General features: G+C 32.8%; 43 protein-coding genes. 18 read left to right on the top strand and 25 right to left on the bottom strand.

The window, feature by feature from the left end; genetic code table 11:
• The 3 genes from ACIQ2I_RS00005 to ACIQ2I_RS00015 form a co-directional block, all read left to right on the top strand.
• A partial coding sequence (locus tag ACIQ2I_RS00005) for a hypothetical protein (RefSeq protein ID WP_396180383.1) occupies positions 1-4,814 on the top strand: 4,814 nt, incomplete at its 5' end.
• Between the two features lie 305 nt (positions 4,815-5,119).
• Positions 5,120-5,638 (top strand): nuclear transport factor 2 family protein, encoded by a 519-nt coding sequence (locus tag ACIQ2I_RS00010; protein ID WP_396180384.1) that lies wholly within the window; start codon positions 5,120-5,122, stop codon positions 5,636-5,638.
• A 28-nt stretch (positions 5,639-5,666) separates the two neighbouring features.
• A complete protein-coding gene (locus tag ACIQ2I_RS00015; protein ID WP_396180385.1) occupies positions 5,667-6,152 on the top strand; it encodes an ester cyclase in 486 nt (161 codons plus the stop codon).
• A 43-nt stretch (positions 6,153-6,195) separates the two neighbouring features.
• Here the strand turns inward: ACIQ2I_RS00015 and pheS are convergent, their stop codons facing one another.
• A complete protein-coding gene (gene pheS / locus ACIQ2I_RS00020; RefSeq protein ID WP_396180386.1) occupies positions 6,196-7,215 on the bottom strand; it encodes a phenylalanine--tRNA ligase subunit alpha in 1,020 nt (339 codons plus the stop codon).
• 135 nt (positions 7,216-7,350) lie between these two features.
• A complete protein-coding gene (locus ACIQ2I_RS00025; protein WP_396180387.1) occupies positions 7,351-7,707 on the bottom strand; it encodes a hypothetical protein in 357 nt (118 codons plus the stop codon).
• Positions 7,708-7,784: 77 nt separating this feature from the next.
• On the opposite strand from ACIQ2I_RS00025, the gene ACIQ2I_RS00030 reads away from it, so the two are divergent.
• Together ACIQ2I_RS00030 and ACIQ2I_RS00035 are read left to right on the top strand one after the other, a co-directional pair.
• Positions 7,785-8,318, top strand: coding sequence for a CvpA family protein (locus ACIQ2I_RS00030; protein ID WP_396180388.1), 534 nt, complete (start codon positions 7,785-7,787; stop codon positions 8,316-8,318).
• 119 nt (positions 8,319-8,437) lie between these two features.
• The gene (locus ACIQ2I_RS00035) at positions 8,438-8,890 is read left to right on the top strand and encodes a DUF1573 domain-containing protein (RefSeq protein WP_396180389.1); all 453 of its coding nucleotides are present in this window, start codon (positions 8,438-8,440) and stop codon (positions 8,888-8,890) included.
• A 175-nt stretch (positions 8,891-9,065) separates the two neighbouring features.
• On the opposite strand, the gene ACIQ2I_RS00040 is transcribed toward ACIQ2I_RS00035, so the two are convergent.
• The 15 genes from ACIQ2I_RS00040 to uvrC all read right to left on the bottom strand — a co-directional run bounded on the left by ACIQ2I_RS00040 (position 9,066) and on the right by uvrC (position 32,563).
• Positions 9,066-12,014 (bottom strand): S8 family serine peptidase, encoded by a 2,949-nt coding sequence (locus ACIQ2I_RS00040; protein WP_396180390.1) that lies wholly within the window; start codon positions 12,012-12,014, stop codon positions 9,066-9,068.
• A gap of 131 nt (positions 12,015-12,145) precedes the next feature.
• Complete coding sequence (locus ACIQ2I_RS00045; RefSeq protein ID WP_396180391.1) at positions 12,146-13,747, bottom strand: fumarate hydratase; 1,602 nt, start codon at positions 13,745-13,747, stop codon at positions 12,146-12,148.
• Positions 13,748-13,913: 166 nt separating this feature from the next.
• Positions 13,914-14,462, bottom strand: a complete 549-nt coding sequence (locus ACIQ2I_RS00050; RefSeq protein ID WP_396180392.1) for a transposase — start codon at positions 14,460-14,462, stop codon at positions 13,914-13,916.
• A 125-nt stretch (positions 14,463-14,587) separates the two neighbouring features.
• Positions 14,588-16,027 (bottom strand): nucleoside recognition domain-containing protein, encoded by a 1,440-nt coding sequence (locus ACIQ2I_RS00055; RefSeq protein WP_396180393.1) that lies wholly within the window; start codon positions 16,025-16,027, stop codon positions 14,588-14,590.
• 95 nt (positions 16,028-16,122) lie between these two features.
• Positions 16,123-18,939: a TonB-dependent receptor gene (locus ACIQ2I_RS00060; RefSeq protein WP_396180394.1), complete on the bottom strand. Its 2,817-nt coding sequence runs from the start codon at positions 18,937-18,939 to the stop codon at positions 16,123-16,125.
• A gap of 93 nt (positions 18,940-19,032) precedes the next feature.
• Positions 19,033-20,670, bottom strand: coding sequence for a glucose-6-phosphate isomerase (gene pgi / locus ACIQ2I_RS00065; RefSeq protein WP_396180395.1), 1,638 nt, complete (start codon positions 20,668-20,670; stop codon positions 19,033-19,035).
• An 11-nt stretch (positions 20,671-20,681) separates the two neighbouring features.
• Positions 20,682-21,914 (bottom strand): peptidoglycan DD-metalloendopeptidase family protein, encoded by a 1,233-nt coding sequence (locus tag ACIQ2I_RS00070; protein ID WP_396180396.1) that lies wholly within the window; start codon positions 21,912-21,914, stop codon positions 20,682-20,684.
• A gap of 14 nt (positions 21,915-21,928) precedes the next feature.
• Entirely contained in the window at positions 21,929-22,849 is a 921-nt protein-coding gene (locus ACIQ2I_RS00075; protein ID WP_396180397.1) for a tryptophan 2,3-dioxygenase family protein, read from the bottom strand.
• A gap of 8 nt (positions 22,850-22,857) precedes the next feature.
• A complete protein-coding gene (locus tag ACIQ2I_RS00080; RefSeq protein ID WP_396180398.1) occupies positions 22,858-23,628 on the bottom strand; it encodes a DUF3108 domain-containing protein in 771 nt (256 codons plus the stop codon).
• Positions 23,629-23,949: 321 nt separating this feature from the next.
• The gene (gene hppD, locus ACIQ2I_RS00085) at positions 23,950-25,110 is read right to left on the bottom strand and encodes a 4-hydroxyphenylpyruvate dioxygenase (RefSeq protein ID WP_396180399.1); all 1,161 of its coding nucleotides are present in this window, start codon (positions 25,108-25,110) and stop codon (positions 23,950-23,952) included.
• 57 nt (positions 25,111-25,167) lie between these two features.
• Positions 25,168-25,500, bottom strand: coding sequence for a four helix bundle protein (locus ACIQ2I_RS00090; RefSeq protein WP_396180400.1), 333 nt, complete (start codon positions 25,498-25,500; stop codon positions 25,168-25,170).
• 122 nt (positions 25,501-25,622) lie between these two features.
• Positions 25,623-26,780: a homogentisate 1,2-dioxygenase gene (locus ACIQ2I_RS00095; RefSeq protein WP_396180401.1), complete on the bottom strand. Its 1,158-nt coding sequence runs from the start codon at positions 26,778-26,780 to the stop codon at positions 25,623-25,625.
• A 208-nt stretch (positions 26,781-26,988) separates the two neighbouring features.
• Positions 26,989-28,452 (bottom strand): APC family permease, encoded by a 1,464-nt coding sequence (locus ACIQ2I_RS00100; protein ID WP_396180402.1) that lies wholly within the window; start codon positions 28,450-28,452, stop codon positions 26,989-26,991.
• A 70-nt stretch (positions 28,453-28,522) separates the two neighbouring features.
• Positions 28,523-30,772, bottom strand: a complete 2,250-nt coding sequence (locus ACIQ2I_RS00105) for a patatin-like phospholipase family protein (RefSeq protein WP_396180403.1) — start codon at positions 30,770-30,772, stop codon at positions 28,523-28,525.
• Positions 30,773-30,775: 3 nt separating this feature from the next.
• The gene (gene uvrC, locus ACIQ2I_RS00110; RefSeq protein ID WP_396180404.1) at positions 30,776-32,563 is read right to left on the bottom strand and encodes an excinuclease ABC subunit UvrC; all 1,788 of its coding nucleotides are present in this window, start codon (positions 32,561-32,563) and stop codon (positions 30,776-30,778) included.
• Between the two features lie 131 nt (positions 32,564-32,694).
• On the opposite strand from uvrC, the gene ACIQ2I_RS00115 reads away from it, so the two are divergent.
• The 4 genes from ACIQ2I_RS00115 (at position 32,695) to ACIQ2I_RS00130 (ending at position 35,227) form a co-directional block, all read left to right on the top strand.
• On the top strand, positions 32,695-33,657 hold the full coding sequence (locus ACIQ2I_RS00115) for a succinylglutamate desuccinylase/aspartoacylase family protein (RefSeq protein WP_396180405.1): 963 nt from the start codon (positions 32,695-32,697) through the stop codon (positions 33,655-33,657).
• Positions 33,650-34,213, top strand: a complete 564-nt coding sequence (locus ACIQ2I_RS00120; RefSeq protein ID WP_396180406.1) for a 5-formyltetrahydrofolate cyclo-ligase — start codon at positions 33,650-33,652, stop codon at positions 34,211-34,213. The genes ACIQ2I_RS00115 and ACIQ2I_RS00120 overlap by 8 nt, the downstream gene beginning before the upstream one ends.
• A gap of 65 nt (positions 34,214-34,278) precedes the next feature.
• Complete coding sequence (locus ACIQ2I_RS00125) at positions 34,279-34,695, top strand: hypothetical protein (protein ID WP_396180407.1); 417 nt, start codon at positions 34,279-34,281, stop codon at positions 34,693-34,695.
• Positions 34,696-34,771: 76 nt separating this feature from the next.
• Positions 34,772-35,227 (top strand): septal ring lytic transglycosylase RlpA family protein, encoded by a 456-nt coding sequence (locus tag ACIQ2I_RS00130; protein WP_396180408.1) that lies wholly within the window; start codon positions 34,772-34,774, stop codon positions 35,225-35,227.
• Between the two features lie 10 nt (positions 35,228-35,237).
• Here ACIQ2I_RS00130 and ACIQ2I_RS00135 read toward each other — a convergent pair whose 3' ends face one another.
• Positions 35,238-35,705 carry a CYTH domain-containing protein gene (locus ACIQ2I_RS00135; protein WP_396180409.1) on the bottom strand — a complete coding sequence of 156 codons (468 nt, stop codon included), beginning with the start codon at positions 35,703-35,705 and terminating at the stop codon, positions 35,238-35,240.
• Positions 35,706-35,884: 179 nt separating this feature from the next.
• Here ACIQ2I_RS00135 and dinB point away from each other — a divergent pair, with 179 nt between their 5' ends.
• The 3 genes from dinB (at position 35,885) to ACIQ2I_RS00150 (ending at position 43,204) form a co-directional block, all read left to right on the top strand.
• Positions 35,885-36,961: a DNA polymerase IV gene (gene dinB, locus ACIQ2I_RS00140; RefSeq protein ID WP_396180410.1), complete on the top strand. Its 1,077-nt coding sequence runs from the start codon at positions 35,885-35,887 to the stop codon at positions 36,959-36,961.
• Positions 36,962-37,096: 135 nt separating this feature from the next.
• The gene (gene lepA, locus ACIQ2I_RS00145; RefSeq protein ID WP_396180411.1) at positions 37,097-38,893 is read left to right on the top strand and encodes a translation elongation factor 4; all 1,797 of its coding nucleotides are present in this window, start codon (positions 37,097-37,099) and stop codon (positions 38,891-38,893) included.
• A 99-nt stretch (positions 38,894-38,992) separates the two neighbouring features.
• Positions 38,993-43,204: a choice-of-anchor L domain-containing protein gene (locus ACIQ2I_RS00150; protein ID WP_396180412.1), complete on the top strand. Its 4,212-nt coding sequence runs from the start codon at positions 38,993-38,995 to the stop codon at positions 43,202-43,204.
• Between the two features lie 66 nt (positions 43,205-43,270).
• On the opposite strand, the gene pyk is transcribed toward ACIQ2I_RS00150, so the two are convergent.
• The 5 genes from pyk to ACIQ2I_RS00175 all read right to left on the bottom strand — a co-directional run bounded on the left by pyk (position 43,271) and on the right by ACIQ2I_RS00175 (position 47,719).
• Positions 43,271-44,701: a pyruvate kinase gene (gene pyk / locus ACIQ2I_RS00155; RefSeq protein WP_396180413.1), complete on the bottom strand. Its 1,431-nt coding sequence runs from the start codon at positions 44,699-44,701 to the stop codon at positions 43,271-43,273.
• Between the two features lie 2 nt (positions 44,702-44,703).
• Positions 44,704-45,174, bottom strand: a complete 471-nt coding sequence (locus ACIQ2I_RS00160; protein WP_396180414.1) for an IPExxxVDY family protein — start codon at positions 45,172-45,174, stop codon at positions 44,704-44,706.
• A gap of 109 nt (positions 45,175-45,283) precedes the next feature.
• A complete protein-coding gene (rnc, locus tag ACIQ2I_RS00165) occupies positions 45,284-46,033 on the bottom strand; it encodes a ribonuclease III (RefSeq protein ID WP_396180415.1) in 750 nt (249 codons plus the stop codon).
• Between the two features lie 4 nt (positions 46,034-46,037).
• Positions 46,038-47,291, bottom strand: a complete 1,254-nt coding sequence (gene fabF, locus ACIQ2I_RS00170; RefSeq protein WP_396180416.1) for a beta-ketoacyl-ACP synthase II — start codon at positions 47,289-47,291, stop codon at positions 46,038-46,040.
• Between the two features lie 191 nt (positions 47,292-47,482).
• Entirely contained in the window at positions 47,483-47,719 is a 237-nt protein-coding gene (locus ACIQ2I_RS00175; RefSeq protein ID WP_007137004.1) for an acyl carrier protein, read from the bottom strand.
• A 244-nt stretch (positions 47,720-47,963) separates the two neighbouring features.
• Here ACIQ2I_RS00175 and ACIQ2I_RS00180 point away from each other — a divergent pair, with 244 nt between their 5' ends.
• Together ACIQ2I_RS00180 and rnhA are read left to right on the top strand one after the other, a co-directional pair.
• A complete protein-coding gene (locus ACIQ2I_RS00180) occupies positions 47,964-48,527 on the top strand; it encodes a phosphoribosylglycinamide formyltransferase (protein ID WP_396180417.1) in 564 nt (187 codons plus the stop codon).
• 82 nt (positions 48,528-48,609) lie between these two features.
• On the top strand, positions 48,610-49,089 hold the full coding sequence (gene rnhA / locus ACIQ2I_RS00185; protein ID WP_396180418.1) for a ribonuclease HI: 480 nt from the start codon (positions 48,610-48,612) through the stop codon (positions 49,087-49,089).
• A 19-nt stretch (positions 49,090-49,108) separates the two neighbouring features.
• Here rnhA and thiL read toward each other — a convergent pair whose 3' ends face one another.
• On the bottom strand, positions 49,109-50,158 hold the full coding sequence (gene thiL / locus ACIQ2I_RS00190; RefSeq protein ID WP_396180419.1) for a thiamine-phosphate kinase: 1,050 nt from the start codon (positions 50,156-50,158) through the stop codon (positions 49,109-49,111).
• Between the two features lie 101 nt (positions 50,159-50,259).
• Positions 50,260-50,739 carry a regulatory protein RecX gene (locus ACIQ2I_RS00195; RefSeq protein ID WP_396180420.1) on the bottom strand — a complete coding sequence of 160 codons (480 nt, stop codon included), beginning with the start codon at positions 50,737-50,739 and terminating at the stop codon, positions 50,260-50,262.
• Positions 50,740-50,908: 169 nt separating this feature from the next.
• On the opposite strand from ACIQ2I_RS00195, the gene ACIQ2I_RS00200 reads away from it, so the two are divergent.
• The 4 genes from ACIQ2I_RS00200 (at position 50,909) to ACIQ2I_RS00215 (ending at position 56,092) form a co-directional block, all read left to right on the top strand.
• The gene (locus tag ACIQ2I_RS00200; RefSeq protein WP_396180421.1) at positions 50,909-51,832 is read left to right on the top strand and encodes a PfkB family carbohydrate kinase; all 924 of its coding nucleotides are present in this window, start codon (positions 50,909-50,911) and stop codon (positions 51,830-51,832) included.
• 92 nt (positions 51,833-51,924) lie between these two features.
• Complete coding sequence (locus ACIQ2I_RS00205) at positions 51,925-53,823, top strand: amidophosphoribosyltransferase (protein WP_396180422.1); 1,899 nt, start codon at positions 51,925-51,927, stop codon at positions 53,821-53,823.
• Positions 53,824-54,071: 248 nt separating this feature from the next.
• On the top strand, positions 54,072-54,698 hold the full coding sequence (locus ACIQ2I_RS00210) for a Crp/Fnr family transcriptional regulator (protein WP_396180423.1): 627 nt from the start codon (positions 54,072-54,074) through the stop codon (positions 54,696-54,698).
• An 80-nt stretch (positions 54,699-54,778) separates the two neighbouring features.
• The gene (locus ACIQ2I_RS00215; protein ID WP_396180424.1) at positions 54,779-56,092 is read left to right on the top strand and encodes a TolC family protein; all 1,314 of its coding nucleotides are present in this window, start codon (positions 54,779-54,781) and stop codon (positions 56,090-56,092) included.
• Positions 56,093-56,096: the final 4 nt, after the last annotated feature.

A 56,096-nucleotide genomic window follows, 5' to 3' on the forward strand; every position in this document is an offset into this window, starting at 1 on the left:
CAGGTCCTCAAGGTTTAGCAGGTTCCAACGGAACAAACGGAATAAACGGTCTTAATGGCGCAGTTGGTCCTCAAGGTTTAGCCGGCACAAACGGCACAAACGGTCTTGATGGCGCAGTTGGTCCTCAAGGTCCAATAGGATTAACAGGTGCAACAGGTCCTCAAGGTTTAGCTGGAACAAACGGCACAAACGGTCTTAATGGCGCAGTTGGTCCTCAGGGATTACAAGGACCACAAGGTATAGCAGGGACAAATGGTCTTGACGGAGCAGTTGGTCCACAAGGGCCAATAGGATTAACAGGAGCTACGGGGTCACAAGGTATTCCAGGAATTCAGGGAGTAGCTGGACCTACAGGTGCAACAGGTCTTCAAGGTTTAGCTGGCACAAATGGACTTAATGGACTTAATGGCGCAGTTGGTCCTCAAGGTTTAGCGGGCACAAACGGCACAAACGGTCTTGATGGCGCAGTTGGTCCTCAGGGGCCAATAGGATTAACAGGTGCAACAGGTCCTCAAGGTTTAGCAGGTTCCAACGGAACAAACGGAATAAACGGTCTTAATGGCGCAGTTGGTCCTCAAGGTTTAGCCGGCACAAACGGCACAAACGGTCTTGATGGCGCAGTTGGTCCTCAGGGGCCAATAGGATTAACAGGTGCAACAGGTCCTCAAGGTTTAGCAGGTTCCAACGGAACAAACGGAACAAACGGAATAAACGGAATAAACGGTCTTAATGGCGCAGTTGGTCCTCAGGGGTTACAAGGCATTCAAGGTCTTGACGGTGCAGTTGGTCCACAAGGTATTCAAGGTATTCAAGGTATAGCAGGAATTAACGGTGTCGATGGTGCAGTTGGACCTCAAGGAATACAAGGCGAAATGGGCCCTCAAGGAGATATTGGACAACAAGGTCCAGCAGGAATTGACGGAATTAACGGAATTAACGGTGTCGATGGTGCAGTTGGTCTTCAAGGGATACAAGGCGAAATGGGACCTCAGGGACCTCAAGGAGAAATGGGACCTCAGGGCCCAGCAGGAATTGACGGTGCAACTGGTGCTAATGGCGAAGTTGGCCCACAAGGAATACAAGGAGAAATGGGACCTCAGGGAATACAAGGAGAAATTGGACAACAAGGCCCAGCAGGAATTGACGGAATGAATGGTGTTAATGGTGCACAAGGCCCACAAGGAGAAATGGGACCTCAGGGACCTCAAGGAGATATTGGACAACAAGGCCCAGCAGGAATTGACGGAGCAACTGGTGCTAATGGCGAAGTTGGCCCACAAGGAATACAAGGAGAAATGGGACCTCAGGGCCCAGCAGGAATTGACGGAACTAATGGCGCTGATGGCGCACAGGGACCTCAAGGACCAGCTGGAAGTGACGCTACTGTTACCGTAGGCGCAATAAGTTCTACTTCAAATTCAAATGGTGCTACTATAGCTGCAGGCGAATTAAAACTTGCACCAGCCGATGCTTCTTATGGAGGTATTGTTACCACGGCAGACCAAACTTTTACGGGTAATAAAACCTTTAATTCTAATTTAAATGGAAACGGATTAATTACTGGATTTGGTTTTGAAGCATATAGAATTCAAAATTCAAGCGGTTACTTTTCAGGGTATAATACAGATGGATCTACAAATACAGGATACCTACAATTTAATAGTGGTAATGATGTTACTTTAAGAGCGGAACAAAATAATGCTCTTAAATTAGGTGCTGCGGGTCAAAATACATTAACGCTTGGAGCAGATCAAAAAGCGACTTTAAATGGAGCAATGGATATTTATGGAAATGCAACTATTTATGGAAATACAACTGTAGGCGGCAATACTACTACTAATGGCAACACTAGTTCAAATGGATTAATTACTGGATTTAGTTTTGAAGCATATAGAATTCAAAATTCAAGCGGTTACTTTTCAGGGTTTAATACAGACGGAACTACAAGAACAGGATACCTACAATTTAATAGTGGTAATGATGTTACTTTAAAAGCGGAACAAAATAATGCTCTTAACTTAGGTGCTGCGGGTCAAAATACATTAACGCTTGGAGCAGATCAAAAAGCGACTTTAAATGGAGCAATGGATATTTATGGAAATGCAACTATTTATGGCAATACAACTGTAAGCGGCAATACTACTACTAATGGCAACACTAGTTCAAATGGATTAATTACTGGATTTAGTTCTGAAGCATATAGAATTCAAAATTCAAGCGGATGGTTTTCAGGGTATAATACAGATGGATCTACAAGAACAGGATACTTACAATTTAATAGTGGTAATGATATTACTTTAAGAGCGGAACAAAATAATGCTCTTAACTTAGGTGCTGCGGGTCAAAATACATTAACGCTTGGAGCAGATCAAAAAGCGACTTTAAATGGAGCAATGGATATTAATGGAAACACAACTATTAATGGAAACACAACTTCTAACTCATTTATAAAACAAAACGGTCTTTCAACTCAATATTTAATGGCTGATGGTTCGGTATCTAATGGTGCGGCAATGGGACTTCAAGGGTTACAAGGCGAAATGGGAATTCCGGGAGCTCCAGGAGAAATTGGACCACAAGGCCCAGCTGGAATTGACGGAGCAACTGGTGCAGTTGGACCTCAAGGAGAAATGGGACCTCAAGGGATACAAGGAGAAATGGGACCTCAAGGAATACAAGGAGAAATGGGACCTCAAGGAGAAATTGGACAACAAGGCCCTGCAGGAGTTGACGGAATGAATGGTGTTGATGGACCTCAAGGGGTACAAGGCCCACAAGGAGAAATTGGACAACAAGGTCCAGCAGGAATTGACGGAGCAACTGGTGCAGTTGGACCTCAAGGAGAAATGGGACCTCAAGGAATACAAGGAGAAATGGGACCTCAAGGAATACAAGGAGAAATTGGACCACAAGGCCCAGCAGGAGTTGACGGAATGAATGGTGTTGATGGACCTCAAGGGGTACAAGGCCCACAAGGAGAAATTGGACAACAAGGTCCAGCAGGAATTGACGGAGCAACTGGTGCTAATGGCGAAGTTGGACCTCAAGGAATACAAGGAGAAATTGGACCACAAGGCCCAGCAGGAATTGACGGAATGAATGGTGTTGATGGACCTCAAGGGGTACAAGGCCCACAAGGAGAAATTGGCCCACAAGGTCCAGCAGGAATTGACGGAGCAACTGGTGCTGATGGTGCAGTTGGACCTCAAGGCGAAATGGGACCTCAAGGCGAAATGGGACCACAAGGCCCAGCTGGAATTGATGGAACAAATGGTGTCGATGGTGCACAAGGACCACAAGGCCCAACGGCAGATCTTACAGGGTATGCAACTACATCTGATCTGAACATGTTGCAGTCTGATGTAATGTATAATCAGTCTCAGATATCAATGTTGCAGAATGATGTATGGAACAACCAAATGATGTGGAATAATTATTATCAATCAGATATATCTATATTGCAGAGTGATGTATCGATGTTACAGTCTCAAATATCAATGTTGCAGTATGACATATGGAACAACCAAATGATGTGGAATAGTTATTATCAATCAGATATATATATGTTGCAGAGTGATGTATCGATGTTACAGAATCAGATATCAACGTTGCAGTCGAATGTTTCTTCGAAAGAAGATGCGGCAAACAAATCTATTGATGTAACTTTGTCTGACACTACAAATGTTAAGTTTCCAACGGAATTAGCAGTAAAAACCTATGTGGATGCTCAAATTGCTTCAGGGACTGTTACTGTAGGCGCAATAAATTCTTCTTCAAATTCATTTGGTGCTTCTATTACCGAAGGCGAGTTAAATCTTGCTCCAGCTGATGCAACTTATGGTGGTATTGTTACCATAGAAGACCAAACTTTTGCAGGAAATAAATCGTTTGTTTCGGATATTACTGTAAACGGAATCAAAGTAGGAGCTGGAGGAACTGATTCATCAGCTTACGAAAATGTTGCTGTTGGAATTAGCTCACTAACGGCAAATACTTCCGGAAATCGTAATTCTGCTTTTGGACAAGAATCACTGTCTTTAAATACAATAGGAAACGAAAACACAGCTTATGGAGCGTATTCCTTACAATATAACACTTTGGGTTCTGAAAATAACGCCCTAGGAAAGTCGGCATTAGCAAATAATAGTTTGGGTAGTTATAATACATCAATCGGTGCTAATGCCCTTTATTTAAACACCTTAGGAAATAAAAATACTGCTATTGGTAATTATGCTTTATTTTCTAATGAAGTAGGTAATAATAACGTAGCAATTGGAAACGACTCAGGATTTGGTAATACAGGTTATAATAATACATTTTTAGGAAACAATTCCAATTCTAATGGATTAATTTCAAATGCAACTGCCATTGGTTATCAAGCAATTGTTGTTGCGGATAACACCATTCAATTAGGAAATACAGATGTTACGGATGTTAAAACTAGTGGATCAGTAACGGCTAAATCCATAATTTCTTCTGGTAGAATGGTAATGAGTACAGCAACTATTGAATACTCTGAATTGAATAATTATGATGTTTCTAATGTTTCCATTCTTTTTGTAAGACCAGATTCAAGTTGGACAAGTATTTATGGTTTATCAGGGGGTGTTTTGGGTCAAGTTATTCATATTTATTCAGTTAATGATCAAACATTAAACTGTTGTACTGGTTTGTCGCTACATAATTTTAATAGCTCGAATACAGGCATACAAAAATTTGTGGCTCCAGGAGATATTAATATTGATTCGAATAAAAATACTACTTTGGTTTTTGACGGAACTTACTGGAGAGTTTCTAAATTTGGGGGAATGTAATTTCTTTTTTAAGAATAGTATTTTAGTTCAAATTGAAATATTTTTTTAATCATTATAAAAAGGTTCAACTTTAGTTGAACCTTTTTATATACAATTTATGATTTTTAACTTATTAATTTCAGAACAACCAAAAAAACCAGTAGCTAAAATAAGTTAATTTCTAGAATTAGAAGCTTTAGTAAAGCAAATAAAACACTCAATATATTAAGTGTTTTATAAAAAAAGGGAATATTATTTAATTAGTTGGTTTTTAATCAGTTATATTTATATATTTGACTTTCTTTATTAATTTAAATCTTAAAAAAATGAAAAAAACAATTTCCCTTATAGCTTTAGTTGGGTTGCTAGTTATCTCTTGTAAAAAAGAAGGAACGGCTTCAACTGTAGAAGGTAAAAATCCAGATCAAATTGGTGTAACGGTTAGTAAATCAGCCAATATTGAAATGGTAAAAAAATTGACTGCTATGGCTGAAAATTCTGACTTCCCAAATTTTAAAGCCAACTTCGCACCAAAAGCCGTTATTCATGATAATATGAATGATATAAGTATTGACGAAAACATTAAAATGTTAGAAGATATTAAAGCAAATGGGATGACAATTTCATTAAGTAAAAAACCGCTTATTTGGGAAATTATTAATGATAAAGCAAATGAAAAAACAGGTGTTAAAAATTACGTGTTTACCTATTATGACGCTACTTTTTCAAGAGGAGGAAAATCAGTTGTAATCAATTACAATATGATTTTCGCTATCAAAGACGGAAAAGTTGTTGAAGAATGGGACATCTATGATTCTGCACCAATTTTGAACTTATTAAAATAATTATCCAAAATTTTAATCATTCTATATTATGAAAAAATCTATTGTAGTTATTGCATTAACAAGCTTACTGTGTGTAAGTTGTAAAAATGAAAGTGCCGAAAGAGAGAAAGTAGCTCAAGCCAACATCGATTCCTATTCTAAAACATGGGAATTAGTTGTAAATGAAGGTAAAGTAAATGTATTAGACACTGCTTACGCACCAGAAATTGTATTACATACAGTACCAGAAATTAAAGGAATAGCAGGCGCAAAAGCTTATTATGCTAATTTTGTAACTGGATTCTCAAACAGAAAATTTATTGTGAAAGAGATGTATGCTAGTGGTGACAAAGTAACAAAATACTGGCAATTTAAAGGAACGCACACAGGTAATTTTATGGGAATTCCTGCAACTGGAAAAACAGTAGACATTGAAGGTTGTACCATTGCAAAAATGGTAAACGGAAAAATTGTTGAAGAAAGAGATTTTATGGACAACATGAGTTTCTTAACACAACTAGGGGTGCTTAAATAAAAACAAATTCACAAAAAATCCCGAGATTATCGGGATTTTTTTGTTATAAGCTAGACTTAAATTGTTCTAAGAAACGAACATCGTTTTCATAAAACATTCTAATATCACCAATTTGGTATAATAACATGGCAATTCTTTCAATTCCCATTCCAAAAGCGTATCCGGTATATTCGTTTGAGTCAATACCACAGTTTTTCAACACATTTGGGTCTACCATTCCGCAACCCATAATTTCTAACCAGCCTGTTCCTTTTGTAATTCGGTAATCAGTTTCGGTTTTCAATCCCCAATAAATATCTACTTCCGCACTGGGTTCTGTAAATGGAAAATAAGACGGACGCAATCTGATTTTAGATTTTCCGAACATTTCTTTAGTAAAATATAAAAGCGTTTGTTTTAAATCGGCAAACGACACATTTTTATCAATATACAACCCTTCTACTTGGTGGAAAATACAATGCGAACGAGACGAAATAGCTTCGTTACGGAAAACCCTTCCAGGAGAAATGGTTCTAATAGGCGGTTGGTTGTTTTCCATATATCTCACTTGCACAGATGAGGTATGTGTTCGCAATAAAACATCTGGATTGGTTTGTATAAAAAACGTATCCTGCATGTCACGAGCGGGATGGTATTCCGGTAAATTTAATGCGGTGAAATTATGCCAATCATCTTCAATTTCTGGCCCTTCAGAAACGTTAAACCCAATGGTTGAAAAAACATCTAAAATTTGATTTTTAACTAGAGAAATAGGGTGACGAGAACCAATATGAATTGGACTTCCAGGGCGAGACAAATCTCCAAATAGGCTTATAGTTTCCGTTTTATTTTCAAGAAGTTCCTGAATGGTTTTTACTTTTTCTTCTGCCGTGTTTTTTAACTCGTTTATTACCTGACCAAATTCTTTCTTTTGTTCGTTAGGAACGTTTTTAAATTCGGCAAAAAAATCTTTCAATAAACCTTTACTTCCTAAGTATTTAATACGAAATTCTTCTAAAGTACTTTTGTCTTCAGTTTGGAAAGCTTTAGCTTCTTCAATATGTTGTTTTATCTTGTGTATCATTATAAAAAGGTAATAGTCTGTAAATTTATGTATTTTTTAGCGATTAGTCTATAAAAAAGTAATTAGTGAAAAGTAAAAAGTGATTAGCAAGTTTAATTTAAAGGTTTTCACTATTGACTTTTTACTTACCACTAGTTACTCAATAATCTCTTTTTCTAAAAAATAATTCACGATGGCTTCTTTCATTAAAACCGATTGCTCTCCTGCTTTTAGTGGTGGAAGTTCTTTTACAACTTTATAATGTGGCCAGCCATCTTTATCAAAAAATTCAAATTCGTAATATCCGTAAGGTTCTAATAGTTTACAAATGGCAATGTGCATCAGGTTTACTTTTTCGTCTTTTTTAAATTCCATATTTATTTTCCCTAATTCTTGCACGCCAATTAAATAAATAATGGCATCTAAATCCAACACTTCACCATCGGCAAATTTTTCAGATAAAAAAGCCACTACTTTTTCCCAGCGTTCTTTTAATTGTATATCTCTAGACATTTATATTTTGTTTTTTACAAAGATAGTATTTGAGGTTTGCATTTTGTAGTTTTGTTTTTATAAAATATATATAATTTATGGAATTTATTGATATTGTTTTTGCCGTCTTATTAGGGTACAGTATATATAATGGGTTAAAAAACGGTCTTTTTGTAGAAATAGCTTCTTTTAGTTCTTTAATTGTAGGGATATTTGTAGCTATAAAATTTTCGCATATTGTTAGATTGACTTTAGAAGAAAAAATAAAAACCAATCCAAAATACATTGAAATTATTGCTTTTGCCATTACTTTTATTTTAGTGCTTATTGGCATTCATTTATTGGCAAAATTTTTTACAAAGATAGTAAGTTTTGCCTATTTAGGTTGGCTAAATAAATTAGGAGGCGCTATTTTTAGTATGCTAAAAACCATTTTAATGTTAGGTGTTTTAATAAGTTTGCTTCAAAGAATAAATAGTAATGGGATGTTGGTAAAACAAGAAACACTAAACCAATCTTTATTTTATCAACCTGTCCAAGAAGTTTCTAAATTTATATTACCAAACTTGGGGAAATGGTACGAAGAAGTAAAAGAACGAACAAAAGAAAAACCGGAGAACAAAAACAAATAATTAATAAAAATTAATCATTAACATCTCATTAACACAATAAATAGCGTGGAGTAACAACATTAATTAAAAAAATAAATACATTTGTACTATTAATAATAACTAATTTAAATATAATAATTATGAAAACAGTAAAATTACTTGCATTTGCTTTATTAATGAGCTCAATTTCATTTGCTCAAACTCCCGCGCCAGCTGCTGTTGCTGTTCCAGCTTCACCGCAAACACCATCTCAAATGAAATGGGAAAAAGAAACGCACGAATTTGGGACTATTGAACAAGGGAAACCAGTTTCTTACGAGTTTACTTTTACCAACTCTACTAACAAAGATGTTACTTTAAAGGATGTAAAAGCATCTTGTGGATGTACAGCAACTAATTACACAAAAACTGCGATCAAACCAGGTGAAAAAGGAACAGTAACAGCTACTTATAACGCAGCTGCAGGCGGTGCTTTTCACAAAACGGTTACAGTAACCACAAGCGAAGAAAATGCTATGCCAAAAACAATAACAATCAAAGGAACTGTTAAAGTTAATGAAGCACCAGCAGTAGCTGCTCCGGCTTCAAAATAATTTTATCTCTAATATTTAAAAACCCGATAAAATACTTTTTATCGGGGTTTTTTTATGGAAACTAAATTATACAATAGCATTTTAATAATTTATTCCTCATATTTATTAGAAAATTCAGATTATATCTAGTATTATTTTACAAAAAAAGAGTCCTACTAGAACCCTTTTAATTTGATTATCTTGTTAAAACAATTTTCTTGGTTGTTTTAGAACTTCCGTTTTCTATGGTGATTAAATATACCCCATCAGATAAATTAGAAATATTGATATTGTCTATAGTACTAATCATTTCTTTAGTTGAAATTATTCTGCCTTGTATATCATATAGTTTTACTATTGAATTACTTTCTAAATTTTGATTACCCAAATCAATATTTACAATTCCAGTAGTTGGATTAGGATATATTTTTAAGTTAGAAAAAGCAGTATCTTCAATTGCAAGCGGTACCTGGATGCTACAAATTTGAAGTTTCACAGAATTGATTGTTCCGCCATCGCCATTTTCTCCATCAGAAACAATTAAATTCCAAGTACCGTCAGCTGGTAATCCATTTAAATCAGTAAGCGTTTGTTGCGGTTGAACAGTTCCAGAAATAGCCGGATTTGTACCACAAACTAAAGGCGTGCCACTATCATCAACAATACAATTTATATTATCATTTCCAACACAAACACCATTAAATAAGGTAATCATTGGACTTCCAATACTTACAGGTCCTTGAAGTCTTACATTTGCTTCTTCTACATAGGTATGAGAGATATCTAATTGAATATTAATATCTCCAATAGTTAATCCACCAGTTACTATGATAGGAACTATTGCTAAGGCAGTATTAGTGGTATTTATAATATTATTTGAAAAGTCGGTTGCTATAAATTCGTTTCCACAAGATAAAACGCCTGTTTGGAACGTATTAACTGTACCTGAAGATGTTGGCGCACCACCACATCGGTTTAAAGGCAAAACTCTCCAGTAATAGTAAGTTTCTTGACTTAAATTTGAAACTACAAATGAGTTTCCAGTTGTATTAACGTCGGTAATTAATGTTGTGAAATTTGGTGAAGTTGAAAGTTGAACATTATATATTTCAGCGTTTTCACTAGTGTTCCAAGTTAAATTAACTGTAGTTGCAACCGTATTTTGATTATTTACCGGAGTGTTTAATACAATTGGGCTAAATGCACTATTATAAACTTTTAATCCTTTAAAACGCGTTTCAGTTTCCGTTCCATTATTACCAATAATTCCTACATTGTAGGTACCAGGAACTACATTAGATAAATTAGAAACGGTCATAGTAACTGGACCATTTGAATTTCTAGAAGTTGGGGAGAAAACTACATTTGCGCCACTTGGCAATCCTACTGCACTAAAGTTAGTTGTTGTTGCACTAGATTGAGAATAATTGAATGTGTAAACTGCGGCTTGATTGGCACAAACTTCAAGATCATTAGAAGTAGAAATAATTGCAAATCCAGAAGTAACACCTGTAATAATTAATGAAAAATCTTGTTTGTTAGTTTCAAGGGTTCCTTTGTGAGTAACTGTTATTACATAATCTCCGGCAGGCGGAGCATCTATTTTTACTTGCTCTACGTTGTCGATATTATTATCTCCAACTCTAGTTGCATCAAGAGTTGGGTCTGAATCTAATTTCCATGGATAATAAGTAGTTCCGTTTCTTGTGATTCTAACATCTAAATCGTTTACAAGTGCGCGAGTTAAATCGTTTGCTGCTCTTTCACCATTATTGGCATCACCAGGAATATCCGTCCAACAAGCAGTAGCCATTAAAGGAGTTGTTCCTAAAGACTTAACTGTAATTGTGTAAGTTTGTCCTTGATTTAGTCTTTCTTCAGAAATCCAAGAATTTAGACCATTTGATGATATGGCTTGAGCCGCAGCTTTTGCATTTAATAAACCCCAACCAAAAATTGCATCTGGTCCTACGTTTCCAGAATCATCAGCTGTATGACAAGCTAAACCTTTTAAAGTGGAAGCTTTCATGAAATTATTGGTTATATTTTTATAATGTTGTTGTAATAATAATAAAGTTCCAGCTACATTTGGCGAAGACATTGATGTTCCAGATGATACATAGGTTAAGCTATTACTTGAACCACTTGTAGATGTTAAAAATGTCCCGTTCCCTGTTAAATCCGGTTTTATTCTTCTATCATCAGTCGGTCCTTGGCTACTTGAACTATTAATTAACAATGGAGTAGTTAAATTTCCCGCTTCATCAATTTCTGCATCTTGAGCATTAGCAATAACTAAATTGTTTTTAGCTGTTTTATTTCCAGTTAATTTATCATAACCAAAATAAATAGGCTCGGCATTATTTTGATCAGTACCTGAATTTCCTGCTGAAGCAACCATTAAATAGTAGGGTGATAAATAGGCTATTTCATCCCAGTTTCTTGCGTCAGAATCATACGTTCCGATATACCAAGCTGGCAACGTTACAAACGGAGGATTTTGATTTGTCACAGGCACACCATAAGAATGGTTTGAAATCAACATCCCTAATAAAACTTCTGATAGCACTTCGTTTTCATCATCATTCCAATCGAAAGTTCTTCCTGTAGCCTCATAAGCCATACCTCTAATAGTAGGAGATCCATTTGCTAAAACAGTACCCGTTACGTGTGATGCATGAGAAGAATAAGAAGTTCCGCTTGGGTCATCCACACTTTCAACTCTACCACCATAATGATTATGCTGTGTTCTAACTTTTCCTCCATCCCATACTCGTGCTACCATTCCTTGTCCATTTAAAGTAAGGCCAAGTGATCCATTTGTATTCAAATGAATAGCTCTAGTTGATCTTGCCGCATCTTGGTTTTCTGTTGCATAGTACAAAGGATGCCCGTCTGAAGTCAATCTCATTAATTGATGAAAATTTCCTTTTTTATCAGTATAACTTAATGGAATGTTATTTTCTAGAGCATATTTATAAGCTCTTGTTCTTTCTTTTTCTTCTAAAATTTTGAATTCCTTGGCCTTACTTTTAATTAGTGCAACATCGTAATCTTTAGTGATATTTATAATGTCTTTTTCAGATTGGCTATATGCAAAAAGACTTGTAAAGTATAGAGATAATATAAATATTTTATTTTTCATTTTTTTCATTTTTTTAGTAAATTTTGGTAAGCAAATATATTAATTTAAGTTTTAATAACAATATCATGTTTTTAAATTATCGAACTTTAACATTTGTTATCTAATCTATTAATTTACTTTTTTGATGTTATTTACAAATTAGCAAAAAAATCATTTCCTTTGTCATCGGTAATGATAAATGCAGGAAAGTCTTTTACAGTGATTTTACGAACGGCTTCCATACCTAATTCTTCAAAGTCAACAACTTCTACAGATAATATATTTTCTTTTGCTAAAATGGCAGCAGGACCTCCAATTGAACCCAAATAGAAACCACCATATTTATGACAAGCATTCATTACATCTTTACTTCGGTTTCCTTTGGCTAACATGATCATACTTCCGCCAGTGGCTTGGAATTCATCCACATAAACATCCATTCTTCCTGCGGTTGTAGGACCGAAACTCCCTGAAGGCATGCCATCTGGGGTTTTTGCAGGCCCTGCATAATAAACAGGATGGTTTTTGAAATAGTCAGGCATGGGTTTTCCTGCGTCTAATAATTCTTTAATTTTTGCATGTGCAATGTCACGAGCTACAATTAAAGTACCATTTAATTTTAAACGGGTTTTAATTGGGTATTTCGATAATTCTGCTAAAATTTCCGACATAGGTTTATTCAAATCTATAGCAACAGCGGGTTCTAAATGAGGCGCTGTTGCTGGTAAAAACTGACTCGGATTGGTTTCTAATTGTTCTAAGAAAATACCTTCTTTTGTAATTTTTCCTTTGATATTTCTATCTGCTGAACAAGAAACGCCCATTCCTACCGGACAAGAAGCCGCATGACGAGGCAAACGAATGACACGAACATCGTGCGTTAAATATTTTCCGCCAAACTGCGCACCAATTTGACTTTCTTGACAAATGATTTGTACTCTTTTTTCCCATTCTAAATCGCGAAATGCTTGACCAGACATGTTACCAGTGGTTGGTAAATTATCATAATAACCTGCTGATGCTTTTTTGACAGTTGCTAAATTCGCTTCGGCAGAAGTGCCACCAATTACTAAAGCCAAATGGTAGGGCGGACAAGCCGCTGTTCCTAAATCCATAATGCGCTCACGAACAAATTCTTCTAAAGATTTGTCATTTAATAACGATTTTGTTTTTTGGTACAAGAAGGTTTTATTGGCTGAACCACCACCTTTTGTTAAAAACAAAAATTCGTAAGTAGCGCCTTTTTTGGCATAAATATCAATTTGAGCGGGAAGATTTGAACCCGAATTCTTTTCTTCAAACATCGAAATAGGTACAATTTGCGAATAACGAAGGTTTTTATTTTGGTACGTATTGTAAATCCCTTTAGATAACCATTCGCCATCTTCCTCACCGGTGTAAACATTTTCTCCTTTTTTAGCTACAACAATAGCCGTTCCAGTATCTTGACAGGAAGGCAATTGACCTTCAACTGCAACCGCAGCATTTTGTAATAAATTATATGCCACAAATCTGTCATTGTCAGTGGCTTCGGGGTCTTCAATTATGTTTCGTAATTTTTGTAAATGTGATGAACGTAACATAAATGATACATCGTCCATGGCTTCTTGAGCCAATAATTCTAATCCTTTTGGGTCCACCACTAAGATTTCCCTATCGCCATGTTGTTCTATTTTTACAAAATCTGAAGTTAATTTTTTGTATTGCGTATCGTCTTTTAAAATTGGATACGGGTCTTGATATATAAAGTCCATTTGTTTGAATTTTGAAGCGTAAAGTTACGGATATCACACAAGCTTTCCAAAAGTTTTCTGTTTCACCTGCAAGGTCTTTTTTTGACCTTGTAGGTGTTTATCTATACCTTGAAGGATTATTTCGTATTTTGTTATTTAATAGCTATTTATGTTTAAAACAATTTTTTTATTCTAGCTTTTGCTTTTCAGATAATATTTCATTTTTAAAATCGTGACAATAAATAAAATTGTCTATATTTTCAAATAAATGAACCACTTCATTTCTTAATAAGTGAGTTGGTTTATCTGAAAGAATTGCTTTGTAGGAAGAAAAAGAAAAGCTTTTATAATCTATGTCCAAGTGATGTTTTGGATTTAGATGAATATACTGAATTACATTTTTTAAATATTCTTCATTTTCAATTTGTATTCTTTTGAAATGTTTTTCAAATAAACTTCCAGTTCTATTATTTTGTTTGTTAAATGCTTTTGCATAAGCGTTAAATAAATTCGATAGTGCTTGTGTCACTTCTTTTTCATTATTAATTTGAAACACAAAATGAAAATGATTATCCATTAAGCAATAGGCAAAAGTTTCTACTTTACGTTCTAAATATTTCAAATATAGTTTTAGAAAGTAGCGTTTATTTTCATCAGTATTGAAAATAGTTTCACCATTAATACCTCTGTTATAGATGTGATAAACTTTGTCTTTTTCTAAAATTTCAAGTTTCATTTGGCGTTTATTTTTCAACTATAAGGTTTCAATAACCTTTTTGGTCTTGCTTATTATTGGTTTATTTTTATAATTTTATACCTACAAGGTTTTGGAAACCTTGCAGGAATTTGGAGATCCACCCTCTAAAAAAACCAACTCGCCACAGCAATTGCGGCAATTACACAAATTAAATCTACCAAAAGCATAATTCCTAAAGTGTATCGGGTGTTTTTTACATGAATGCTTCCAAAATATACCGCAATTACATAAAAAGTAGTTTCTGCACTGCATTGAAAAATAGTACTCAATCTCCCGGTTAATGAATCTACTCCAAAGGTATTCATGGCGTCAATCATAAATCCTCGCGAACCACTTGAACTGAAAGGGCGTAACATAGCAACAGGTAAGGAATCGGTAATTTGTTTGCTTACACCAATATTTGAAAATACAAAAGAAATACCGTTGCTCATAATTTCAAACAAACCACTATTTCTAAAAAATGAAATGGCCACTAACATTCCCATTACATAAGGAAAAATAGTTACACCAGTAGTTAAACCGTTTTTGGCACCAGACACAAAAGCGTCAAAAATCGTGGTTTTTTGCTCCCCAAATTTCTTTTCTTTAGTGAAAGCATAAACTAATGTAATCCCAATAATTGCAATTAACATTAAACCCGATAAATTAGAGGTAAAAAAGTTTTTTTCTACTAAATTTAATCCGTTAACGTAAAATAATAAACCAGTAATTGCAGCAATTATAGTCATTAATCCAACGATTAAAGTGGCGCTTTTAAAGTTTATTTTCTGTTTGATGCCGACAATTAATAGGGCAGCAATGGTCCCTATAAATGAGGTGATGATACAAGGCAACATTACATCTGCAGGATTTTCTGCATTTGCTGCTGCACGATAGCCAATAATAGAGGTTGGAATTAAAGTTAAACCCGCGGCGTGTAAACACATAAACATAATTTGGGCATCGCTGGCTTTGTCTTTGTCTGGATTTAGTGTTTGTAAACTTTCCATAGCTTTTAATCCGAAAGGCGTCGCGGCAGAATCTAACCCTAAGAAATTAGCTGCAAAATTTAACGTCATGTAGGAAACCGATTCGTGATTTTTAGGCACGGAAGGAAATATTTGTGCGAAAAACGGACTTAATTTTTTGGCTAATTTTTCGGATGCGCCAGAAATAATTAATAGTTCCATTAATCCGCAAAAGAAAGCCAAATAGGCCATAAGTGGTAAAATAATATCAAACAAACTGGTTTTACAAGTGGGCAATAAACCATCCGATTTTTGTTTGCCACTATATATTTTTACCGTTTGGTTTTTATAAACGTATGTAGTATCTGGATTTAAGGTATCTCTATTGATAGTAAATGTTTTTTCCGACGATTTTTGAATACTATCTTTAATAAAAGCAGGAATTTCTTTTAAAAACTTTTCCGAAATTAAAATAGGATCATCTTTTTTTCCATTTAACACATAATCTACGGAATAGGTGTTACTTGCAAATAAACTTACTATAATAAACACTATAGAAGAAATAAAAATAGTCAACCAAAATCTACTTAATACCATATTGTATTTTTTTGTAAATGTATGATTTTATAAGATAAAAAAAAACCGTTCCAAAATGAATTGGAACGGTTTTAGCATTTTAAATTTCTAAAGAATTAGAATTTGTAGGTAACTGTAAAGTTTGATGTTCTACCAAATCCAAAGAATACTTGGTTTGAAGTATCAATACCATTGTACGTTTGTGTGTTGATATAGTTATTATATAACGTTTCGGTAGCAAAGTCTGCTTGCGTTTTTGTTAAAATATTTGTTCTAGATTCAGCAATGTAAATAGTGTTTAAAACATTATTCATGTTAAATCTGAAGTTTAAAGAATTTTCTTTGTTTTTACCTACCAACATTTTGTAAGAAAAACCTAAATCCATTAAACCGTAAGATGGTAACTCTAATGAGCCTAAATCGTTAGCAGCTTGTGTTTTAAAGTTTACAGGGTCAATTGCAGCATATAATCTGTCAATATATCTGTAATTAGCATCTAATCTTACTCTTGTTAACACTTCGTAAGAAAATCCTAAAGCAGCAGTTGTTTGAGCCGCATCACCCACTTTTAACCCATCAGTATATAAAGTTTCTTTAAAAGCTTCATTAGTGGTTGGATTTGTAATAACTACATTGTTATCATCTTGGTAACTTGCTGTTACATTACTTCCATATCTCCAGTCTCCGTATGAGAACATACCATTAATATCTAATTTCTTGAATGGCTTGAATACGAAATCTAACTCAGTACCCATGTGAATTTGCTCTACACCTTCTAAGAAGGCAGAACCAGGAATTGTTGGAGTTGTGGCATTCAAATCATGATTAATATTAGCAGTTAATCTAATAAATCTATCTTTCCAAGTAGTTCTGTATACATTTACATTAGCAGAAAATAGTTTAGATTTGAAACCATAACCGGCTTCTAATCCCATGATTTTCTCATTAGTTAAGTTTTCATTTATAACAGATGCATTATTGATAAAAACTGCATTAAAGAAAGGTTGTTTAGAATAATAACCTGCATTCACATACACATTGTTTTTTTCGTCAATGTTATAGTTTGCACCCCCTTTTACATTTCCACCTAAAATATTTTTATAGTCAGTTGACGACAATGGATTAGATGATAAATATTTATAATAATCTACTCTTTTGAAACCTTGTTGAGAAACCGCAGCTTGTAAAAACAATGTCAATTTTTCTGTAGAGTATTCTAATTGTGTAAAGGCTCCAAGCCAATTAACTAAACCATCATTATTATAGTTAATCGCTTTTTGGTAATCTGTATTCCATAAAGGATTTAAGTTAGGTTCTGTAGCATATTGGAAATTTGAAACGGTGTTTAAGTTGTTTGCATCACCTGCTAAGTTGTTAAAACTTGTAGAACCCAATAAATCGTTTAATACTTGATAGTGAATTCCTCTATAGGTTCTTGCATCAACACCAAAATCTAACGTTAATTTATCAGTAAGTTTTGTGTTTAAGTTTACAATACCTCCATACCAGTTATGCGAGTTGATAGATGAAATTTTAGAAATACCATTAGTAGTATTAGTTGCAGTTCCATTATTATTTTGGAATTGTCCAGACGTTAAACCTCTTGTAGATGTCCCTGTTGTTCCAGGAATAGAAACAGCTTGTCCTGAGTTCCAAGATTGAATTAAATCTACGTTTATAGTCCCATCTGCTTTTCTTAAATTATCTGCGAAAAATCTATTACCTCTAATCGCTCCAGTTCCGTTAGAACCTCCACCACGACCCCAAGAGGCATAAACAACAGTAGATAATTTCATTTTATCAGAAATTTTATAATCCCAGTTTAATGACGCTACAGGTTTATGATAAAAGTTAGTTCTAAAACTATATTCTTCCCCATTTAACATTCCCCAATCAGAATTGTATCTAATGTTTGGATCCATCTCTGCAGGATTACCATATTTAATATATTGTGCAATTGTTGGAGCAGCACTACGTTGGTTGTGCCATTGTGGTGCGCCGGTAAATACAAATTGAAAATCATGTTTGTCATTTAATTGGTATCCTAAACCAATAAAATAATTTCCACCTTCAAATTTTGTACCATCAACATATCCATCTCCAGTTGTTCTTGACATTAAAAACGAAGCGGATAAACCATTTTTCATTTTACCAGTATTGTAAGACAATTGGTTTTTAAAATAGTCGTCATTACCAAAAGAAGAAGCATATACTCCGCCTTCTTTTTGGTCTGCTGTTTTTGTAACTACATTTATAGTTCCACCCACAGAAGAAATAGCTAATTTAGAAGACCCTAAACCTCTTTGTACTTGCATAGCGCTAGTTACATCAGAAAGACCAGCCCAGTTACTCCAGTATACTGCACTATTTTCCATATCATTAACAGGAACCCCATTAATTAATACTGCAATGTTGTTTTGGTTAAATCCACGAATGTTTACTCTTGAATCTCCAAATCCACCACCAGATTTGGTAGCATACACAGAAGGGGTGTTATTTAACATTTCAGGAAATTCTTGATTTCCTAATTTTGCTTGAATTTCAGAAGCTTTGATTGTAGAAACCGCTACAGGAGTTTTTCTGCTTTTAGCGATATCAACTGTTGTAGATTTTACCACTACTTCTTCAATTTCTGAACTACTTAATACTAAAGCAATAGTTCCTAAGTTTTGATTTCCAGCAAATGAAACTTTTGAAGATTCAAATCCAAGAAAAGAAATAACAACTGTTCCAGCATTTTCTTTTGAAACAATTTTAAAACTTCCATCTTCTGAAGTTTTTACTGTAGATGCATTTCCTTTAACACTCACAATAGCATTTGCTAGAGGATTGTTAGAGTTGTCAGTTACTTTACCAGTTACGGTTGACTGAGCAAAAACCATTGATGAAGACATCAATAATAAGGTTAAAAACCAATAAATGTTCTTTTTCATGTTTTGTTAGTTAAATATTTTATACAAAAATAAAAAAAATTTAAGGAATAACATTAAGAAAACATTAACATTTATTTATTTTATTAACATTTTTTAGCTAATAAATTTACTTAATAGCTTAGTTGTTGAACTATCATGGTTTTTGATGGTTCCGTTTTCTATTTCGCTTAAAATAGAATTGGCCAATTGTTTTCCTAGTTCAACACCCCATTGGTCATAACTATAGATGTTCCAAATAATGCCTTGTACAAAAATTTTGTGTTCATACATGGCTACTAATGCGCCTAAACTTTCTGGAGTTAATTTTTTTATTAATAAAGTATTGGTAGGCTTGTTTCCTTCAAAAACTTTAAATGGGATCAAATGTGCTACTTCGGTTTCTGTTTTACCTTGAGCTACAAATTCTGAAAGCACTTGTTCACGAGATTTACCTTTTAATAAGGCTTCAGTTTGCGCAAAAAAGTTAGACATTAATTTGTTATGATGGTCTTTTTCACCATAAAGCGGTTCAATAAAACCAATAAAATCTGTTGGAATTAGTTTTGTTCCTTGATGAATTAATTGAAAAAACGCGTGTTGCGAATTGGTTCCTGGCTCGCCCCAAACAATCGTTCCTGTTTGGTAATTTACAGGTTTTCCGTTTCTAGCAATAGATTTTCCGTTGCTTTCCATGATACCTTGTTGTAAATAAGGCGCCAATTTTTGTAAATATTGCGTATAAGGAATCAATGCTTCGGTTTCGGCGCCAAAGAAATTATTATGCCAAATACTTAACAACGCTAAAACTACTGGAATGTTATTTTCAAAAGGCGTATTTGCAAAATGCACATCCATTTTATTCGCCCCTTTTAATAATTGATTAAAATTTTCGTATCCAACGGCTAAACTAATAGTTAAACCAACGGCACTCCATAATGAAAATCTGCCGCCAACCCAATCCCACATTGGAAAAATGTTTTCGGGAGCGATACCAAAGTTGGTTACGTTTTGCAAATTAGTGGAAACGGCTACAAAATGTTTAGCAATATCTTTTTCTGTAGCCTGTTGCAAAAACCATTTTTTTACAGTTTCCGAATTGGTTAAGGTTTCCTGAGTAGTAAATGTTTTAGAAACGATAACGAATAAAGTAGTTTTTGGATTTAATTTTTTTAGTATTTCTTGTACATGGTCGCCATCTACATTAGAAATAAAGTGGGTGTTTAAATCATTTTTATAAAATTGTAAGGCTTCCACAATCATTGCAGGACCTAGATCCGAACCACCAATTCCAATATTCACCACATCAGTAAATGATTTTCCAGAATATCCTTTTGCTTCTCCAGAAACAATTTTATTTGTAAACTCTTTTATTTTATTTTTCGTGTCATAAATTTCAGGCATTACGTTTTCGCCTTCAAACAAAACCACATCGTTTTCATTGGCACGTAATGCCGTGTGAAGCACTGCTCTGTTTTCGGTTTCGTTTATTTTTTCTCCCGAGAAATATTTTGAAATGGCGTCTTTTAATCCTACTTCATTGGCCAACTCAATAAGTAAGTTTAGGGTTTCTTTCGTCCAATTATTTTTAGAAAAATCCACATAAAAATCATGCCATTCAATATTGAATTTTTCTGCTCGTTTGGCATCATTTTGAAACAAATCTTGAATAGAATGTTGTTCAATTTCTGAAAAATGAGTTTTTAATTTTTGCCAAGCAATTGTTTCTGTTGGATTGATATGTTGTAATTTCATAATAAAATTGTTTATTCTTTAAATGTTTTTGTGGTGGTTTCGTCTAATTCTTTTTTTAGCGGTGCAATGGCAGCTAAATATTTTGTTTTTTGTTTTTTTGTCATGGGTTCCGAAGTAGGCAATTTTAACCGCAAAGGATCTACTTGTACTCCATTTTTCCAAAAACGATAACACACATGCGGACCAGTTGATAAACCAGTGCTTCCAACTTTTCCAATGACTTGTCCTTGCGTTACAGATTGTCCTCTACGGACTAAAATTTTCGACATGTGCAGGTATTGTGTGGCGTATTTTCCGTTGTGTTTTACTTTCACAAAATTTCCGTTTCCGGAAGTGTATCCCGTGGCTTCTACAACTCCAGAAGCGGTTGTTTTTATTGGCGTTCCGTGAGGCGCGGCATAATCCGTTCCGTTATGTGCTTTCCAAGTAAATTGTACCGGATGAAACCGTCTGGTTGTAAATTTTGAGGTTAATTTGAAAAAGGACAAAGGGGCTTTTAAAAACATACTTTTTGCTCCCGAAGCCTTTTCGTCATAATATTCAACTTTTTTTTGGTTTTCATTTAATTTATAAGGGAAAGCGTATATTTTTTTTCCTTTGTATTCAAAATAAGACGCTTCTACTTCATCTACTCCTAAATATTCCCCGTTTTCAAAATATTTTTCTTTGATGGAAACGGCAAACTTATCCCCTTTTTTTAGCTTAAAAAAGTCAATGGAATATTTATAAATTTGTGCCAATTCGTTTGCTAAATCAGCACTAATGCCTTTTCTAGATAAGGTTTCTGATAACGATCCGTCCAACTCTGCTGCAATAGTTCTTCTTTTTACAATGGTAGGACGTTTTTTAATTATTACACGGATAGAGTCTCTTAAATCGACTACCAAAAAGCTAGTTTTGTCTTGCACATAAACCAAAGCTTTTAAGTTTTTCTTATTTTTTTTGTCGGAAAAAGTCAAAAAAGTTTTACCCGCTCGGATGGTTTTTATATTGAAAGAGTCTTTTATTTTTTCTGTAACATCAAATGTTTTTATACTATCGGGTAGCGTATACGCTTCTAAAATTGTGCTAAAAGTATCGCCAGATTGTAAGGTGTCTTCTACCACAGAAAAATCATTAAAAGTAAATCCGTATTTTTTAATTATGGGGATTTTTTTAGCGATTTTATCTGCCGTTTTTTTGTCATTTTCATTGTTATGACAAGAAAACGTGAGTAGTAATATAGCGTATAAGATGTACTTCAAATCTTGGTTTTTAATTATTCTCCCCAGTTTTTTAATTCTTCAACGCTCCAAAGTTCTGGAAAGAAAATTCTTTTTTGGTATTTTGGCAGCATGTATTTTTTCCAATCACTTCCGCCGGTAGCTTCATGATTTCCTGGAACGCTTTCAATATATTTTTTTGCAGCATTAAAATGTCCCATTACCCAAGTAATATTTACAGTTTTGTCATAATGACGCATAGCGGCTATTAATTCTGGGTTTTTTTGATCGTTTTCTGGTAATTGTTTAAATTTTTGCCAAAGATTTATGGTGTTGTATTCTTCCATAAAAGATAAAAATTCTTTTTTATATTTTCGTTCAAATTCGCTTAACAAATATGATTTTTCTCCTGTTTGATGATCTTTTCCTGCGGCTTGCCAATATAAATGTTCTAAAGCGTGTGTGTAAGATGTGTCTCTGTCAATAGTTGCTCTAAAACGTAAATCGATTAAATTAATCAAATCTGTTGATGCAAATTCAATCATTCTGTATTGGGCACTTTGAAAACCACTTGCAGGCGTTAAGGTGTTTCTAAATTTTAAATATTGTTCGGGTTCCATGCCTTCTTTCATGATATCAAAAGAAGTGGTTAACATATCAAAATAACGGCTAATTCTATTTAATCTTTCTGTGAAAAATTCGGTACTTGGCGCGGTATTATGACACACTTGATCCATTTCCCAAAGTATCATTTTAAATAATAATTCATTTACTTGATGATACATGATAAACACCATTTCATCTGGTAAAGTAGAACGTTGAATTTGTAAATTTAAAAGCGCATCGGTTTGAATATAATCCCAATAAGTAATTGGTTTTGCCCAAAGCAATCCTTCTAAATGAGTTTCTGTTTTTTGATTTATTTTTTCGAACTTTTCATCTAATTGTTCGATTTTTGTTGAAATAGTTTCTTGCAAAATAAGTATTATTTAAAATTTATCGGATGTTTCAATCCTTTGTATTGATCAATGTCTGCTTTTATAGAACCAACTGCTAAACTGGCCTTTACTCTGATGGGAATTTTGTTATCATCGTCCGATATCCAAACCGTAAGACTTTCTTCTTCCTTAAAAACACGCCCTGCTTGAACTAATGGTTTAAAAATCATGCAGTTTATTTCTCCAAATTTAGAGTTTATATTTTCTTTACCAACAAATTTTAGTTTAAATTTTGTAGTTTCTTCATCAAAAAACATATCTATTGTTATGGACTCGCCCACAGCTAACTTATCAATCTTAGGGTGGTTTCTTAGGTAATAGAAAGAAGAAACGATATCTTGAATATCTTCAGGGACATTAAATGTTTTTTCAGTTTTATTCTTGAAGTCTTTTACTAAAACGGTATTGTTGTTTTGGTTGAAATAGCCTTGTTGATTTTTTGTGTAACCACCTTCGTTTATGTTTCTAATAAACACATAAGGTTTGTTGGTTTCTTTGTTAAAGTAACTTTCATAGTTGTCCATTACTTTAAACATTATTTTTGTCATACCAGTTGTGTATCCTTTTCCAACAACATGGTGCATTTTTTTACCGTTTAGTTCGGCATCTTTAACTTCTAAAGTGGCATAACCAGCATTTATTATTCCGTAATGTATTTTTAATTTGAAAAATTCACCAATGGTATAAGCATCTATTTCCTCAGTATTAAAAGAGTTGAAGAGTACAAACACCGTTAAAAGTAAAATTATTCTTTTCATTTTATAAGGTTTTCTTTGCAGCATACAATTATTGTTCCAAAGTTACAAAAAACAAAAAACCCAGTCAAATGAATTAACTGAGTTTTTATGTTTAACCAACCAAAAAACTATAAATTATGAAAACTTATACACAATATGAGTCTACTACCTCTCAAATGCCCTGCAAAGATATGTTAAGGTTTTATGTTTTATTTAATTAAAAATCAAGTTTAACACTTTTAACAGAAAAAAACACAAGAAAAGCGGTTAAAATTTAACAAAACCAAAAAATAACCAACTTTTTTTAAGTATTTGATAATATTGTTATTAACTAATAGGTTTTTATAATGTTCCTCTTTTGGCTTGTTCTCTTTCGATAGACTCAAAAAGCGCTTTAAAGTTTCCTGCTCCAAAACCTCTAGCTCCCATTCTTTGAATAACTTCGAAGAAAAGAGTAGGTCGGTCTTCAATTGGTTTGGTAAAAATTTGTAACAAATACCCTTCTTCATCCGCATCAATCATAATACCTAATTTTTGAAGTTCGTTGATGTCTTCTTTAAATTTCGACATGTGATCTTTCAATCTTTCTGGAATGGCATCATAATAAGCTTGTGGCGGTGTGCTTAAAAATTCAATTCCACGAGAACGCATATCAGCAACTGTTGTAATAATATCATCCGTAGCAACTGCAATATGTTGCACGCCTTCGCCTTCATAGAAATCTAAATATTCTTCAATTTGAGAACGTTTTTTTCCTTCAGCGGGTTCGTTAATTGGAAATTTAATTCTTCCATTGCCATTACTCATTACTTTCGACATCAATGCCGAATAATCTGTAGTAATTTGTTTGTCGTCAAAAGAAAGAAAATTAACAAATCCCATTACATCTTCAAACCATTTTACAGCTTCATTCATTCTGTTCCAGCCCGTATTTCCAACCATGTGGTCAATAAACTTTAAACCAACTGGTTTTGGATTATAATCAGATTTCCATTCTTGATAACCAGGCATGAAAATTCCGTTGTAATTTTTTCGTTCTACAAAAACAAACACCGTTTCTCCATAGGCACCATAAATTCCTGCACGAACTACTTCGCCATCTTCGTCTTTTTCAACAACTGGCTCAAAATAAGATTTTGCTCCACGTTTTGTGGTTTCTTCAAATGATTTTCTGGCATCTTCTACCCAAAGTGCGATAACTTTTACACCATCACCATGTTTTTTTACGTGTTCGCCAATGGGTGAATTGCTGTTTAAAGCCGTTGTTAATACTAAACGTATTTTGTCTTGTTTCAATACATAAGACGCTCTGTCTCTTACGCCAGTTTCTAATCCGGCATAAGCCAATGATTGAAAACCGAAAGCTGTTTTGTAAAAATGAGCAGCTTGTTTAGCATTACCCACATAAATTTCCACGTAATCTGTTCCTAATAAAGGCAAGAAATCTTGTGCGCCTTCAAATATTTTTTCTAAGCCGTATTCGACTGATTTTAAATCTTTCATATTAATTTGTGATTTTAATAATTAGCGAATAGAAAATTGGTTTGTACTTGCTAATTTCTATGTTCGTATATTATTTTTCGTTGTGCTTATTATTTTGTTTAACATTTTTATTATTCCATTTAATTTATCAATTAACCCTTCCGGATTAGGATAATTTTCTAAATTTTCACACAGAAAAAGCCAGTATTCTGTTTCGTCAGCTTCTTTTAATGAAACTTTAAGTTTGTGAACAAAATCAGCTTTGCTTTCTGCATTTTGAGCTTCTTTGATATTTGCACCAACAGATGTTCCAGAACGAACTAATTGTTTTGCTATTATATATTTTCTTTTTTCATCAAGCAATTCGGCATATTTTATTACCATTAACGCAAACTCAAAAGATTCTTTCAAGATAGGGTTGTTTTGATATTTTGAACTGTTTGTGAATTTCATTTAAAAAATTAGTTAATAAACGGTTTAGTTAATTATCGAATTAAATCATTCGCTAATTCGCTCAATTATAAATTCGCTAATTATTCCACCCAAGATTTATAATATTTCCCATCATCTAATCCCATTGCAGCTTCTGTAACCATTAATGGACGGAACGTGTCAACCATAACTGCTAATTCTTTAGTTTCGGTATGGCCAATGCTTCTTTCCATAGCGCCTGGTGCTGGTCCGTGAGGAATTCCTTTTGGATGTAAAGTGATGTGACCTTGTTCGATGTTGTTTCTACTCATGAAATCCCCATCAACATAATACAACACTTCATCAGAATCAATATTGCTATGATTATATGGAGCAGGTATTGATTTTGGATGATAATCGTATAATCTTGGCACAAAAGAACATACTACAAATGTTGCTGTTTCAAAAGTTTGGTGAATAGGTGGCGGCAAATGTACACGACCTGTAATGGGTTCAAAATTGTGAATTGAAAATCCGTACGGAAAATTGTAACCGTCCCAACCGATAACATCAAAAGGATGAGTGGCATAAACCACTTCGTGCATCATACCTTCTTTTTTGATTTTGATTAAGAAATCACCTTTTTCGTCATGCGTTTCTATTTCAGAGGGTAATTTAAAATCCCTTTCACAAAATGGCGCATGTTCTAAATGCTGCCCGGAATCATTTTTATATCTTTTTGGGGTATAAAAAGGTGTATAAGATTCTACATAAAATAAGCGATTGTCTTCAGAATTGAAATCAATTTGATAAATCATTCCGCGTGGAATAATTAAGTAATCGCCATATTCAAAATCTATATTTCCCATCATGGTTCTAAGTTTTCCAGAACCTTTATGGATAAATATCATTTCGTCTGCATCGGCGTTTTTATAAAAATAATTACGCAATGATTTTTTTGGTGCAGCTAATCCGATAATACAATCTTTATTAACAAGCATATCTTTTCTGCTTTCTAAAAAATCGTCGGCGGGTTGTAATTCAAAACCTTTTAATAATAGTGATTTTATGTTTTTACCAATGGCTATTTTTGGTTCAACAGAATAAGATTTGGTAATTTCTTTAACCTGTGTTGGTCTATGAACATGGTATAATAGTGAAGAATGTCCATGAAAACCTTCAGTACCAAAAAGTTGTTCGTAGTATAACCCGCCGTTTGGGTTTTCAAACTGGATATGTCGTTTGTGAGGGATTTCTCCTAATTTATGATATATTGGCATTTTTTTTTAATTAGATAATTAGACAATAAAATAATTAGTTAATTTGCAAATTACATATTATATAATTAGCACATAAAACTACTCACTCAGGATTTCTCTTGATGAGGAATTTTAAGTGGGCTAATAATCCGTTCCAGTTTTCCATATCACAAATGTCGGAAAAATATATTATAAAAAAAAACGACTTCAATTGAAGTCGTTTTTAATATTATTCTTGTTTGTTATTTAGTTTTGAATTTCGTTTACCGTATAAGAAATATACTAAAACTCCAATTGCTAACCATCCTAAAGATAGTAATTGTGCGTCATGACTTAAGTTAAACATTAAATAGGTATTAATTAAAATACCACAAACTGCAATTACTGGTAAAGCAGGAACTTTAAAAGTACGCTCTAAACCTGGTTGTTTTACTCTTAAAATCCAAACTGCAATACAAACCATAGTGAAGGCAAATAAAGTACCAAAACTGGTCATATCGGCTAATTTGTTAATAGGGGTAAAGGCGGCTACAACAGCAATAAATCCTCCTAATATCATTAAGTTGTTTTTTGGTGTTCCAGATAATGGATTAATTTTTGAGAAAACAGAAGGAATTAATCCATCTTTAGACATTCCTAAGAAAATTCTAGATTGTCCCATAATCATTACCATTAATACTGAAATTAAACCAATAGTTGCAGCAATAGTTATTATGTAACCCGCCCAAGCTTGTCCAGCGATATCAAAAGCGTAAGCTACTGGAGCTTTAATTGCTTCAGGATATTTTCCAAGCGGATTGAAGTCTTGGTAGCTCATCATTCCAGTTAATACTAATGACACTAATATATAAAGTACCGTACAAACTAATAACGATGCGATAATTGCAAAAGGCACATCTTTTTTGGGATTAATAGCTTCACCTGCTTGAGTTGAAACCGCATCGAAACCTACATAAGCAAAGAAAATTGCAGCAGCTCCAGAAACAACCCCACCAAAACCATAAGCTTGATGTGTTCCCGCTTTGTCAACTATCTGAGTTGCTTCAGGAATAAAAGGGGTCCAGTTATCCACATTAATAAAGAATGCACCGGCAACAATTACAAATATAACGGCAGAAACTTTTAAAATTACAATGAAATTATTTGCTGTAGCGGCACTTTTAGTTCCTTTAATAAGGATTGAAATCACAAAAAGAACGATTAAAAGTGCTGGTAAATTCATAGAAAACCCTTCACCAGTATAACTTGCAGGATCTGTAGTTAGCCAATCGGGTAGTTTTATACCAAACATTTTGAGCATTTTGTTAAAATATCCAGACCAAGAAACAGCTACCGTCATGGAGCCCATGGCATATTCTAAAATTAATCCCCAACCAATAATCCATGCAAAAACTTCACCAATTGTACCGTATGCATACGCATAAGCAGAACCTTCTACAGGTAAAATTGAAGCAAATTCAGAATAACATAAAGCGGCAAATACACATGCGATACCCGCAATAATAAAAGAAATGGCTAATGCTGGTCCAGCGTGATAGTAAGCTCCTGTTCCTGTAAGTACAAAAATACCTCCACCAATAATTGCTCCAATACCAATGGCTGTTAAGCTCCATTTACCTAAAACTCTTTTTAACTCACTTTTTTTCATATCAGCCTCAAAGGCGGATACAGGTTTAACTCTCCAAATAGACATAAAGAAATAATTTTTTAGTTGCTTCAAATATAGGATATTTTCAATTAAATATCCAAATCAAAAAAAATATTTAAAAAACGAATCCTAAATTCACCCAAAAAGCGGAAAAATTGGATTCAGGAGACCAAGTATATTTCATTTCAATTGGCCCTATTAATGTTTCTAATCCGTAACCCAATCCAAATCCGGTATTTGAGGGTTTGTTAAACCATGTTTTTGTGGCATTAAAAATAAAATCGCCCACAATTGAAGCGTTATAGGTTAAGTTAATGTGATTTTTTTTGTAAAATTCGTAATCAAAAGTCGCACTACTTTTAATATAGGAATTTCCACTTATACTTAAAAAATCATATCCGTAAAAAGGGATGATATTAGCACTGTCTTTGAATCCAGTTCCTCCTAAAGCAAAATCAAAATAGGGCAATGTAGAATGACCTATTTTAAAACCAATTTCGTTTTTAAAGACTACAGAGAAGTTTTTTATTGGAGCAACAGCAATTCCTAAATCTGTTTTAGAGATAGAAAATTTTGAAAATTGATTGTTATAATCTGACGAACTAAAATAATAATTAAAGTTACTCTTTAAATACCAACCTTTTTTCGGAAAATATTTATCATCAAAAGTATCATAATTAAGAAAACCAACTAACGAAAAATAGTTACTGTTTTCGATTACTTTATTGGCTTTTGACAAATTTTCTGATTTTAAAAAGAGGTTTTGAAATTCTAATCCGCCACCGATATTAAATTTTCTTAAGAAAATAGTTTGTAGAAACACTTTGGTGTTGACACTTGAATAATCTAAATTTATCTTATCAAACGCGTTGCTTAGATAACTTTGAATTCCAAATGCTGTATTTACATTTTTATTAAAATTATTTAAACTGGAGTTAATTCCGAAGCTAAAATTATAACCATTATCTATCAAGTAATTGAAATCATACCTGAAATTATCGCCTAAAATTAAATCTAAAGAAACCATGTCGTTTTTTGAGATTATTTTTTTTTGAGAGATATTAATTAATGCGGCACTTTTATACAATTCATCATAATGAAGTGCGAATTTTAAATAAGTATTTATCTTATTTTCCCTTAAACTAATAAAAATATCTTTTTCGTTAAATTGATATTTTAATGAACTAAAGTTTTGTGTGTTGCTTAAATTTTGAATACCGTTTTGAAAATCTTCAAAGCTTACTTTTGAGTTGGGTTTAAATCTTAATTTTCCTAAAACATAAGCGCGGGTATAATTTTTTAATTCTGTAAAAGCAATATTTCCGATAAAAATGGAATCTTTAACAAGCTTTAACTTAGGTTTTTGATATGCTTTGTTTTCAAATTTTAGTAATTCTGATAAAAAATTTCTCGTAGCATACTCCCCATTTTGAATGATTTTTTTTCCATTTTCGAAGGATAGAACAGAATACCCTTTTATTTCAGGTTTGATATAAATATTAGTAAGTTGGCGCTTACTTTTCATTTGAGATTGTGTATAGAAATTAGAAATTTGTCCAAAAATAGTAGTAATACCTTGCAACTCATTTCGGTCTTTCAATTCCTCTTGTACATCAACACCTATAATAAATTCGGCACCCAATTCTTTAAGTCTTTCAATAGGATAATTATTTGTAACACCGCCATCAACTAATAGTTTTCCTTCAATTTCAATGGGATAAAAAATACTTGGAACAGAACTACTTGCTATTAATGCTTGTGGAAAAATTCCTTTATTTAATAAGATTTCTTCGCCAGTTTCGATATCTGTAGCCATACAGAAAAACGGAATTGGCAATTTTTTAAAATCTCGTGTGTTTCTAACGTGATAAGTTATTTTTGATAAAAAATTGTAATTGTAAAACCCTTTTGAAAGGGCATTTGGCGTTTCGAGCTTTAATTTTTTAAAGGGTAGAGACAAAGCATAAATATCATCATTTCTTTTATTGAAAAGTAACTTAGATTTTCGGGGGATGTTATCTTGTACTAAATCGTCAAATTCTAATGTTTTAAATATAGAATCTAATTGTTTACCTGTATATCCAGAAGCGTATAATCCACCTACAATAGCGCCCATACTGGTACCTCCAATGTAATCTATTTTTATACCTAAAGAATCAATTACTTTTAGAACACCAATATGTGACAATCCTTTTGCGCCTCCACCAGAAAGCACCAATCCTATTTTAGGCTTTTGGATACTGTCTTGAGCAATTGTGTAAGCAGGCAAAAGTAAGCAGGCAAAAGTAAAAAGTATAAAACAAGAAAATGTACCACGAATGTGATTCACTTTGCTTTTTTTACTTTTTACTTGTTTCTTTATCACGAGTTATTCTTTTTTGTAAAAGTCGGAAATTTTTTTTGCTTTTGAAAGGCCAATTACTGAAGAAATTTCAGATTCAGTTGCTTCTTTTACTCTTTTTACGCTTTTAAAGTGCGAAATTAAGGCTATCATAGTTTTTTCTCCAATGCCAGGAATACTTTCTACGGAAGAATTTAATGCCGATTTACTTCTTTTGTCGCGATGATGAGTAATTCCGAAGCGGTGCGCTTCGTTTCGTAATTGTTGAATAATTTTTAGCGTTTCCGATTTTTTATCCAAATATAAAGGAATAGGATCGTCCGGATAAAACAATTCTTCTAATCGTTTTGCAATACCAATAATGGCGATTTTACCACGCAAACCTAAATCTTCTAAACTTTTTAATGCAGATGATAATTGCCCTTTTCCTCCATCAATAATAATAAGTTGGGGTAACGATTCATTTTCGTCTAGTAATCTTTTATATCTTCTATACACTACTTCTTCCATTGAAGCAAAATCATTTGGGCCTTCAACGGTTTTAATATTGAAATGTCTGTAGTCTTTTTTACTGGCTTTTCCATCTTTAAATACCACACATGCTGCTACTGGATTTGTTCCTTGAATATTAGAGTTGTCAAAACATTCAATATGTCTAGGTTCCATAGAAAGGCGTAAATCCTTTTGCATTTGCGCCATAATTCTGTTGGTATGCCGCTCTGGATCTACAATTTTAATTTGTTTTAATTGGTCGAATCTGTAATATTTTGCATTGCGTTCAGATAAGTTTAAAATCTCTTTTTTATCTCCTAATTTAGGAACAGTAATTCTGATTTTATCCCCTAAATCAACTTCAAAAGGCACTATAATTTCTGTTGAAGTTAAAAAGAAACGCGCCCTGATTTCTACAATTGCTAATTCTAATAATTCTTGATTGGTTTCATCTAATTTTTTCTTTAACTCTAAAGTGTGCGAGCGAATTATAGCTCCGTGAGAAATCTGTAAAAAATTAACATACGCCATCGTTTCGTCTGAAATAATGGAAAACACATCAATATTGGTAATTTTAGGATTTATTATTGTTGATTTCGCTTGATAGTTTTCTAAAACTTCAATTTTATCTTTAATTTTTTGGGCTTCTTCAAACTTCATTTCTGAGGCCAAATGTTGCATGTGATTTTTGAAATCTTTTAGACTTTCTTTGAAATTTCCTTTTAAAATTTCTCGTATAGCCGTAATTTGTTTTTGGTAATTTTCTTGCGTTTCGTATCCTTCACAGCCGCCCTTACAATTTCCAATATGGTATTCTAAACATACTTTATATTTTTCTGCTCGGATGTTTGATAGCGATAAATCAAAATTACAAGTTCGTAAAGAATATAATTCTCTAATTAATTCTAATAACGTGTTTACGGTTTTAAAACTGGTGTAGGGCCCAAAATATTCCGAGCCGTCTTTTATCATTTTCCGAGTAGAAAATACCCTCGAGAACGTTTCTTTTTTAATACAAATCCAAGGATAGGTTTTATCATCACGAAGCAGAACATTGTATCTGGGCTGTAGTGTTTTAATAAGACTGTTTTCTAACAATAACGCATCGGTTTCTGTAGGAACAACAATATGTTTAATAGTAACAATTTTTTTTACAAGCACAGAGGTTTTGTAATTCTCGTGGTTTTTTGTAAAATAGGATTGCACCCGTTTTTTTAAATTTTTTGCTTTCCCAACATACAAAATCTTATTTTCTTTGTCATAATACTGGTATACACCAGGATTTTCAGGTAAGGTTTGAATTTGTAGTTCTAGTGGTGTCATTTTTAGTATGCAGTGTTCAGTTTTTAGTATTCAGTAATTTAACTTGAGAAAGCCTCACAAAAATAGCGAAAAACAATTGGATTTAGCATAAAGTAATTTTTTATTACTTTAGCCAAAAAGTAAAACACGTAATGCACAAGGAAATTACTATTTTTAACGAAACTATTTTGCCAGGAAAAAGTAAAACCATCAATATGCAAATTGGGAAATTGCATACGATGACCGATTTACACATTCCAATTATTGTAGAAAGAAGTAATAAAGAAGGTCCGGTAGTGTTGTTAACTGCTGGTTTACATGGCGACGAGATTAACGGAACTGAAATTGTAAGGGAATTAATTGTAAAAAAAATTAACAAACCAAAACGAGGTACTATTATCTGTATTCCTGTAATTAATATTTTTGGATTTGTCAATCAAACTAGAGAATTTCCAGATGGTAGAGATTTAAACCGAATTTTTCCTGGAAGCAAAACAGGCTCTTTAGCGAGTCAATTTGCTTATTATATTTTAAAAGAAATTATACCAAATATAGATTATGCAATAGATTTTCATGCTGGTGGCGCCCAAAGATTTAATGCGCCACAAATACGAATTGTTCCTAATAACGATGAGTTAAAAACACTTTCAGATGTATTTGGTGCTCCGTTTACATTATATTCTAATAATATTTCTGGTTCGTTTAGAAGCTCATGTGATAAAATGAATGTAAAAATGTTATTATTTGAAGGAGGAAAATCGGTTGATATTAATAATGCAGTTACTAAAGAAGCTGTAGAAGGAACCAAACGGGTTTTGGCCCATTTTGGGATGCTAAAGACGAAACACGAAATTTCAAAACCGCACCAAACTATATATATTGAAAAGTCGGATTGGATTCGGGCTAATTTTTCTGGGATGTTTCATGGGATAAAACAAATTGGAAGTTTTGTAACAAAAGGCGAATTGTTAGCCACAATTTCAGATCCTTTTGGAAAGGTGAGTCATAAATTAAAAGCACCACATGCAGGCTATTTAATAAATGTAAATGATGCCCCAATTGTTTATCAAGGCGATGCCGTTTTTCATATTTCAAAAACCTTAGAAGATGAATAAGAAAGCGTTACGACAAAAGTATAGCGCATTAAGAGCTAATTTATCAGACCATGAAATAGATGAAATGTCTTTGCTAATTGCTAATCATATCATCCATTTAGATATTTGGCAACACAGTTTTTACCAACTTTTTTTATCTATTGAAAGCAAAAAAGAGGTAAATACAGAATATATTTTGCAAGTTTTGGCTGGAAAAGATAAAAACATTGTCCTTTCCGTAAGTGATTTTTCAACTCAAGAAATGACCCATTTTCTTTTAACAGACACAACCAAAATTAAGAAAAATAACCACGATATTCCCGAACCTGTTGACGGTTTAGAAGTTCCTGTTTCTAAAATTAATGTGGTTTTTGTCCCCTTATTAGCTTTTGATGAAAAAGGGAATAGGGTGGGTTACGGAAAAGGATTTTACGACCAGTTTTTATCAAAATGTAATTCAAAAACACTTAAAATAGGGGTCTCTTTTTATGAGGCTGAAACAATAATTTCTGATACGTCAACCACTGATATTCAATTAGATTATTGTGTAACGCCAACTAAAGTTTACAATTTTTAATATATATTTAAATAGGAATTCCATATATTTTATTATATTTGAAATTATTACTAAAAAAATAAACTATGTTACAATCTATTCATTCTTCATTAGCTTATGCAGTTTTAGCGGTATTAGTTTTAGCTATTATCAATGCTTTTTCAGGGCTATCAGCAAAAAGAAATTTTACTTCAAAAGATAGAAGTATTTCTTTAATTGCGTTAATTTTTAGTCATATACAATTAGTAGTTGGAATCGTGCTTTGGATAGAATCTCCTATAGGAAAAGCAGCTTTAAGCCAAATGTCAAATTCGGCCATGCGATTAACTGCTTTGGAGCATCCTTTAATCAATATCATTGCAATTGTTATAATTACAATTGGTTGGAGCAAACATAAAAAAGAAGAAAGCAGTAATGGGAAGTTTAAAAAAATAGGAATATTTTTTACTATAGGACTGCTATTAATTTTATCAAGAATTCCTTGGACGAATTGGTTGGCATAATTAGTGTCAAATCAATGAAAATATAAAGAGAAGTAAGTGAAAATTTACTTCTTTTTTAATCTTATATTATATGAAGATGAAAAAATTTATATACATATTACCGCTTTTAGTAGTGCTTTTTTTTCAGAAGGAAAACATAAAATTACCGCTTTCTCAAGATAAACCAAAACTAAAAGTTACTGATACAATAAAGAAAAAAGACAGTTTAGCCAAGCCTGTTGAAAAATTAGAAATGTATCATGAATCGGCACACGCTTCCTATTATGCAAATAAATTTAATGGTAGAAGAACCGCAAGCGGAACCAGATTTAATAATAATGACATGACTTGCGCACACCGAAAACTTCCATTTGGCACAAAATTAAAAGTTACAGGTATAAAAACTAAAAAAGTAGTTTACGTTACCGTTACTGATAGAGGGCCATTTCATAAAAACAGACATATTGATTTATCGAGAGCCGCATTTTGGAAAATAAGGCCTTCAAATTATGGCGGACATATTGATGTAAATATTGAGATTGTAAAGAAATAAAAAAATCCTTTTACCAAGTAGTAAAAGAATTTTTGCTTAAATAAGCATTATAATATTTTTCTTCGCCAGTAACTTCTTCCGCTAGCCAATTTGGTTTTTCAAAGGGTTCATTGGCGTCGGAAAGTTCAATTTCAGCAACAATCAATCCTTTATTTTCCCCTTCAAAAATATCAACTTCAAATGTGTGATTTCCTTTTTTGATTATATACCTGGTTTTAACAATTACGCCGGTTTCGCATAATTTTAATAAAGCTTCTGCTTCGTATAACTCAATTTCTTTTTCCCATTCAAAACGTGTAGTACCTGTTTCGTCGCCTTGGCCTTTAATCGTAATAAATCCTTTTTTATCTTTAATTCTGATTCTGACAGTTCGTTCAGGTGTAGAATTTAGATAACCTTGCGCAATTTTTTCAAATTGGACAGCTTCCATCATAAAATCTAAAGATTGGACTAAAAATTTGCGTTCTATTTCTTGCATAATTTTCAAAATATTAAGAATCAAAATTACAATATTTAAATATATAAGTCATATAAGTTTTATCATTCTTTTTGTTTCAAGTTGGTTGAGGTTTTTAAAGCTAGCGTAATTTAAATTGGTAAAAATCTGTGAAATCTGTGTTCGATCAACCGTATTTTTTTCATTACTTTGTTTATCTTATGGAAATCATACAACGAAAAATAATTCACATTGACATGGATGCCTTTTATGCGTCTGTGGAGCAATTGGACAATCCTGATTTAAAAGGGAAACCTGTTGCTGTAGGGGGAAACGAAATTCGTGGTGTAGTAAGTGCCGCTAGTTATGAAGCCAGAAAACATGGTGTCCGAAGCGCAATGAGTGGAGCTCAAGCTGCTCGATTATGTCCTGATTTAATATTTGTAAAACCAAATTTTGAACGATACAAAGAAGTTTCTAAACAAATTAGAAAAATATTTTATGAATATACAGATTTGGTAGAACCACTTTCCCTAGATGAAGCATATTTAGATGTTACGGAAAATAAAAAAGGAAATCTTAGTGCGACATTAATTGCTAAAGAAATCCGACAAAAAATATTTGAAGCAACTGGTTTAACAGCTTCTGCAGGTATTTCTGTAAATAAATTTGTTGCTAAAATTGCTAGTGATTTTAATAAGCCAAACGGACAAAAAACTGTAAATCCGGACGAGGTGGAAGCGTTTATTGAAGTATTAGACGTAAAAAAATTCTACGGAATTGGAAAAGTTACCGCTGAAAAAATGTATCAACTGGGTATTTATTCCGGAACAGATTTAAAATCTAAATCGTTAGAATATCTAGAAAAACACTTTGGAAATAGCGGCAAATCGTACTTTAATTTATCTCGAGGGATAAGTTTTAGTCAAGTTAAATCCAATAGAGAAATGAAATCTGTTGGAGCAGAACGCACTTTTGATAAAAATTTATCTTCGGAAATTTACATGGAAGAACGTTTAAAAAACATTGCGGAAGAAATGGAACGTCGTATTAAAAAATACAAAATAGCAGGAAAAACAATTACTTTAAAAATAAAATATTCTGATTTTTCACAACAAACCAGAAGTAAAACGGTACAGTATTTTATTTCCGATAAAAATTTGATTTTTGAAACCGCAAAAGAATTATTATATCAAGAAAAATTGAAAAATTCTGTACGATTATTGGGGATTTCCTTGAATAATTTAAACACCCATCAGAAAAAATCTGTGGTGTGTCAATTGAAGATTGAGTTTTAGTAAGTTATTCCTAAATTATTCTTTTTCAAAACCGCATAATTAGCCTACATTTGTAGATTATAAAACGAATTAAAACAATTTTAGTTTCAATATTTTATTGATTTTTGAAATTGTTATTGAATTTTGAAATTGAATATGAAACACATTAGAAATTTTTGCATAATTGCACATATTGACCACGGGAAAAGCACTTTAGCTGACCGCCTTTTGGGCGCGACACAGACCGTTACTGCTAGAGAAGAAAAAGCGCAATTGTTAGATAATATGGATTTGGAGCGCGAGCGTGGGATTACCATTAAAAGTCACGCGATTCAAATGGAATATACGTACCAAGGCGTGGAATATATTTTAAATTTAATTGACACACCGGGTCACGTAGATTTTTCTTACGAAGTGTCTCGAAGTATTGCCGCCTGCGAAGGCGCTTTATTAATTGTTGATGCCGCACAAAGCATTCAAGCACAAACCATTTCTAATTTATATTTAGCTTTAGATAACGACTTGGAAATTATTCCTGTTTTAAATAAAGTAGATTTGCCGTCTGCCAATCCGGAAGAAGTTTCAGATGATATTATCGATTTATTAGGATGCAAATTAGAAGATATTATTCACGCCTCTGGTAAAACAGGGTTTGGGGTAGAAAATATTTTAGCAGCCATTATTGAAAAAATTCCACATCCAAAAGGCACTAAAGACGAACCTTTACAAGCTTTGATTTTTGACTCACATTATAATCCTTTTAGAGGAATTGAAGTAATTTTTCGTGTTGTAAACGGTGAAATTAAAAAAGGGCAGAAAATTAAATTCATGGCAACCGGTAAAGAATATTTTGCCGATGAGGTGGGGACTTTAAAATTAAATCAGGTTCCAAAAAATGTAATTTCTACAGGAGATGTGGGCTATTTAATTTCTGGAATAAAAGAAGCAAAAGAAGTAAAAGTTGGTGATACCGTTACAGATGCAAAGGAGCCCACAACCAATATGATTAACGGTTTTGAAGACGTTAAACCAATGGTTTTTGCCGGAATTTATCCTGTAGACACAGAAGATTATGAAGATTTACGTTCTTCCATGGAAAAACTACAATTAAACGACGCGTCTTTGGTGTTTTTACCAGAAAGTTCTGCCGCTTTAGGATTTGGTTTCCGATGCGGATTCTTAGGAATGTTACATATGGAAATTATTCAAGAACGATTAGAACGGGAGTTTGATATGACCGTTATTACAACGGTACCTAACGTTTCGTATTTGGCTTATACAAAGAAAGAACCAGAAGTTGGTTTTATAATCAATAATCCATCAGATTTACCAGAGCCAAGTAAGCTTGACCGCGTTGAAGAACCATTTATTAAAGCAACTATCATTACAAAATCAGATTATGTTGGAAATGTAATGAGTTTGTGTATTGAAAAGCGAGGTTTAATTACCAATCAAACTTACCTAACAACCGAACGTGTAGAATTAAATTTTGATATGCCATTAGCAGAAATAGTATTTGATTTCTACGACCGATTAAAAACAGTTTCTAAAGGATATGCTTCTTTTGATTATCATCCAATAGGAATGAGAACTTCAAAATTAGTAAGACTAGATGTTTTATTAAATGCCACTTCTGTAGATGCACTTTCGGCGCTTATCCATGAAGACAATGCGTACAATATAGGTAAAAAAATGTGCGAAAAATTACGCGAATTAATTCCACGTCAGCAATTTGATATTCCAATTCAAGCAGCTATTGGAGCAAAAATAATTGCACGCGAAACTATAAAAGCACTTCGTAAAGATGTTACTGCAAAATGTTATGGAGGAGATATTTCTCGTAAACGTAAATTACTAGAAAAACAGAAAAAAGGTAAAAAACGAATGCGCCAAGTAGGAAATGTAGAAATTCCACAAGAGGCATTTATGGCCGTTTTAAAGCTTAACGATTAAATAAATAAACCAACAAAAAAGTATATTATAGATAATATGCTTTTTTGTTTTTAAATTATTTCTTAAATTTATATACTAATTAAAAACTATACTAATAATATGAATTTGAAGCCCCTTTATATTTTAATATTAGCAATAAGTTCTAGTGTGTTTTCGCAGACCATAACAATAGACAACACCACCAATACTCCTGCTCAGCTTGTAGATTTACTACTCTTAAATTCTTGTGTTTCTGTTTCAAATATTTCAATTTCCTCTAACCAATCTGTTGCCTATTTTAATAAAAACGGATCTGCTTTTCCCATAAATGAAGGGATTATTATTAGAAATGGGGTGGCGTTAAATACACAAGGTAATTATATTAATGATGCTACTTTAAGTTCACAAATTAATACCAATACGGATGCTTATTTACAAACCATAAGCAACAGTACGGGACAATCTTCTACAATAACCGATGTGGCTTTTTTAGAATTCGATTTTACGTCCGTTTCAAACAGTTTTAGTTTTGATTTCTTATTTGCGTCTAATGAATATGGTGAATACCAATGTGCTTTTAGTGACGTATTTGCATTTGTTTTAACCAATTTAAATACAGGTGTTTCAACCAATTTAGCAGTTATTCCAGGAACAAGTATGCCGGTTACGGTTAAAGACATTAGAAATAAATTATATAATACCAATTGCGAATCGGCGAATTCTAATTTTTTTAGCACATACAATCCAACTAATATTCCAGCTTCTACATTAAATATGAGAGGACATACTGTAGTTATGAATGCGGCTTCGGCAGTAATTCCAAATGTTCCCTATAAAATACGATTGGTAATTGGGGATTATAATAATTCAGGATATGATTCTGCAGTATTTATTTCTGGAGGAAGTTTTACAACCACATTAGATTTAGGTCCAGATCAAACAATTTGTTCTGGAAATCCCATACAATTAAATGCTCAGTTAGATAATACATATACTTATCAGTGGCTTCAAAACGGAAATCCAGTTGGAGGAAATACATCGTCTTATACTGTAAACACGCCAGGAACTTATTCTGTTGAAATTACTAAAGGATCATGTTTTCTTACCGATACTGTAATTGTTAATAATTTAGCAGTTTCTAATCCAATTAATTTACAAACTTGTAATATAGGCGCAGCAAGCTATACTTTTGATTTAACAACAAATAACGAATCCCAATTAGGTATAGACAATACAACATATGATTTGTTTTATTATGCCTCAATGGCCGATATAACTGCAAACAATCCAATTGCGGGAACAACAAATTTTTCTACAACTTCAGGGCAAACTATTTATGTTAAAATTTTTAATACAATATCAAACTCGTTTTGTAATGCCATATATCAATTTGATTTAGTGATAAATCCTGTTGTTAATGCTACTCAACCCGTTGATGTACAATTGTGTGAAGCGCCTACTGCAACAACATATTTTTTAGCTAATTTAAATCTTCAAGTATTAAACGGATTAACAGGTTATAGCGTTTTATATTTTTCTAATCAGGCAGATGCTGTTGCAGGAAATACTGGTGTGATTTCTTCAGTTGCCATACCTAATGGAACAACAACAGTAACTATTTGGATTAGAATGCAAAATAGTTCTAATCCCTCTTGTTTTGATGTTACAAGTGTAGATATTAATGTAAATCCATTACCTCTTGTTGATGATTTAGCCGATGTGGTTGCTTGTAGTAATTATGTTTTACCTGTTTTAACAAATGGAAATTATTTTACAGGGCCATCGGGTTCTGGTACAGCACTATTTGCAGGAAATATAATTGATGAAAGTGCTATGTATTTTATATATTATGGACCTGATGTTAATGGTTGTTTCAACGAATCTTCTTTTTTAGCCTATTTTGTTGATGAATATAGCCCGCTTTTAGACAATTGTGGCTCTTTTACTATACCTTCAATACCATATAATATTGGGGCTTTTTATACCGCGCCAGGAGGGCCAACTGGCACTGGCACTTTAATTCCTACCGGAACAGTTTTTCAAAATATAACACAGCTGAATATTATTCAACCAATTTATTATTATGCTGAAGTAAATGGCGTTTTTTGTAGAGATGAATTATTTAATATTAACATTCACCCACTACCGTTAATTGATACTTTGCCAGATGTAACTTATTGTAATTCGTATGTATTACCAGCATTAACTAATGGGAATTATTTTTCTCAACCAGGAGGAACGGGAATGCCTTATTTTGCTGGGAATAGTATAACTGCTACTCAAATAATGTACATATATAATAGCACTACTTTTATTAATGCAAATGGAAATCCAGGGAGGTGTGCTTTAGAAACGGATTTTCAAATTAACATAATTGACACAAATTTGTTTACTACAATACCTGCATGTAATAGTTATACATTACCAGCTATTTCTTTCGGCGGCTATTATACCGCTCCTTTAGGAGGAGGTTCTGTTGTTGATCCCAATATTCCAATAACAACTTCTCAAGTAATATATTATTATGCCAATACAACATTATTACCAAACTGTTCAGACAATTTAAATTATAACATTATTATTAATCCCTTGCCTTTGGTTGATGCAATTTCTAGTGGCTTGTATTGTGGTGAATTTGTTTTGCCTATATTAACAAATGGTTCTTATTATGCCTTATCAGGAGGCCCTACTACATTAGGGCAAATTCCACTTTTTGCTGGAAATATTATTGATTTATCTGGAATTAGATTAAATCCAGGAACCTACTATGTATTTAACGGCCCCGATGCGAATGGTTGTTCGAACGAGTTATCGTTTACCATAAGCTTAAACCCATTTCCACCCACTGATGGTGTTTTAGATAGATTTGAATGCACACCTTATTCTATTGCTCAACCGGTTAATGGCACAATATATACCGCGCCAGGGGGGCCAATTGGAGGCGGTACTGTAGTGTTGCCAACAACTATTTTTTCTGCTACGCAAACCTTTTATTTATATAATATTGACACGGTAACCAATTGTACAATTAATAAACCTTTTACAGTAACGTACAGCGGAACTAACTTACCAATTTACACCAATGTTTTTGTATGCGAATCTCAAAATTATACTTTACCAGCTTTAACGCATGTGCCCCCCACTCCAGAAAACTATACTATAGGTTATTTTTATGATCAAGCTGGTTCATTACCCGTTGCAAATGGATTAGTATTTAATGTTCCAAATACCACTACAACCATCTGGGTAGTAGCATCAAATGGCGATAGAATAATTTGTAATGCTCAAGATAGTTTTGATATTATTGTATCCGAAACCCCAAATTTAGCTGCCTTAGCGTTAGTGTTTGATACAGAAGAATGCGGAACATATACCTTACCTACTTTACCTTCAGTAGGTTTCACTTTAAATTATTATTCGCAACCAGGAGGAAATATTTCTAATTTAATAACAAATTTAAATATTTCTGTCCCTGGCACGTATACCTATTATGTATTTGCATCCGCATTGAATAATCTAAATTGTAATGCGGAACAGTCGTTTACTTTTACAGTTCATCCTTTATTAAATATTACTTTACCTCAAGGGATTATTTGTGTAGACCCTGTTACAAATACTTTAATTAGTCCTTATACGATTCAAACGGGTTTAAATCCTGCAGGGTATACAGTAAGTTGGTTTTTAAATGGGACTTTATTAGGTACAGGACCTAATTTTACCGCAACGCAAGCAGGGGTGTATAATGTTACGTTTATTAAGCTCACTCCAGATGTTGGTTCGGCTTGTAATTATTATAACACAACAGTTACCATTATACAATCAAGTCCTGCAAAAGCTAATTTTACTGTAAGCCCAGAATTTGATACCGACGGGACTTTTATTTCTGTAAATATAACAGATGGGTACGGAAATTACACGTATCAATTAGAGTATCCAAACGGAACGTTAAGCCCAATTCAACCGAGCAATACCTTTACTGACTTAATTACAGGGGTTTATTTTGTATCTATTTATGATACATTAGGAAATTGTTCTCCTACAAGAATTGGCCCTATTTATATCATTAATTATCCAAATTATTTTACTCCAAATGGAGATGGGTTTCACGACACTTGGAATATTTTTGATTTGGCACAACAACCTAAAAGTATAATTTCTATTTTTGATAGATATGGAAAACTTTTAAAACAAATATCTCCTGCTAGTTCTGGCTGGGACGGAAAATATGACGGGAAAGATTTACCCTCAACAGATTATTGGTTTTCAGTAGAATTCATTACACAAAGTAAGCAAAAAGGGATTTTTAAATCACATTTTAGTTTAAAACGATAGTAAAAAGGCATAAAAAAATCCCAATTTCTTAAATGATTTTGGGATTTTATATTTTAAATCGTTTTGTTATTCAATCTCAGAAATTCTTAAGGTATTTACCATTCCTTTATTAGCAATTGGCATAGAAGCTAAGTTAACAACCATATCACCTTGTTTTACATATTTCTTTTCTTTACATATTTTGTTGATATCATCAATGGTATCATCAGTACTTGTAAATTTATCATAGAAAAAGGCCCTTACACCCCAAAGTAAATTTAATTGGGTTAAAATTCTTTTGTTTGAGGTAAATACTAAAATATGTGCGTGTGGTCTCCAAGCTGAAATTTGAAAAGCAGTATAACCACTATTTGTTAATGTTGTAACAGCTTTCGCATCTATAGTATCTGCCATGGCCGCTGCATTAAAACAAATAGATTTAGTGATGTATCTATCATTTCTTTTTGTAGGCGCAATATGAGGTACATTAATAAGTGGAGAATCTTCTACGCTTTCGATAATACTTGTCATGGTTTCAATAACTTGTACTGGATAATTTCCAACAGAAGTTTCTCCTGAAAGCATTACGGCATCCGCACCATCCATTACTGAATTGGCTACATCGTTTACCTCTGCTCTTGTAGGTGTCAAACTAGTAATCATCGTTTCCATCATCTGAGTAGCTACAATTACTGGAATTCGGGCTAATTTTGCTTTTAAAATTAGTTTTTTCTGAATCAAAGGCACTTCTTGCGCAGGCACTTCAACACCTAAATCACCACGAGCCACCATTAAACCATCACAGGCAACAACAATTTCGTCTATATTTTCAACTGCTTCTGGTTTTTCAATTTTTGCTACAATTGGTATTTTGTGTTCAGAATGTTGTGCAATTAAATCTTGTAGGTCTTTTATATCTTCTTTAGTTCTAACAAAAGATAGCGCCATCCAATCTACTTTGTTTTCACAAGCAAAAATGGCGTCTTTAATATCTTTTACTGTTAATGCAGGAAGCGATACTTTTGTGTTAGGTAAATTTACTCCTTTTTTAGATTTTAAGGGGCCACCTTGAATCACTTTACAAACTACTTCGTCTACTCTATTGGTTTCAATAGCTTCAAACATTAGTTTTCCATCATCTAAAAGGATTCTTTCTCCAGGATTAACATCTTTCGGAAATTCTTTATAGTTCATGTAAACTCTTTCAGCCGTTCCAGGAATATCTTCTGAGGTTTGAAAGGTAATAATATCTCCAGGATTTACTAATACATCTTCCTTCATAACACCTACGCGTAATTTTGGGCCTTGTAAATCGGCTAAAATAGAAGTGGTATAACCAAATTCATCATTTAATTCGCGGATGATATCTACTTTTTCTTTTACATCTGTATAATCTGCATGCGAAAAATTAATTCTAAAAACATTAACTCCGGCGTCAATCATTTTTTTAATTACTTCTTTACTGCTACAAGCTGGGCCTAATGTGGCAACAATTTTTGTTTTTTTGGTTGTATGCATCTTTAAAAAATTAAATTGTTTATCGATTTTAAATTACTTGTATCTACTTTATAAATAGTAGACACATTTTGTATGGTATTTATTTTTTGTATGACTTCTGTGCTTTTAAATTTGGAATCTATATTGTCTATTTTTAATAAATAATCAGCTGTTTTTAATTCTGGAATTAAATTTAATGTAATATTATTTTCAGAAAAGAAACCTGTATTGTTTTGATTCGAATTAAAATTCGTTTGATTTTTAATGAGTTCCCAAGTAATATCTTGGTTCAAATCGTCATAACTAAATCTAGAAAATTTTCCCGTTCCTTCAGAGGTTTTTATTGAAATTTCGTTTTCATTTTTTGCCATCAAAACATTTAACTTTAAATTGATTAAAAACGTTAATTTAAAATCTTTTAAATTAGAGTGAATCGCAAGTAACTCAAAATCATTTGATTCAAAATCGTCGAATGTAAGTTTAAGATTAGCCATTTATTTTTTTAATAATCGTAAAGATAGGAGTAAAAATTATTAAATTGCAGTAAAATAGGTTTCTAAACTATTAAATTTTTAATTCAAACGTTGTAGTTGATAAAATAATTTAGGATTTGTTTTCAATTTTATCTTGTAAAGCAAAAAAAGCTCTTTTTGCAGCTGTTTCTTCTGCTTTTTTCTTCGAAGTGGCTCTGGCTTTGCTAATTACCTGATTGTCCATTACTAATTTTACGCCAAAGTATTTTACGCCTTCTTTACCATCATCTTCAAAAATATCAAATTTGAAAGTAATTTTTTCTTTCTGACACCATTCAATAATTACACTTTTATAGCTAATTACTTTTCCTTCTAAGCGCTCAATATCTATATATTGTTTGATGATTTTCTCCTGAATAAATTTTTCGCAATAGGTATAACCTTTATCTAAGTAAATAGCCCCAATAAAAGCTTCGCATAAATTTCCATGTATATTATCCCCAAAATGGGAAGGACTTACTTTACTTTCGATAAATTGGACTAAGTTGAAATCTTTACCTAACTCATTTAAATGCTCTCTACTTACAATTTTAGATCTCATTTTCGTTAAGTAACCTTCGTCGCCTGTTGGAACTTTTCTGTATAAATGAGCAGCAATTACACTACCTAACATAGCGTCGCCTAAAAACTCTAAACGTTCATAACTAATTGGGAATCCGTTTTCATCTGTTTGGTTAGAGGAACGATGTGTGAAAGCATGTTTGTAATAAATTTCTGTATTGGGTTTAAATCCTAATATTTTGGTAATTTTTTCAAAAAAAACCCCGTCTTGATTAGAAGAAGGGGGTTTGTTCAATATTTTATTTAAAATGCGACGCATGAAGTTATTCTTCTAATTTTTTGAAAAGCACACAAGCATTATGTCCGCCAAATCCAAAAGTATTACTCATTGCTACTTTTATTTCTCTTTTTTGTGGCGTGTTTAATGTCAAGTTTAATGATGGATCAATATTTTCATCTACTGTGGTGTGGTTTATTGTTGGAGGAACAAGACTGTGTTTCATTGCTAATATCGAAGCAATCGCTTCAATCGCTCCAGCAGCACCTAACAAATGCCCTGTCATAGATTTTGTAGAATTGATATTTATATTTTTAGCGTGTGCACCAAAAACATGGCTTATTGCTTTTAATTCTGCAACATCCCCCAAGGGTGTTGAAGTTCCGTGCGTATTAATGTGATCTACTTCTTCGGGTTTCATACCTGCATCGCGTAATGTATTTTCCATTACTGCAATAACTCCAATTCCTTCGGGATGGGGTGCTGTTAAGTGATAGGCATCAGATGACATTCCGCCACCACCAACTTCACAATATATTTTTGCACCACGTGCTTTTGCATGTTCATATTCTTCAAAAACTAAGGCGCCTGCACCTTCGCCCAAAACAAACCCATCTCTGTTAGCATCAAACGGTCTAGAAGCCGTTTCTGGCGAATCGTTTCTTGTAGACAACGCTTGCATAGAGTTAAAACCACCCATTCCGGCAATGGTTACTGCTGCTTCCGAACCTCCAGATACAATTACATCACACATTCCTAAACGTATGTAGTTAAAAGCGTCAATCATAGCATTTGCAGAAGAAGCACAAGCGGAAACTGTTGTATAGTTTGGACCCATAAAGCCATTTCTCATAGAAATATGAGCGGGGGCAATGTCGGCAATCATTTTAGGAATAAAAAACGGATTAAAACGAGGTGTTCCGTCTCCTTTAGCATAACTTAGTACTTCTTCTTGGAAAGTTTCCAAACCACCAATTCCTGCACCCCAAATTACACCTACTCTTTGTTTATTTACGTTTGAATCTAAAATACCTGCGTCTGCAATGGCTTGTTCACCAGCCACAATGGCATATTGTGCAAATTTATCCATTCGTCTTGCTTCTTTTCTATCGATAAATTCTTCGATATTGAAGTTTTTTACTTCACAAGCAAATTTCGTTTTATGTTTTTCAGTGTCATAATAAGTAATTGGCGCAGCACCGCTTTTTCCACTAATTAAGGCATTCCAATATTCTTGAATGTTGTTTCCAATTGGAGTTAGTGCTCCAAGCCCTGTAACCACTACACGTTTTAATTGCATAAATTATTTTTTAGTTATATAGAAAAACCCAATGTGCATATTTTAAATATTAACATTGGGTATTACATAAATGTCTTATGTGAATGATTGTAATACAATCAATGTTTTTACAAATCTAAACAAAGATTTTTAAAAACAGAAACAAAAAATAACAACATCCGTATAAAAAAATTCATACGGATGATTGGTTATTATTTCTTAGCTTCTTCGATGTAAGAAATTGCTTGACCTACAGTAGCAATGTTTTCAGCTTGGTCGTCTGGAATTTGGATGTCAAATTCTTTTTCGAATTCCATGATAAGCTCTACAGTGTCTAATGAATCAGCACCTAAATCGTTAGTGAAGCTTGCTTCTGTTACTACTTCGTTTTCGTCAACACCTAATTTGTCCACGATAATCGCTTTTACTCTTGATGCAATGTCTGACATAATTTTTAATTTTTAATTTATTTGTTTGCAAAAATAAAAAACTTTATTTTAAAACAACATTTTTGTTAGTAAATATAACAACGAATGTATAAAAAAAACTTAAAATACCCTAATTCTCTATGCTTTTCATTTAAAATAATTTTTAATTTCTTTTAATTTTTGCCATTAAACCTAAATGAATTTATACTTTTGTGTGATATTTATATGATTTATTGCTTCAATAAGTTTAAAAAAACAGAATGAAATGAAGAAGATTGTGCTTTTTGCTTCTGGAAACGGTTCTAATGCCGAAAATATTATGGCATATTTTGACATGTCTAATGCAGTTTCAGTTGTTGGTGTATTTTCGAACAATTCTGAAGCTAAAGTAATTGAAAGAGCTAAAAAATTTAAAATCCCAACTTTTGTTTTCAATAAAAAGGAACTTTCAGAGAATACGGTTTTAAGCCAGCTGAAGCAATTGCAACCAGATTTAATTGTGTTAGCAGGTTTTTTATTAAAGTTTCCCATTCATATTATTAACGAATTTCCAAGTAAAGTGATTAATATTCATCCAGCTTTGTTGCCTAATTATGGCGGAAAAGGCATGTTTGGCATAAACGTACACAACGCGGTATTAAAAAATAAAGAAAAAGAAACAGGAATTACTATACACTATGTAAACGAACATTTTGACGAAGGCGAATTTATTTTTCAAGCCAATGTAACTATTGAAAATTGTACAACTGCAGATGAAATCGCAAAAAAAATTCACGAATTGGAAATGGAACATTTTCCGAAAGTTATTGAGAGATTTTTAGAAGGTTAGACTTCATAGTTAGTCAAACCGCAATATTTTCTTAATTTCAACATCTAAAAATCTAACCTTCTAACAATCTAATTAATCAAAAATGCCCTACCAAGTTCACATTTATACAGATGGCGCTGCCAAAGGAAATCCAGGCCCTGGCGGTTATGGTGTGGTAATGGAAATGGTAGGTTCGCCTTATAAAAAAGAATTTTTTGAAGGATTTAGGCATACTACTAATAACAGAATGGAATTATTAGCTGTAATTGTAGGTTTAGAAAAATTGAAAACGCCTAAAACCACTGTTTTGGTAGTTTCAGACTCTAAATATGTTGTAGATTCAGTAGAAAAAGGTTGGGTGTTTGGATGGGAGAAAAAATACTTCAAAGACAAAAAAAACCCCGATTTATGGATGCGCTTTTTAAAAATTTATAGGCAACATCAAGTGAAATTCATGTGGATTAAAGGCCATAACAACCATCCTCAAAACGAACGCTGCGACCAATTAGCCGTGATGGCCTCGCAACAAAAAAAATTAAATATTGATACCTTTTACGAAACGGAAGAACAGAAATTGTTATAAAATACTTTTTAAACTAATTTTATTCTTCGTTTATAGCATTCCAGCCTCTGGCTTTTAGTTCAATTTTTGTGTTGGCACGAGTCACCAAATGCATGCCTTCGCTTTCTGCAACCATATGACCAATAATGGTAAAATTTGGATTGTGTTTTATTTTTTCAAAATCTTCCATTTTAATGGTAAAAAGCAATTCGTAATCTTCTCCTCCATTTAAGGCAATAGTTGTAATATCTACATTAAATTCTTCACACACATTAATTAATTGTGGATCTACCGGAATTTTTTCTTCATATACATTACACCCTAATTTACTTTGCTTACAAATGTGCATAATTTCAGAGGACAATCCGTCTGAAATATCAATCATAGCTGTGGGTTTTACTTCTAATTTTTCCAATAATTCTTTCACGTCATTTCTAGCTTCTGGCTTCAATTGACGTTCAATTAAATAAGTATAATCGTCTAAAACAGGTTGGTTGTTTGGGTTGACTTGAAACACTTGTTTTTCTCTTTCCAAAACTTGTAACCCCATATAAGCCGCGCCTAAATCGCCAGAAACAACCAATAAATCAGTTTGTTGTGCGCCATTTCGGTAGGTAATTTCTTCTAAATTCGACTCGCCAATAGCCGTAATACTAATAATTAATCCTTTTTGAGAAGAGGTGGTGTCGCCACCAATTACATCTACATTATAAGCGTTGGCTGCTAAAGTAATTCCTGCAAAAAGTTCTTCCATAGCTTCTAACGGAAAACGATTAGAAACCGCCACCGAAATGGCAACCTGTGTTGGCACTGCATTCATCGCACAGATGTCTGAAATAGTAGACACAATTGCTTTGTATCCCAAATGTTTTAAAGGCATGTAACTTAAATCAAAATGTACGCCTTCTACTAATAAATCGGTAGAAATTACTACTTTTTTGTCTTTAAAATCTAAAACAGCGGCATCGTCACCAATACTTTTAAGCGTACTTTCTTGATTAATTTTGAAATGTTTGGTTAAATGTTCAATTAATCCGAATTCACCTAAACTGGCAATGCTCGTTGTTTTTTGATCTTTATTTTCTAACATGATGGATTATTTTTTGCAAAGATAGGAAATTAATGCGCCAATTGATTAATGTGTCAATGTGCCAATTAGATAATTATTCTTAATGGCAAATTGAAAATTGGCTAATTATCTAGTTGCTTAAGTTTTTCAAAAATCAAACTGGTTTCGTATCCTTTTCGGAGTAAAAAATCTACAAATTTTTTATTTTTCTTTTGTCCTTTTCGTTCCTTAATTGCGTTCCAATTTTTTTCTGCAAGGGCATGAAAATTAGCCAAATAAATATCGTTTGGTAGTTCCAATAAAGCTAAATCGATGTTTCTTTTGGAGATATCTCTAAATTTTAATTCTTGAACAATTCGGTTTTTACCCCAACCTTTATAATTGTGTTTTCCTCTTGTGAAACTTTTAGAAAAACGTTCCTCATCGATATATTTATTTTCGATAAGATGTACAATAATTTGTTCCTTTAATTCCGGAAGTAAGGTAAAACTTCGTAATTTTTGTTCCACTTCTTTATGACAACGATCTTGGTAAGAGCAGTAATACTCTAATTTGCTGATGATTTCGTTGGTTGTAAGTGTGGTTTTTTTTGGAGATTCCAAATTTGTAAAACGATAAATTAATAGTCATTCAAAATTACTATAAAAAATAACTTTTACAAAAGTATAAATGGGATTCTTTTAACGAAATATTTTTATTACTAAAATTAGTCTAACATTTTTAATCTTCAAACGGAATAACTATCTTTGCAGCTTATTAAAATCAAAGTAAATGAGTAAATTATTAATTGTAGGAACGGTAGCATTTGATGCCATTGAAACACCTTTTGGAAAAACAGATAAAATTTTAGGCGGCGCAGCAACATATATTGGTTTATCGGCTTCTTTTTTTAATGTTGACGCTGCAATAGTTTCTGTTGTAGGGGAAGATTTTCCTCAAGTACATTTAGATTTATTATCAGAAAGAAATATAAACATTGAAGGAATTGAAATTGTAAAAGGCGGAAAAACCTTCTTTTGGAGTGGAAAATACCATAATGATATGAATTCTCGTGATACATTGGCTACTGAGTTAAATGTATTAGCAGATTTTAATCCAGTAGTGCCACAAGCATATAAAGACGCATCGGTTGTTATGTTGGGTAATTTACACCCAATTGTACAATCGTCCGTTTTAAATCAAATGACAACCCAACCAAAATTAGTAGTTTTAGATACTATGAACTTTTGGATGGATTGTGCTTTACCAGAATTATTAGAAGTTATAAAACGTGTAGACGTGATTACCATCAACGATGAAGAAGCCCGTCAATTATCTGGAGAATATTCTTTAGTAAAAGCCGCAGCAAAAATTCATACCATGGGGCCTAAGTACGTTGTGATTAAAAAAGGGGAACACGGAGCATTAATTTTCCATAATAAAGATGTTTTCTTTGCACCAGCTTTACCTTTAGAAGAGGTTTTTGATCCAACAGGAGCAGGCGATACATTTGCTGGAGGATTTTCAGGATATCTTTCGCAATCGGAAGACATATCTTTTGAAAATATGAAAAACGCTATTATTCATGGTTCAAATTTGGCTTCTTTCTGTGTAGAAAAATTTGGAACCGAAAGAATGGTAAACTTAAACAAAGAAGAAGTTTATGCTCGTTTACAACAATTTAAAGCGTTAACACAATTTGATATCCAATTATAAGACCAAACTATGCCTCGAAATTTCGGGGCATTTTTAATAGAAAATTATATAAATCCGTTTAGGTATTACATTTAGAATAAACACCAACAACTATGAGCGACGCTATTAAACACGAATGTGGAATTGCCTTACTTAGACTTTTAAAACCATTAGAATACTATAGAGAAAAATATGGTACGGCTTTTTACGGGGTAGAAAAAATGTACCTTTTAATGGAAAAACAACACAATCGCGGACAAGATGGTGCAGGTTTTGCCAGTATTAAATTAGATGTAGAACCAGGTCAAAGATATATTAGTAGAATTCGGTCTAATCAAGCACAACCTATTCAGGATATTTTCGGACAAATAAACACCAGAATTTCAGAGGAATTAGCTAAAAATCCGTCGTATCAAAATAATGTAGCGTTGCAAAAAGAAAACATTCCATATGTAGGCGAATTGTTTTTAGGTCACGTTCGATATGGAACTTTTGGAAAAAATAGCATCGAAAGTGTGCATCCTTTTTTACGTCAAAACAATTGGATGCACAGAAATTTATTAGTTGCTGGAAATTTTAATATGACCAATGTTAAAGAATTATTTCAAGATTTAGTAGATGTGGGACAACATCCAAAACTACTAGCTGATACGGTAACAGTTATGGAAAAAATCGGTCATTTTTTAGATGATGAAATCACACAATTATATTTGGATTGCAAAAACGAAGGACTGACTAAATTGGAAGCATCACCCGTAATTGTAGAGCGATTAAATATTGGAAGAATTTTAAAAAGAGCCTCTAAAAACTTTGATGGCGGCTACGCTATGGCAGGACTTTTAGGCCACGGAGATGCTTTTGTGGTTAGAGATCCAAACGGAATTCGACCAGCCTATTATTATCATGATGATGAAATTGTAGTAGTAGCTTCAGAACGTCCAGTAATTCAAACTGTTTTTAATGTAGCCTTTGAGGATGTGAAAGAATTAGAAGCTGGAGATGCCATTATTGTTAAGAAAAACGGAAATGTACTTTTCGAAAACATTAGAGAATGTACGGATAAAAAAGCCTGTTCCTTCGAAAGAATTTATTTTTCTCGCGGAAGCGATGCCGAAATATATCAAGAAAGAAAATTATTAGGAAAATATGTTTTTCCAAGTGTGTTGAAAGAAATTGAAAACGACATTCATAATTCGGTATTTTCATTTATACCAAACACAGCAGAAACATCATTTTATGGTATGGCTGAAGCCGCACAAAAATTCTTAGACGAACAAAAAGTTAAGGATATTATTGCGCAAAAAGACACTTTAAATGAAAAAGGGTTAAATGAAATTTTAGCCGAAAAAGTTCGCACTGAAAAAATAGCCATTAAAGATGTCAAACTTCGTACTTTTATTACGGAAGACAGTAGTAGAGATGAAATGGTTGCACATGTTTACGACATCACTTACGGTGTAGTAAAACCAACAGATAATCTGGTAATTATTGACGACAGTATTGTTCGTGGTACTACATTAAAACAAAGTATCATTAAAATTTTAGACCGATTACATCCTAAGAAAATTGTAGTAGTTTCTTCGGCTCCTCAAATTAGATATCCTGATTGTTATGGAATTGATATGAGTACATTAGAAGGTTTTATCGCTTTTAAAGCGGCATTGGAACTTTTAAAGGAAACCAATCAGTATAAAATTGTAGAAGACGTTTATAAAAAATGTAAAGCACAGCAAGGCCTTAAAGACAATGAAGTGGTCAATCATGTAAAAGAAATTTACAATCCGTTTACAGAGGAACAAATTTCAGATAAAATGGCTCAAATGCTAACTACTAGTGAAGTGAAAGCAAAAGTGAAAATTATTTTTCAAAAAGTTGAAGATTTACACAAAGCGTGTCCTAAAAATTTAGGCGATTGGTATTTTACTGGAAATTATCCAACACCTGGAGGAAACCGTGTTGTAAATACCGCTTTTATTAACTTTTATGAAGGAAATGGAGCACGTGCTTATTAAAAAAGCGCATTTCATCGAAAATATTAACCATACAACAATTATTTTATTTTAATGAAATAACTTACTATACTTTTAACTCACCAGAAAATTAGTAGGTTAAGTTTTATGGTAGATTTGGGGCAAAAAGGGTGAAACGAAAGTTTCGCCTTTTTTATTTTATATAGTTTCCAGTGAAATCTTTTTTATTTCTTTACTTTTTGTTTTTGAATTTACTAAATTCGCTAATGGAAACTTAAATTTTCCTAAAAATGAAAAACACACTCCAAAACACGTATAATTTTATTTTTGAAGAAAATTTGATCAACGAAATTTTAGAGGTTTCTAAAATTCATGATTTTAAAGAAGGCGATATTATTATAGACTTTAATGAAAACATTAAAAATATGCCATTAATGTTGAACGGAGCCATTAAAATATTACGTGAAGATTTTGACGAAGGGGAATTACTTTTATATTTTATAGAAAAAGGGGATACTTGTGCCATGTCTATGCAGTGCTGCTTAGGAAATGCTAAAAGTGAAATTCGCGCCATTGCAGAAACTGACGGACAACTAATTTTAATTCCAGTAGCTAAAATGAACGAATGGCTCGGAAAATATGCCACTTGGAGAAATTTTGTATTTAACAGCTATAACAATCGATTGAAAGAAATGCTAACCACAATTGATCATTTAGCATTTATGAATATGGACGAAAGAGTATTAAATTATCTTTTAGAAAAATCTAAAATTAATACGTCCAACCAAATTAATAAAACTCATCAAGAAATTGCTTACGATTTAAATACGTCAAGAGTCGTAATTTCTCGAATTTTAAAAGCTTTAGAAAACAAAGGAAAAATTAAATTGAATAGAGCGTATATTGAGTTGTTGTAGATAATTTCACACCTCTGTAACACTTGTTACTGTACACTATTTTTTATGCGTTTACATTTGCCTCATAATTAATTAGAATTATGAGAAAATTTAAACAAACTATTCTTATTTCAACTTTATTGTTTTCAGTTTTTGGCTTGGCGCAAGACACACTTCCCGTTTCTAAAAACGATATTTCTAAAAAAATATTAGAAAATAATTTACAAGTTAAAATTGCTGAAAAAAACTATCAATCAGCAAAAGCAGATTACAACCAATCTAAAGCGGTTTTTTTGCCAAATATTAATGTTTCACATACTGGAATTTCAACTACAAATCCTTTAATGGCTTTTGGTTCTAAATTAAACCAGGAAATTTTAACTGCTTCTGATTTTAATCCAGCTTTATTAAACGATCCTGCAAAAACACAAAATTTTGCTACGAAATTTGAAATTCAACAACCGTTAATTAATGTTGATGGTTTGTATGGAAGACAAGCTGCTAAATCCAAAATGGAGGCGTTTCAACTACAAACCGAACGCACCAAAGAATACCTTGAATTAGAGGTTTCAAAAGCATATATGCAATTGCAATTGGCCTATAAAGCAGTAAAAGTTTTAGAAAAAGCAAATACAACCGGAAAAGCCAATTTGAAATTAGTAGAAAATTATTTCAAACAAGGCATGCTACAAAAAACCGATTTGTTAAACGTGCAAGTTCGTGTAAATGAAATTGCCAATCAGTTGCAATATGCAAAAAGTAATGTGCAAAATGCTTCAGATTATTTAGGGTTTTTAATAAACGAAGACACGCAAGGTAAAGTCTATAAACCAACAGAAGCGTTGGAAAATACAATTTCCATCGAAGCAATAAATACTACTTTATCTGAGAATAGAAAAGACATTCAAGCGATGCACAAATCTTCGGAAGCGTATGCAAAAATGTTACAATCTTCAAAAATGACGTTTTTACCAAGATTAAATGCTTTTGGAAGTTATGAAATGTACGACGCAACCATTTTAGGAACATCGGCAAAAGGCTATTTAGTTGGCGCCCAATTATCTTGGAATGTTTTTGATGGTAATAAAACTGTTGGGAAATATCAGAAAGCTAAGGCAGAATCTCAAAAAGCCGATGTAGAAAAAGACCAATATACCAAGCAAAGTCAACTGGAATTAAACAAAACCAATCGCCAATTAAAAGACGCAGAAAACAAAGTGAATTTATCGCAATTAGCTTTCGAACAATCGCAAGAAGCGTATAGAATTCGTCAAAACAGATTTGCACAAGGGTTAGAAAAAACTACTGATTTATTGCAATCTGAAACACAAATGATTCAAAAAGAATTAGAGCAATTACAAGCGGTTTTTGAATATAATTTTACTAAACAATATTTACAGTTTTTAACGAAGTAAATTT

Source organism: Flavobacterium sp., assembly GCF_044368995.1.
Lineage (GTDB): Bacteria > Bacteroidota > Bacteroidia > Flavobacteriales > Flavobacteriaceae > Flavobacterium.

What these genes read in the sequence shown, in the direction of transcription:
- ACIQ2I_RS00010 (WP_396180384.1), top strand. Translation starts at nt 5,120, where the DNA reads ATGAAAAAAACAATTTCCCTTATAGCTTTAGTTGGGTTGCTAGTTATC.
- ACIQ2I_RS00015 (WP_396180385.1), top strand. Translation starts at nt 5,667, where the DNA reads ATGAAAAAATCTATTGTAGTTATTGCATTAACAAGCTTACTGTGTGTA.
- pheS (WP_396180386.1), bottom strand. Translation starts at nt 7,215, where the DNA reads ATGATACACAAGATAAAACAACATATTGAAGAAGCTAAAGCTTTCCAA.
- ACIQ2I_RS00025 (WP_396180387.1), bottom strand. Translation starts at nt 7,707, where the DNA reads ATGTCTAGAGATATACAATTAAAAGAACGCTGGGAAAAAGTAGTGGCT.
- ACIQ2I_RS00030 (WP_396180388.1), top strand. Translation starts at nt 7,785, where the DNA reads ATGGAATTTATTGATATTGTTTTTGCCGTCTTATTAGGGTACAGTATA.
- ACIQ2I_RS00035 (WP_396180389.1), top strand. Translation starts at nt 8,438, where the DNA reads ATGAAAACAGTAAAATTACTTGCATTTGCTTTATTAATGAGCTCAATT.
- ACIQ2I_RS00040 (WP_396180390.1), bottom strand. Translation starts at nt 12,014, where the DNA reads ATGAAAAATAAAATATTTATATTATCTCTATACTTTACAAGTCTTTTT.
- ACIQ2I_RS00045 (WP_396180391.1), bottom strand. Translation starts at nt 13,747, where the DNA reads ATGGACTTTATATATCAAGACCCGTATCCAATTTTAAAAGACGATACG.
- ACIQ2I_RS00050 (WP_396180392.1), bottom strand. Translation starts at nt 14,462, where the DNA reads ATGAAACTTGAAATTTTAGAAAAAGACAAAGTTTATCACATCTATAAC.
- ACIQ2I_RS00055 (WP_396180393.1), bottom strand. Translation starts at nt 16,027, where the DNA reads ATGGTATTAAGTAGATTTTGGTTGACTATTTTTATTTCTTCTATAGTG.
- ACIQ2I_RS00060 (WP_396180394.1), bottom strand. Translation starts at nt 18,939, where the DNA reads ATGAAAAAGAACATTTATTGGTTTTTAACCTTATTATTGATGTCTTCA.
- pgi (WP_396180395.1), bottom strand. Translation starts at nt 20,670, where the DNA reads ATGAAATTACAACATATCAATCCAACAGAAACAATTGCTTGGCAAAAA.
- ACIQ2I_RS00080 (WP_396180398.1), bottom strand. Translation starts at nt 23,628, where the DNA reads ATGAAAAGAATAATTTTACTTTTAACGGTGTTTGTACTCTTCAACTCT.
- hppD (WP_396180399.1), bottom strand. Translation starts at nt 25,110, where the DNA reads ATGAAAGATTTAAAATCAGTCGAATACGGCTTAGAAAAAATATTTGAA.
- ACIQ2I_RS00095 (WP_396180401.1), bottom strand. Translation starts at nt 26,780, where the DNA reads ATGCCAATATATCATAAATTAGGAGAAATCCCTCACAAACGACATATC.
- ACIQ2I_RS00100 (WP_396180402.1), bottom strand. Translation starts at nt 28,452, where the DNA reads ATGTCTATTTGGAGAGTTAAACCTGTATCCGCCTTTGAGGCTGATATG.
- uvrC (WP_396180404.1), bottom strand. Translation starts at nt 32,563, where the DNA reads ATGACACCACTAGAACTACAAATTCAAACCTTACCTGAAAATCCTGGT.
- ACIQ2I_RS00115 (WP_396180405.1), top strand. Translation starts at nt 32,695, where the DNA reads ATGCACAAGGAAATTACTATTTTTAACGAAACTATTTTGCCAGGAAAA.
- ACIQ2I_RS00120 (WP_396180406.1), top strand. Translation starts at nt 33,650, where the DNA reads ATGAATAAGAAAGCGTTACGACAAAAGTATAGCGCATTAAGAGCTAAT.
- ACIQ2I_RS00125 (WP_396180407.1), top strand. Translation starts at nt 34,279, where the DNA reads ATGTTACAATCTATTCATTCTTCATTAGCTTATGCAGTTTTAGCGGTA.
- ACIQ2I_RS00130 (WP_396180408.1), top strand. Translation starts at nt 34,772, where the DNA reads ATGAAAAAATTTATATACATATTACCGCTTTTAGTAGTGCTTTTTTTT.
- ACIQ2I_RS00135 (WP_396180409.1), bottom strand. Translation starts at nt 35,705, where the DNA reads ATGCAAGAAATAGAACGCAAATTTTTAGTCCAATCTTTAGATTTTATG.
- dinB (WP_396180410.1), top strand. Translation starts at nt 35,885, where the DNA reads ATGGAAATCATACAACGAAAAATAATTCACATTGACATGGATGCCTTT.
- lepA (WP_396180411.1), top strand. Translation starts at nt 37,097, where the DNA reads ATGAAACACATTAGAAATTTTTGCATAATTGCACATATTGACCACGGG.
- ACIQ2I_RS00150 (WP_396180412.1), top strand. Translation starts at nt 38,993, where the DNA reads ATGAATTTGAAGCCCCTTTATATTTTAATATTAGCAATAAGTTCTAGT.
- pyk (WP_396180413.1), bottom strand. Translation starts at nt 44,701, where the DNA reads ATGCATACAACCAAAAAAACAAAAATTGTTGCCACATTAGGCCCAGCT.
- ACIQ2I_RS00160 (WP_396180414.1), bottom strand. Translation starts at nt 45,174, where the DNA reads ATGGCTAATCTTAAACTTACATTCGACGATTTTGAATCAAATGATTTT.
- rnc (WP_396180415.1), bottom strand. Translation starts at nt 46,033, where the DNA reads ATGCGTCGCATTTTAAATAAAATATTGAACAAACCCCCTTCTTCTAAT.
- fabF (WP_396180416.1), bottom strand. Translation starts at nt 47,291, where the DNA reads ATGCAATTAAAACGTGTAGTGGTTACAGGGCTTGGAGCACTAACTCCA.
- ACIQ2I_RS00175 (WP_007137004.1), bottom strand. Translation starts at nt 47,719, where the DNA reads ATGTCAGACATTGCATCAAGAGTAAAAGCGATTATCGTGGACAAATTA.
- ACIQ2I_RS00180 (WP_396180417.1), top strand. Translation starts at nt 47,964, where the DNA reads ATGAAGAAGATTGTGCTTTTTGCTTCTGGAAACGGTTCTAATGCCGAA.
- rnhA (WP_396180418.1), top strand. Translation starts at nt 48,610, where the DNA reads ATGCCCTACCAAGTTCACATTTATACAGATGGCGCTGCCAAAGGAAAT.
- thiL (WP_396180419.1), bottom strand. Translation starts at nt 50,158, where the DNA reads ATGTTAGAAAATAAAGATCAAAAAACAACGAGCATTGCCAGTTTAGGT.
- ACIQ2I_RS00200 (WP_396180421.1), top strand. Translation starts at nt 50,909, where the DNA reads ATGAGTAAATTATTAATTGTAGGAACGGTAGCATTTGATGCCATTGAA.
- ACIQ2I_RS00205 (WP_396180422.1), top strand. Translation starts at nt 51,925, where the DNA reads ATGAGCGACGCTATTAAACACGAATGTGGAATTGCCTTACTTAGACTT.
- ACIQ2I_RS00210 (WP_396180423.1), top strand. Translation starts at nt 54,072, where the DNA reads ATGAAAAACACACTCCAAAACACGTATAATTTTATTTTTGAAGAAAAT.
- ACIQ2I_RS00215 (WP_396180424.1), top strand. Translation starts at nt 54,779, where the DNA reads ATGAGAAAATTTAAACAAACTATTCTTATTTCAACTTTATTGTTTTCA.